A 57,671-nucleotide genomic window follows, 5' to 3' on the forward strand; every position below is an offset into this window, starting at 1 on the left:
ATGCTGGTCTGTGGCGTGCTGGTGCCGGCCATCGCCGCCCTGCTGGCCAAGGAGCTGAACCGCACCGCCGGCATTCTGGCCATGTGGACAGGCCTGGGCTCGGCGGTTGGCTGGCAGCTGATCGGTCAGCCCTTTGGCATTCACCCCATTTTCATCGGTCTGCCCATTGCCCTGCTGCTGCTGCCGGTGATCCTGTCTCCCCGGCAGCAAAAAGCGCGAGCATAGCCGGCTCCGTTAATTTCCTCCCGCCAAAGCAGACGCCGGCATGAGCAATCACGCCGGCGTCTGCCGGCCTTAATACACGCGTGGCAAATCGCTGATACGGGTGGTGTAGGCCGGCGACAGGAATGCCCTGCTCCACGTGATCCCGGGACGGGCCGGGAAAGCCACGGGACGCCCGGTCTACCAGCAGAAATGGATTCAAAAATGCCTTATGCGCCCCCATCAGGATTGCCATTTCCACCACCAAAACATACTGCATATAAAAACAGTGCATTTTCGAGTGATAGCAGCCACGTGTTCAGCGCTCTAACCGGTCATGCTCATGACCGAGAGCGGCGGCACACACCCGGTTGCGACCGGCTTGCTTGGCTTGATAGAGCGCGTCGTCGGCGGCCTTGAACAAGGTCTTGATGTCGGCATGACGGCTTGATACTGCGGCCACCCCCAGCGATACGGTAAACCGGATTTCAGTTTCATTTGCTCCCATGACACGAAAACTGGCCAGGGCGTGACGAATGGATTCAGCCTTGTGAATTCCCTGTGTCAGTGACGTGTCGGGCAACAACAACACAAATTCCTCGCCGCCAAAGCGGGCCAGCAGATCCGCTCGCCGAATGATGCTTTGACAATGCTCCGCCAGGGCCTTGAGTACTTCATCGCCGGCATCGTGACCATGGGTATCATTGATCTTTTTGAAATAGTCGATATCCATCACCATCAGCGTCAGCGGCGAGCCGGTCCGGTGGGCTCGGGTCATCTCCCGCTCGGCCTGCTCATCAAACCAACGTCGGTTGGCCACACCAGTCAGAGGATCCTTTAACGCCAGCTCTTTCAATTGTTGTTCCATATAAACCTGCTGACTGACGTTCTGCATGCTGAACCGACCCAGTTCCAGGGTACGCTCGTCACTTAAGCGCGACGACACGCTGCAGGACATCACCAGAGTGTCACCGTTTTTGGCGTTGATCCTGATTCGTTGATAACGTTCTTCCCCCTCCATCATGCTGGCCAGCATGGCTTGTGCCTGTTCCAGCGAATGCACCTCCATCAGCTCGGCCAGGTGCATGTGGTCAATCAGCTCCTCACGCCGGTAGCCCAGGTATTCCAGGGTGCGCCTGTTGACGTTGGTAATGCGTCCATCCTGGGTCAAGGTGATATAGCCAATGGGAGCGTTTTCATAGAGATCCCTGAAATTGTCCAGCTGTTCACGCTGCAGTACGGCTTTTTCCCGTGCCTGTTCCCGATTACGCACGATCAGATACACCACCAGAAGTACCAACGCAAAACAGCCAGCCAGGACTCCCTTGAACCAGGGGCGGTGATAGATAGCCACCGACTGCCACCTTTGCTGATCAGACTCCACCAGAATGGCCCACTGAGATGCCTGCACATCACTTACCAGGCCGAGATCGTTTATGTATCGCGCAACGGAAGTACTTTCGTAGATATTGGCAATATCCAGCCAATGAAAAGTAAATAAGTTTTGCTCCAGATGCAGACTGCCCGACCGGGACTGCTGTAACTGCTGCCATAGCGCCGGCTCCCAGTTGGCAACCGTAAGTTCCGGCTGTTCACGCATCCAGCCCCATTCATTGTCCGGCTCATGGTTCACCATCCAGTAGCCATCAGCATTGAGCAGCATGGCCCGGTCGCCTTCAGGGAACAGCTCAATAAACTGATTGAGCATACCCGCGGCCTTGAGGTTAAGCACCAGCAGGCCGGCAGGCTCACCTGTGGCACTTTTCATCATGCGCACCAACCGCAGGGTGGGCTTGAAGGGCACTTCCAGCTCGCCTCGCTCTTTATTCAGATCCAGCGGCGACAGGTAAACCTGCCCAGGACTGAGCTTCAGCCCCTGCTGAACGTAATAGCGATCCCGTTTACTTTGCAACCTGAGTTCAGGCACAGCCTCGGCACCTGCGTTGGAATTATTAACGCGAATACGCTCGTGACCGTTCAGATCCAGTATACGAATTTGATCATAGCGGCCATAAATGGCGGCACTGTCAAGAAATACCCGTTTTAGCATTTCTTGGTTTTGCTCGGTAGGATTATCCAGATAGCCCAGTTCAAAGGCCACCGCCGAGAGCTGCTGAGTATCCTGAACGGACACCATTAGGTGTTCGTGCAACATGGTTCTGGCAGCCTTTATCAGATGTTGATGGCGGTTTAGCGCCTGTTGCTGAAGCCCGTTGTCGTAAATCGCCTTTCCAACCCACAAGCCCAGCCCCAGTAAGGTCCAGGCTATCAGCCACCATAGCACCATCCGTTTAAACATCATTATTCCGCCACACTAATCACGGTCATAGTGACCGGTTAAATCGGTGACCATACCAGAGTGAGGTTCACTTTACGGCATTGAAATAACGGACAGGTCATTGAGATAAATAAAAAACGCCTTGTTTCCGGTGAAACAAGGCGTTTTTCAGTGACAGCTTTGCTTATTGAACTAAAAAAAGACAACACTTAAAACCGGCTGATGACGAATTGCCAATAATGGCTTAGCGCCACTCCGCATAAGGGGCAAGCGGCTCAACCGGAAAGTCCAGATCTCCCAGCCAGGGCTGAAGGTAATAACGAAGATACAGGAACCCGTGACCGGGCGCATAGTCCTCGCTCACCTGCCAGTTCAGGCCCCCGCCCAGAATCCAGCGCTCGTTCAGCCGGTATTCCCCCCGGGCCGCCAGGCTCAGCCCGGGACCGCTGTTGCTGTCGTCATCGCTGCGCCGGGCCGCACCCGCCAGCAAGGGCTTGCCGCTGTCCGCAATGGCAGACCACTGGCCGGGATATAGATCATTACCCTCGGAGCGAGACCAGGACCAGCTCGGCGAAGCCTCCAGGGTGGTGGACCAACGTCCGCTGCGCTGACCGTAGCGTAATGGCAGCCCCACCGACAGGTAGTGCTGCGGACTGTAGTACCCCCCCTGGCCCAGGGTGTCTTCACTCAAATCCTTCTGATAGTGGAAATACAGCAGGGAGGCGCCCACCCGCAATTGCTCATTCGGTGTATCGGTCAGGCGATAATAGTAGCCGGTCATGGCGCTGAAACGGCGGTTGTTGTCCACCCGCTCCCCTTCGAGCTGGTGGGCACCCAGGCTGGCCCAGACGCCGTCCTTCCCTCCCTGATCCCGACTCAGGCCCAGGGTCAGGCCGGTGGCGGTCACGCCCCCCCAGCTCAGGCCGGTCACGGGATCGACCGCGCCGGCATAAGACACCAGAGAGTTGCTCATGGGCCGCCGTGACAGCGTTATGCTGTAACCAATATCGCGCCAGTCGCCGGCGTAGCTCAGCCCGCCCAGCCAGTTGCTTACCTCAAACCCCTGGGGGGTGTGGCCCAGATCCCAGCTCCACGCCTCTCCCTGCCAGCCCAGCGCCAGTGCGGAGCCCGAGGTATCGAGGGAGCCGGTCGCACAGTTGCCCACAGCATTACAGGCGCCGAAACGATCATCGGCGGCGGGCGAGCCCGTATTCAGCCTGATGTGCTCGGCCTGCACCCAGGCCCGGCCGTTCACCCAGGGCCATTCGGCCCTCACCATGGTGGTGTTCAGACTGAGATCATTAACCCCTTCCGGGTTATTGTCGGTTCGCCAGCCCAAATCATGCTGAACTTGCAGGGTAGCATTCTGCCGGCGGTAAAGATCGGCCGCTTCCCGCTTCAGGCTGCGCTGCAGCCAGTCATCCTCCGCTCGTTCCCGGCTGGCCTGGGTCAGGGCGGCCCCATCCAGGGGGGCCAGGGCATCGGGCGCCAGCTCCCCGGTGGCTGCCAGCCCGCGCCCATAGAGCAACAGGGCCCGGTTTGGCACGGGCTGCAGGCGGGCCGCATCCCGCAACAGTAAGGGGTCCGTCGGCGCCTCATCCAGCAACCCTGCCATCAGCTGCTCCGCCTGCCGAGATTGACCGCTGCCGACCAGCAAGTTGATATAGCGACGCCGCTGGTTCACACTGGCATCATTAGGCAGGGAATGCTCCTGCAGCCACTGCCGAGCCGCGCCAGGCTGTTGCAACGCCAGCCGGCTTTCCGCCACCCCTAGCCAGGCTTCGGTATTATCGGGGTGCTCGCGGCTCAGTTGCTCATACAGGGCCAGTGCCTGCCGGTATTTTCCGTCTTCCATCAGCCAGCCGGCCTGCAACAGGTGATCTTCCACCGTTCCCGATTGCGTCAGCAGTGCCAGCGCCCGTTCGTGATGACCCTGCTCACGCAATTGTGTGGCCTTTTCCCGGCGCAGACTTCCTTCAAGACGAACAAAAAGCTCACGCATGCCATCAGACCAGGCGTCAGGAGAAATATGTCGCAGACTGGAAAGGGCGGCTTCATCGTTGTCATATGACGCCAGAAACTGGGCATGGGCATGGCGAACCTGGGGATCGTCTCCGTGCGAACGCAGCAAAGGGGGAAATACCGCCGTCGCTTCCTCGGTATCCCCTTGTTGCCACAACAACGTCGCCAGCTCATAAGCCTTCCATGGCTGAGGCGGGGCAATCTGTATTGATTTGCGCAACAAGGCAATGGCGTCATGAGTTCGCCCCCCTGTCCTGGCCTGCTCAATTTCCTGCGCCAGCCGCTCCAGCCTGAGGCGGTTTTCCAAATCATTGTATTCCCGGCGGACACCGGCCGGTAGAGACTCCAGCACGGCCAAGGCCCGCTTCGGTGACGTTTGGCGATAAAAGTCGGTAAGGGCATAAACTACCCGGGCATCGTTTGGCGCCAGTTTACGCGCCTGTTCCAGCCGTTGCTCGGCCTCGGCCCAGTGTCCCTGCGTCAGGGCCACATCGGCTAAACCCAGCAAGGGCAGCACGTCGCCGGGACGCAACTGTCGTGCCTGCTCAAAGGCGCCCCGGGCCCGGTCAGGCTCCTGTCTGGCCAGCGCCTGCCGGCCACGATCGTGCCACACCAGGCTTTGCGCATAACGGTGCAGCTCCTGCCACTTGGCGATAACCCTGCCATCCTGCTCCAGCCGTACCGCTCGCCCCAACGCGGCTTCAGCCTCGGCGTAGCGTTCCAGCTGGATCAGCGTCTGGCCATGGGCACCGTGCAGGGCGGCATCTTGCGGATAGCCCTGCAGCGCCCGGCGCAACCGGGGCAAGGCCGAGTGGTAGCGCCCTTGTTGCGCCAGGGCAATGCCTCGCTGCCCGTCCTGCCAGGCAGGATCCTGCAACAAGGCCCGCTGTTGCTGCCACTGGCGCCGTCCGCCGGCCTCGTAACTGCTGCCCTCATAGCGGCTGAGAAAACGCTGCCACAGAGCCTCGCTCTGCGCCGAGACCGGCAGCTCGACCAGGTAGTTGTATTCCAGCTCGGCGGCCCGGTTGGCCGCCGTCGGGTTGCCGGCCAGCTCTCCCAGCAGCGCCAGTGCCGGCTGAGGCTTATCTTCCGCCAGCCACAGCCTGGCCAACAGCAAACGCAACTCGGGATTGCCAGGATAACGCGCATCCAGTTGCTGCAGCCGAGCCATCGCCTGGGGGCGCTGTCCGTCCACGCTGGCCAGGGTACGCCAGTGCTCAAGTCCCAGGTTCAGGCCGGGCGGTTCGTCACCCCACAATTGCCGATAGAGCTCCATGGCCTGCTCGGGCTGACCACTGGCCGCCAGCAGCTGTGCCTGTTGCCGCAACGCCCGGCCTTCGCCTTCGTGGGCATTGACCATGGCCTGAGCCTGCCGCAGCAGCCGAGGGTTATCGCCGTCCTGAGTCAGTCGCTGCAAGTCCGCCCTGGCCTGCTCCATATCACCCCGCCGCAGGCTGAGCTCGATTCCAGCCAGCACCACGTCGGCGTCCTGAGGTGCCAGTAATGCCAGCCGCCTCAGCGCGTTCTCAATCATGTCATCCCGGTACAGCGCCTGCCCCGTGCGCAATTGCTCCAGCAACAAGACACGCTGCTCGGCGGTGTTGTCAGGCTTAGCAAGGGCGGCCGGGACAGCCATCAACAGGCAGATACTGGACAAGATACCTATTCGCATGAATCCTCCCACGGCACATGTAATCGACCTTGTTCATCGAAACGATAGCGTTGTTCCTCCCAGCCCAGCGCGAACAACAGCAGGGAGCGATCATAATAGGCATCAGGGGCCGGCGGGTTGAGGCGCAGCCGCTCACGCTGACGTGCCACCACCATTTCAAACCCGGGCACGGCCGTCAGCATGGGCAGCAGGGCGGCGGAAAAACCCGCCGGGCCGGTGCCTTCGGCGGCGCCGGTCGCCGCATTAACCCGCTCCGGCGGCACTCCGGCCTGCCGGGTCAGCGTCAGCATGGGGCCGTAGTGCGCCAGCAGCTCGGCGCGTCCCGGGGCACTCGGCGCCATCAGTCCCAGCCACAAATACACGCGAATGGCATCGTAGCTGCCGAGTTCACCGGGACCGGGCCGGCCGTTGGCAGACCACAGGATCCAGTCGGGCGCCAGCCCGGCCGGCGCCGAGTTCAGCAGCAAGCGCCGCGTGCTGGCGGCCAGGTCCTGCCACACCACCGACTCGCCGGCAAAGCGCGCCAGCAAGGGCAAGGGCAGGTAGCTGGGATTGAGCGTCCAGCCCTGGGCCTTGTCAAAGCCGGCGTTACCGGGCAACAGCCCCAGCCCCAGCCCCGGCATCAGGCGCAGGCTCTGGGCCGCGGAACGCCACAGCAGCTCTCGTCCCAGACGTGTGTAGTCCGGCCGTCGCCACAGTCGTCCGGCTTCCAGCAGGCTATAGGCAATCCACAAATCCGAATCGGCAGCATTGTTGTCATCCAGCACTTGCCAACCGCCTTCTCTGGCCCTCCCCCATTGCCAGGCCGGCAGCCGGGCGCTCAGATCCCCCTGGGCCAGGTTGTTCTGGGTCCAGCTCAGCAGGCTGGCAAAGGCGGTGGCGTCGTTGGCCACCAGGGCGAAAAACAGCCCGTAGCTCTGCCCTTCCGAGGTAGTGATGGCCTGAGCAGAGGAATGATCAATAATGCGGCCGTCTTCACTCATCATGGCCGCCTTGTACTGCTGCCACAACGGCCAGTCACAGGCCGGCCAAGCCGGCAGGGGCATCAGCAGCCACAGCAGTGCCAGCACGACCGCCTTCATCACTCAGTCCTCGTCGCCCAGTTCACGCCGATGCGCCAGCCAGCGCAGGCTGCGCCATAGCAATACCGCCAGCAGCAGGGCACCCAGCGCCGACAATAGCGCCAGCCACACCGGGTGCGGCGACAGCAGGTACCAGAGTTTCAGCCACCAAGGCAGATAGCCGACAAAATACTGTTCCCCCACCAGCTGGCTGTGCACCCCGCTTTCCCGCACCAGCGCAAGTGAGCCAAAGACATCGCCCAACCGTGCTTCATCGTGCAGGGCCTGACGCAACAATTCATAGTCCTGGTCACCATTGCCCAGCAATGCCACCAGGCTGCGTCCGGCGACATAGGGAGATTCCATGCCAACCAGGGCCGCCAACGGACCGGCCGCCGACACCGTCACTCGAGCCTCGGCGGCAAAGCTGTCCTGGTTCAGCCGCTGCGGGGTAGCGGCCTGTACCGGTGTGGCGTTGGCGGCCTGCAACAGCCAGCCCGCCGAAGGTTCCAGGTTGGCACTGGGCGCCTGCTCCATGCCGGCCGGCAGCTGACCAAAGACCAGCCAGTCTGCATCACGGTCACGCACTTCGGCCGCCTTGTGGGTGACTTGCAGTGCCATGGCCGGGTAACCGGTATGGGCCGAAATTCGGGCCAGGGTGTCCAGCATCAGCCCGGTAAGTAGGGGCGAGGGCGCCTCCGGCATCAGTACCATGGTGTCGGACAAGTCCGCCATTCGGCTGAACGGAAAGCCGCTGTGCACAAAGGCCGACAAATCCGGCATGGCCTTGAAATGGTAATAGCCGGAGAAATCGATGCTGGAGTTCTCGTCAATCACCGCCTGGCTGTCCACCACCAGGGTGGTCTGGCAGCGCTCGGGCTGGGCACTGCCAAAGGTGGTGGCGAAATTGAAGTCGTAGCGAATGACATTGCGGGCGCCGATTTTTATCGATGGCACCATCAGCCGATCATGGGCATTGGTGGTTTCATTGGCGGTCACCGCCAGACGCAACCGCTCCAGCTGGCTACCCTGTTCCCCGTTCAGAGGCAGGCTGCCGATAAACTCGCCATTGAGGCTGATATTGAGTCGAGAGTCATCCTCGGCCGACGGCGTGGTATAGCGGTAACGGGTTTGCAGCGGAATGCCCTCGTTCTGCCAGACGAACAGGTCCGGCGGCAGGCGAACCGTCAGCTCAACGGGTTCGGGAATCAGCCCGCTGGCACGCAGCTGGCCGGGGTATTCCACCAGCTCGGCAAACCGCACCGGCCTGTCGGTGGGGGTCCAGTTGGGGGCATCATAGGGCTGACGCGGCGCCAGCGGCTGCACCTCTTCTATTACCGCCCGCTCGCCCCGCAGCAGCTTGCCGCCCAACGCCAGGGCCCGCACTGCCCGGCCGAGCTGTTCGTCGTCTTCTCCCTGCACCAGCAGCAGCTTGGTGAGGGAATCGTCCGGATGACCCATCAGCCGCACTTCGGCCCCCTTGACCGGGGGAAAGCGGCGGTTGTCACGCATAAAGGCGGGCCTGCGTTCATTGGTCGCCAGCACCAGAATACGGCCGGGGGGCTGCCCTCGGCCCACCGCCGGCAAGCTGTCGTAGCTCACCTCAAACCCGGCACTGCGCCAGCCCGCCAGGCTGCCGAAATAGGACGCCAGTACGCCCGCGGCCTGCAGCTCGGCGGGGCCAGGCTCCCGGGCCAGTACCATGTCCAGTTGCAGTGGCTGGTTGTCATTGCGGTCAAAAAAGGGCAGCGGAAAGTGAGACAGGTCATTGCTCAGGGCCAGAGCCTGCTCAGTCAGCTCCACCCGGCTGTTTTTGGCCAGGTTGAGCCAGAGGGCGCTGTGGGCGGGATCTTCACAGATATCCTGGTAGTGGCCCACAAACTCGATACGCACCTGATTGAAGTCGGTGATCAGGCGAGGATCCAGACGAACACGCTTTTCGACCAACCGGCCCGGCTCGCCCGGCTCGATGACCAGGGTGTCCATCAGTACCTCATTCAAGTACACCCGCAGGTGCGACAGCGTCGGCAGCAGTGCCGGAGACGGCGTATAGGCCAACTGCAATGCCGCGTCCCTGGCCAGCCGATCCCGCCGCAGGCCAAAGGTGATCTGTTGCGTGTTCTTGACGCCCCGCAACAGCATATCCCGGTTCTGGGCCAGCTGATCGAAGCCGTGGTTCTGCGTCCAGGTGGACACGCGCTCGGCATCGGACGGCACCTGGGCCAGGGCAGAGCTTGCCAACAACATGGCAAGGCTGGTTATCAACAGGCTCGGCAATCGGCTCATAAGGCTGTCCACTCTCGTTGTTCTGAATCGGTTCTGGCCTGAGGCCAGCGCGGTAAAAAGGAACCAAGCCAGCGCAACAGCGCCAGCAGGGGCTCGCATGCAAAACGCAGCCGGCGGGGCAAAAAGCGCCACAGCCGGGCATAGCCCCGGCCACCGACGGCAAACACCTCCAGCAGGCTCTGCAGGGGACGCTCCCGTCGTGGCTCAAGCCAGTCCAGCCAGGCGTCGGCCCGGGCAAAGGTGCACTGCACGAAATCGATACGCTGCTCCCGGCTCAACCGGGCAAAATGAATGCCCAGCACATGATCATGGGAGCGGCTGACCACGCCGGGAAACACGTGTTCCCGCTCGCCCCGTCGCAGCAGCAGGGACACTTCGCTGCCCGTCGTCAGCGCCGCCACACCGGGCACGCGAATGGCCACCCCGCCATCGGAATAATCCAGCAGCACCCCGGAATACAGGTGCCCGCCGGGCAGGCGCAAGGTGGCCGGCAAACGCATCCTGACTCTGGGGCTTTGCCGTACCTGGCGAGTTTCGGCGGCGATGGCCACGGCGGCCCCGATAATGAGCAGGTTGTACAGCACCCATAGACTGGTCACCACCACGGTGCCCTGCTCGGCAGCGGGACCGTAAATAAAGCGCCATACCCCCAATCCCAGGCCGGCCAGGTTCAGCAATGCCAGTACCAGGTAGGGCCGGGCAATGCGCCAGTCGAACTGGGCCTGCTCCATCAAGCCGCCCTTGGCGGTCACGTTGAATGCCCCCTTGGAAGGTGCCAACAGGGCCACCATGGTGGGCCGGGCGATGTACCAGGCCAGTACGGTTTCATACACCTCGCCCCAGAAGGTACGGCGATAGCGTCCCTGCATACGCGCCGCCGTCAGGCTGGAATGCATCATGTGCGGCAGCACATAGAGCAGCAACAGAATGGCCGGCGCATAGATGATGTAGGCATGCAGCAGCAGAAAGGCCAGGGGCGCCAGCAAAAACACCAGCCGGGGCACGCCGGCCAGAAAGTGCAGCATGGCGTTGGCGTAACACAACCGCTGAAACAGGGTCAGCCCCTTGCCCAGCAGGGGATTATCGATACGAAATATCTGTGCCATGCCCCGGGCCCAGCGAATGCGCTGGCCCACATGGGCCGACAGGCTCTCGGTGGCCAGCCCCGCCGCCTGGGGAATCCGCATATAGGCCGAATTCCACCCCCGCCGGTGCAGGCGCAGGGCGGTATGTGCATCTTCGGTCACCGTTTCCACGGCAATGCCGCCGATCTCTTCCAGAGCACTGCGCCGCAGCAGGGCACAGGAGCCGCAGAAGAAGGTGGCATTCCACATATCATTGCCGTCCTGCACCAGGCCGTAGAACAATTCGCCCTCGTTGGGCGAGCGCCGAAACAGCCCCAGGTTACGCTCCACCGGATCCGGCGAAAAGAAGTGATGGGGCGTCTGCACCAGCGCCAGCCTGGGGTCCTGCAAGAAGCCGCCGGCGGTCAGTTGCAGAAAAGAACGCACCGGCACATGGTCACAGTCGAAAATGGCCACCAGTTCACCACTGGTCTGTTTCAGGGCGTGGTTGAGATTGCCGGCCTTGGCATGACGATTGTCGGTACGGGCGATATAACCCACGCCGGCCTCTTCGGCAAAGCGGCGAAAGTCCATGCGCCTGCCGTCATCCAGTATGTAGATATTGAGTTTGTCGGCCGGCCAGTCGATACCCAGGGCGGCATATACGGTAGTACGCACCACAGACAGTGGTTCATTGTAGGTGGGAATCATGAGATCCACCGATGGCCACAGCCGCGTATCTGCGGGCAGGGGGGCGGGCGGGCGCTTGAGCGGCCAGCAGGTTTGGACATAACCCAGCAGCAGGATAAGCCAGGAGTAAGTCTCCGCCAGCAACAGGGTCAGGCCAAGGGCCAGATCCAGACCATCATTCCAGTTCAGGGTCGAACTGTAACGCCACCACAGGTAGCGACAAGAAATAAGTACCGACAGCACTATCATCAGCAGGGTGGGAAAACGCCCGGGCAGACGGCGCACCACCATGGCCAGCGACCACAGCACCACCACGAACAGCAGCTGGGCAGTGTAATCAAAGGGCTGGGTCACGCCCAGCAGGGCCAGCATCAAGGCCAGCCCAAGAATGACCCAAATGGTCAGGCGGCGCTTGCTGCGCCCCCGCTCCCGCCACCAGGCCCGGCTTCTCACCGCCCTGGGCGCGCTCACCGAGCCCGCCAGGGAACGAAACAGCCGGCTGCGCAACCAGCGTTGCTGTTGTTCCCGCCGCCGTCGCAGCCAGGCCAGGCCTTTTCGCAGCCACGTCCGTATGCTGACGCCCCGCTCGGGCCTGGGCCTGACCAGCAACAGCCAACCGCCCTGAATCAGGTAGCGCAGCGGATCCCCCGGACGGGGCGCCCTGTGCTCAAGGTGTGCCAGCCCTCGCGCATTAAGCAGGTACCGCCACGCCGGCTGCTCCAGGCGCAGGAGCAGCCAGGCCAACAGCTGCCAGCCGGTCAGCCACAGGGCGGTGACCCGACTGGATCCGCGCCGGCGCAGGGCGGCATAGGCACGGGCCGGGCTCAGCATGTCTGGCTCCGTTTGCCCATGCACCACACCGCCAGGCTGTGAATGCGATCGGCGGTTTCACTCAGGGGGGCATAGGTGCCCAGGGGAAGCTTGTGGGCCAGCGCTTCGGCCATGGTCTCGTCCTGGTGCAGCGCCAGCGGCAGCAAACGACCGGCAAACTGCCGGCGCCACAGCAACAGCAAATCCTGCTGTAACCGGCTGGCGGGATCGTGGCCGTTGATCAACAGCCACTCCGGCTCGGGCTGCTGATGCAGCAGCACCTGGCAGCCCATGTCGGGGCGGATCAGCCGCACATCCAGATCGGGCTCCAGGCTTTCGGCGTGCCCGGGCAACGCCTGAGGGGCGTCAAACAATACCCAGTCAAACTCATCCCGAAGCCCCGACAGGCGCCGGTTCCATTCACCGGGCCGATTCCTGAACCACAGCTCGAGGCGCTCCTGCTCTTCACGGACCAGCCTGCCATAAGGCAGCAGACACAGACCCGGCTGCAGCTCCAGGGCTTTTTCCCGCCAGTTCTCCCCCCGCGCCCAGCCATCGACATGGGCAAAGGGCAACTCGAAATGCAGCCCGAGCATATTGTTGGGAGACAGGTCCACCAGCAGTACCCGTTGGCCGAGCCGGTGCAATGCCTGCGCCAGGGCCGCCAGCACCGAAGTCACCCCCACGCCGCCACGAATGCCATTCAGCCGAAGCAGGGTCATAGGCCAGCCTCCTCCTGTTGCTGTACTTCCGCCTCGGCTGAAGCAAGCTCGGCCAGCAACGGCCAACGCTGCAGGGCCTGATCAAGGCGCTGCTGCTCGGCAATATCCCGGTGCTGCCACTGACCGAGCTGGCGGCGCAGATAAAGGGTATCGTCCGCCGATCTCTCCACTGCCTTTACTTTGCCGCGTAGGGTAGCCAATCGCCGTCCTCCTTGAGCCGAATGTAGGTTGCGTCCCGCTCCCGCACCACCACGCTGCCGGCGTTCTCCGCCACCCAGGGGGTGGCGGGCAGATTTGCAAGCAGCCTGGGCAGGTCTACCTGCCCCCCCTCGGTCACCCGTTGCCGATAAAGCCGGGCCACCAGCTCGGCCAGCGCCAGGTAACTGCTGTCCTGTTCCACGCGCAACGGACCGGCGGCATTATCACCCATGCCGAACAGCTTCACGCCCACCGGTACATGGGTAATGGCGGGAACTGGCAGCTCGCGCATGCCCGAAATCTGCATGCGATCACCGCGCAGGTTGGCCCCGTGCTCCGGCACCAGCACCACCATTACGGGTCGTCCGCTACGCTCCAGGCGCTCAAAAAACTGCTCAATATCACCAAACAGTGCCTGTACTCGCTCCCGGTAACTCGCCGGCTGAGTGCCGCCATCCGCCAGGATCCGGCGGTTGCCGTCATGCAGCGTGGTGGAGTTGTAGTACAACACCCTGGCCTGCCCGTCCCGTTGCAGGCGTTGCTGCCACCAGCGGCCAAGCACTTCTCCATCCCGCCGAATGGGCGCACCGTCAAAGCCAATCAGGTAGCGTGACATTCCCTGTTGCTCCACCACGGGCTGTGCCAGCCCACCCTGACGCTGTGCCTCCCCGAGGAAATCGTCAAAGCGGCCATTGTGGTTCAGGGCCAGATCGGTGCCAAAACCCAGGCTGCGCAGGTTGTCCATCAGCATGCACTGCTGTGGCGCCGGCTCAAACAGGCTCTGATGGCTCCCCTGTCCACAGCCGGCCCGCAACAGGCGAATGGCCGCCGGGCCGCTGTAGGAGGTGGCGGTATTGAAACGATCAAAAATCACATCCATGCGCGCAAGCAGGGGGTGGTCTCTCAGGCCCACGGCGTCGAGATCGTCCCAGCCAAGGGAGCAGATATTAAGCAGCAAGAGATCAAAGGGGGCCGGCGTGCCCGCCGAGGCCGGAAAATCCACCTGCAACCGCTGCTGGGTACGGTAAAAGTGCTGCAGCTTTTCATCCTGAGTGCGCACCGGCGCATCGACGGAGGTTGCCGTTACGGCCGGCGCCATCGGTATGCTCGGCGCTACGCCCGTCATGGCTTGCAACGCCAGCCAGGCCAGGCCGGCCAGGGTCAGAGTGGTAAAGCGAACCCAGGCCTGAAGATAGACATAGGCCACCACCATGGCCAGCAACAGGCCACACAGTTGCCAGTTGATAAAGCGGCCCGCCAGCTCCAGTAGATAGGCCCAGGTGAAATCGGTCACACCGGGCTGGGCCAGCAAACGGGCAAAGGGAGGCAGCCAGCTGTCCTGATAGAACAGTGCCAGTGCCAAGGGCAGGGCCAGCAGCAGTCGCAGGAGACGGAGCCACGCTCCCGGCAGCGGCAGCAATAAAAAGGCCGCCAGCGCCAGATTGGGCACCGGCTGCAGATTCAGATAACCCAGCCACAGCAGCAGCAACTTGCCCATAAAATACAGATTCCAGTGCCCCAGGCCACGCCATGCCGGCACGGCCCGAGCCTCGGTATCACTCATGACCGGTCTCCCTTTTCTTCACTCGTCGCACGCCCCTGTGCCTGAGATAACGATTGGGCCGGCACCGCCGCAGCAAGGCAAACAGCCCGCGCCCGCAACGCGACAACGTCCACCACAGAAGCAGCGCCAACAATGAATTCACCAGCACCAGTAACCACAGATCAGAATACATTTACTGCCCCCTGAGGTTAAGGTGTACCGGACGCCGGCCAAAATGGCGCTGTTTGGCGGCGACAGCCGGCCTCGACGGGGGCTCGTGCTCCAGCTCCGGCGGCTGCCGCTCCTGCTCAAAGCGCTGCCTGGGCAGCACTTCCGTATCGGGAAGGGAGCGACATTCGCGAAACAACTCAGGCCAGGGCAGACGAAAGACATTGGCCAGGGCCGCCTCCCTGGCCTCGTCCGGACAGGCGAACAAAAACAGGTAGCAGCAATCGTCCAGCAGACAGGCCAGATCCCCCTGACGGCGCAGGCTGAGCTGACTCAGACACAATGAGGCATCCAGCCCCAGACGCAGGGGCAAGGCCAGCAATTGATGGCTCATTTCGCCACTGCCGGCCCGAAACACGCCGTCGGCATGATGAAAAAACTCACTGGGGCTAAGCAGCCCGCAGGCGGACGGGGGCTGAAAGCGCTGCAGCAATTGCTCTATGTTGCCGACAAGGCTGCGCTGCCAGCGTTGCCCCGGCAGGCAGCGCAGCAACGACAGAAACTGGGCATGAGACAATCCATAAGGGATCACCAGGTTGGCGCCACACTGCAACAGCAGTTCCTGTTCCGCATCCCGAACGCAGGGACGCAGCTTGCGTATCGCCAGCCTGAAGCCGGGCCCGCGAAAACGGCGCAGGGCGTGAATGCGCCGCGCCAGGACGGGCACTTCCTCATTGCTGGTAATGGCGATCACCAGGGTGCCTTCTCCCGCCGTGGTGGCCAGCTGCCAGAAATCCTCGTCGGGACCCAGCACGCGCCAGTCCGCCGCCGGGGCCGGCATGTGCTCCAGGGCCGAACGCTGAATCAGAGTGCCCCCCTCATCCTGGGCAGATTCATGCAGAGCCACACTGGACGGCCGCACCGCAAAGCGGCCGGCGTCAAGCATGAGGTCGTAATCGACCCCGGCCAGCAACCCGAGGGCATTGCGCCAGCCATCCACCCGCAACAGAATGCCGCCGTCATTACGTTCCAACCGTAACAGACCGTTCACCCGTCCGGCCAGGGAGGTCGGCAGTACCTGCTCCTGGCCATGACACAGCACCAGCATGACGAGCCCACGCCGGCAGGCCCAGTCCTGCAACGACAACGCCCACGCCCGCCTTCGGGATTCGGCTAATGTGACTCGAGTCGCCGGCAGCACCAGCATCAGCACGCCGGACCTGACGCCACTGCGCCCCAGCTCGTTGATCAGCCATTTCAGATCGGCGCCACGCCGGCCCGGCGCCAGGGAGAAAAGCGACATTTCGTCGGGGCCGGCCGCATCGGGAATCATGGCCAGCAGTTCTTCCTGCTCGTCACCGGCACACACCAAGGTGGTGCTCTGGCTCGCCGGCGAGGCCGCCAGCAGGCCGGCGGCCAGCAACAGCATGTCGTCCCGCCTGGTCAGTGACAGCCAGTGCAAGCCCGGCTCGCTCATCAGGGCGGCCTCTCGGGGCAAGTGTTCAACAGCTAGGGCAAGTGACAGCATAACGTGTGAATTCGCCTCAATAATGACGCTGAAAGTATAAAAAGATGGACACGTTCGAAGCCTAATTTTAGGCCTCAAATCCATACGCGTCCAATCGCCATTACACCTTGATTGCCGTCATTCATGCCGGCGGGTATACAAGAGGGTAAAAAACGGGCGGTGAATATTACGCCTTTCGTCCCCGTCCTGCACGCCCTTTCATCGACACCGCATCTCCTGCCCGACGAGCGTTATGGGCAAGCCGTGCTCGGCAGGATAGTACGTGGCTCCCCCCGGCTTTCCACGCGAATGCGCACGGCGTCATGGCGCCAGACTTCGCGATCGCAATCGATCACTCGATCAAACTGATCGTAATTGATGCGGCTTACCGCCAGCACCGGGCTGCCCTGGGCCAGATTGAGCACCCCAGCCGCTTCTCCTCGCGCCGCCGTGGGGCAAATATCAAAGCGCGAGCGGCCATATTCCAGACCGTATTTCCGTCGGTAAAGCTCGGTCAGTGATCGACTCAGATCCTGCTGTTCGATGCCCGGAAACAACTCGGGCCGCAGAAAATGCTCCACATAGAGCACGGTACGCTCGTCAATGCGCCGGGCCCGGCAGATGCGGATCAGCCGGCTGAGCGGTGCCAGCCCCATTTCCGCCGCCAGCTCGCCGGGGGCTACTACCGCCTCGCAGGCCAGTACTCGAGTCTCGGCGGTACGCTGCTGGCTGTGCACCAGCTCGTGAAAATGGGAGCGGGTGGCCGGGTTGTATATCAACCGCGGGCGTGACACAAACCAGCCGCGCCGCTCTTCCCGGTAGATAAGCCCTTCGGCTTCCAGCATGGAGAGGGCGTCCTTGACGGTAATGCGGGTGGTGTCAAACAGCACGGCCAGCTCCCGCTCGGCGGGCAACTTGTGGCCGGGAGCCAGGCAGCCGCCGGCGATCTGCCGACGCAGGGTATCGATGATCAGGGTGGTCGTGTTCAAGAAAATGCCTGGACTGTTCCAGAGACGAATGAGCTCAAGCATGATCGAGAAAAGTGACACTAACATGACAATATTAGCCGACATCTTCAGCAAAACACCGCAAAACTGCCATGCAAGTGTCGCATGACTGACTCATTACTGTCATCAAGCCTGCCTAGCATGAGTCTCGAACCTGACCTAGTCCAGAGGATAAGACACTCATGAAACAGCTGTTCACCGCAAGTCTGATTACCCTGGGTTTGGGCACCCTTGCCCAGGCCGCCGACCTCAGCGAACTGGAAAGCAAAGCCCGGGCCGAAGGCCAGGTCTACAGCGTCGGCATGCCCGACAGCTGGGCCAACTGGAAGGACACCTGGCGGGATCTGGGTGACCAATATGGCCTCAAGCACCAGGACACCGACATGAGCTCGGCCCAGGAAATCGCCAAGTTCGCCGCCGAAAAGGAAGACGCCACCGCCGATATCGGTGACGTGGGCGCCGCCTTTGCTCCCATCGCCGTACAGCAGGGCGTGACCCAGGCCTACAAACCGACCACCTGGGACGACATTCCCGAGTGGGCCAAGGATAAGGACGGCCACTGGATGCTGGGCTACACCGGCACCATCGCCTTTATCGTCAATAACGAGCTGGTAAACAAGGTACCCACCTCCTGGGCAGACCTGCGCGACGGCGACTATCAGGTTACCGTGGGTGATGTGGGCGTGGCGGCCCAGGCCAACAGCGCCATTCTGGCCGCCTCCTTTGCCATGGGTGGCGATGAGTCAGACCTGAGCCCGGCGCTGGACTTGTTTGCGGATCTGGCCAAACAGGGCCGACTGTCACCGGTGGATGTCAATATCGCCAACCTGGAAAAGGGCGAGATTGAAATGGCCGTGCTGTGGGACTTCAACGCCCTCAATTACCGGGATCAGATCGACCGCGACCGCTTTACCGTGGTGATTCCTTCAGACGGCTCGTTGATCTCCGGTTACGCCACCATCATCAACAAGTATGCCAAGCACCCCAATGCCGCCAAGCTGGCGCGGGAATACATTCTCAGTGATGCCGGCCAGATCAACCTGGCCCGAGGCTATGCCCGCCCCATTCGCACCAGTGTGGCCCTGCCCGAGGACGTGCAGGCCCAGCTGCTGCCCAACGACATGTATGCCAAGGCCCGCCCCATTGAAGACTTTGGCACCTGGGAGCAAAGCACCAAGCGCCTGCCGCGCCAATGGCAGTCTCAGGTGCTGATCCACCAACAGAGGTAAGCATGAACAAGGTCATACTGATCATCATTGACGGTTTGGCCCATGAGGTAGCCCGGCACAGCCTGGGCTACCTGCTGGCCATGACCGAGGCGGGACGCGCCACCGGCTACAAGTTGCAGTGCGAGCTGCCGGCCCTGTCGCGACCCTTGTATGAAACCATTCTGACCGGCACCCGCCCGGTGGATCACGGTGTGGTACACAACAATGTCGTGCGACTGAGCCGGGAAACCAGCCTGTTTCATCTGGCTCAAGGAGCCGGCCGTACCACGGCGGCGGCGGCCTATCACTGGGTGAGCGAGCTCTATAATCGGGCGCCCTATGATGCCGTACAGGACCGCTTTACCGCCGACAACAACCTGCCCATTCAACACGGCGTGTTCTACCACCAGGACGATTATCCCGACAGCCACCTGTTGCTCGATGCCGAGTGGCTGCGCCGGCGTGCGGATCCCGATCTGCTGTTGATCCACCCGATGAACGTGGACGACGCCGGTCACAAGTTTGGCCTGGACTCGCCCCAGTATCGCAACAGCGCCCGTCGCTTTGATCTGTTGCTGGCCGATTACGTGCCGCGCTGGCTGGAGCAGGGCTACCAGTTGTTGATCACCAGCGATCACGGCATGAACCGGGATCGCAGCCATAGCGGCACCCTGCCGGAAGAGCGCGAAGTGCCCCTGTTTGTGCTGGGCTCGGCCTTTAGTCACGACCGCCACGCCCATCCGCGCCAGACCGAGCTGTGTGGCACCGTGGCCAGCCTGCTGGGCATTGAACACGACAAGCCCCTGTGCAAGGAGTTGCTGTCATGAACGACCATGCCCTGCGGCCGGCTCAGCGCCTGCAGGCGGCGCCCGCCGGCCTGAAGGTGCCACCGGTGGCGCGCCCTTCATCCCGGCGGCGGCGTCTGCCGCTGCTGTTGCTGCTGCCCTTTGGCCTGGTGTTTGCGCTGTTTCAGCTCGCCCCCATTGGCTGGGTGGCAATCAATGGTTTTCAGGTGGCCGGCGACTGGAGCCTGGCCAATTTTCGCGAGATCCTTAGCTCTCCCTGGTATCGCCAGGCCTTTGCCAACAGCCTGGATCTGGCGTTCTGGTCCAGCCTGGCAGGCCTGGCCATCGCCACCCTGGGAACGGCGGCCCTGCGCCAAGTACCGGGGCGTCTGCAAAACGCCGTGGTGGCCTTCACCACCATGGCCAGCAACTTTACCGGCGTGCCCCTGGCCTTTGCCTTTATCGTGCTGCTGGGCATGAACGGCGCCCTCACCCTGCTGCTGCAACAATTGGGGCTGGCCGAGCAGTTCCAGCTCTATTCCCGCACCGGCCTGCTGGTACTGTATACCTATTTTCAGGTGCCACTGGCGGTGCTGCTGCTGTATCCGGCCTTTGATGCCGTGCGCGACGACTGGCGCGATGCCGCCGCACTGCTGGGCGCCGGCCCGGTGCGCTACTGGCTGAAGGTGGTGCTGCCGGTGCTGAGCCCGGCCCTGCTCGGCACCTTTATCATTCTGCTGGCCAATGCCCTGGGCGCCTATGCCAGCACCTATGCCCTGATGACCAGCAACTACAACCTGGTGACCATTCAAATCGCCGGCCTGGTGGCGGGAGACATCTTCCTTGAGCCTCAGCTGGCGGCCGCCCTGTCGCTGCTGCTGATGGCGCTGCTGGTGCTGGTAACCGCCATCAACCACTGGCTTGTTGCCCGGAGTCGTTATGTCTGAATCTCCGCTGTTCGCGCGCCTGACGGTGTGGACCCTGATGGCCGTGCTGGCCACCCCCATCGTCATTACCCTGGCCTATTCCCTGGCCGAACACTGGGGCGCCCATATTCTGCCGCAAGGCTTCACCGCCGACTGGTATGTCTCGCTATGGACCGACACCCGCTTTCTGGCCGCCTTTGGCCGCTCGCTGCTGGTGTGCCTGGCGGCCCTGTTTCTCAGCCTGGTGCTGATCCTGCCGGTGCTGTTCGTGGTGTTTTACTACTTTCCGAAACTGAAAGGGCTGATGAACCTGCTGGTGCTGCTGCCCTTTGCGGTGCCGCCTGTGGTGTCATCGGTGGGACTGTTGCAGCTGTACGCCGGCGGCCCGCTGCCGCTGGTGGGCACCCCCTGGATTCTGGTGCTGTGTTATTTCACCCTGAGCCTGCCCTTTATGTACCGGGCCCTGGCCAACAATCTGGAGGCGGTCAATCTGCCCGATCTGATGGACGCCGCCCACCTGCTGGGGGCCGGCACCACTCAGGCCTTTCTGCAGGTGGTGCTGCCCAACCTGCGCAACGGCCTGCTCAGCGCCCTGTTTCTGGCGTTCTCATTTTTGTTTGGGGAGTTCGTGTTTGCCAACCTGCTGGTGGGCACCCGTTTTGAAACCCTGCAGGTGTACCTGTATAGCCAGCGTACCACCAGCGGTCACTTCACCAGCGCCATGGTGATGTCCTATTTCCTGTTTATCGGCATCGCCACCTGGGTGGCGCTGCGTCTGCAATCCCGGAGCGCCTGATGTTTTATCTGGAAGTTGCCCATCTCGCCAAGTCCTTTGGCGACACCCATGTGTTCAGCGACATTAACTTTGATATTCGCCGGGGCGAGCTGGTCACCCTGCTTGGCCCCTCGGGCTGCGGCAAGTCCACCCTGCTGCGCAGCCTGGCCGGCCTGGCCAGCCCCGACCGGGGCCATATTCGCGTGGCCGGCGAAGACATCACCCACCTCAAGCCCCAAAAGCGGGGCATTGGCATGGTGTTTCAGAGCTATGCCCTGTTTCCCAATCTGACCGTGGCCGGCAACATTGCCTTTGGCCTGCGTACCCAGAAACTCGCCAATGCCGAGGTACGCCAGCGGGTGGCGGAAGCGGTAGCGCTGGTCGGCCTGGAAGGACGCGAACGCCATTATCCCGGCCAGCTGTCCGGCGGCCAGCGCCAGCGGGTAGCCCTGGCCCGGGCGCTGGTGGTGCAACCGCGCATTCTGTTGCTGGACGAGCCGCTGTCGGCGCTGGACGCGCCCATTCGCAAGCGACTGCGCGAGCAGATTCGGCGCATTCAGCAACAGCTTGAGCTCACCACGGTATTCGTGACCCACGATCAGGAAGAAGCACTGACCATGTCGGATCGTATCTTTGTCATGAACAAGGGCAGCATCGTTCAGGCCGACACCGCCGAAACCGTCTATACCCACCCGGCCAACGACTTTGTGGCGGGCTTTATGGGCAGCTACAACCTGCTCGACCCGCAGCAGGCCAGGGCCCTGTTCGGCTTGCATATTCAGGGCCGGCTGGCCATTCGCCCCGAGAGCATTTACATTCGGGAGGCGGGCCGGGACTATGGCCAAATGATGACGGCACCGCTGCCGGCACAAGTGGAGCACCACCAGCTGCTGGGCAACGTGATCCGCTACCGTATGCGCCTGGAGCACGCCACCCTGGACGTGGACGCCCTTAACCGGGGACCGGCTTCGCTGCTGGCCGCCGGCACTCGAGTGGAGCTACTGTTGCCCCAACATGAACTAAAAGAGGTTGCCTGATGAACCTGGCCATTTTTGATCTCGACGAAACCCTGATTGCCGGCGACTCCGCCACCCTGTGGCTAAGCTTTCTGGCAGAGCACGGCCTGGCGAGCGAGGCATTGCTGGCGGAAGAACGCCGGCTGATGGAGAACTACTATCGCGGCACCATGGACATGCACGCCTACATGACCCTGACCCTGTCGCCGCTGGAAGGTCGCCGCCCGGCGGAGCTGGCCCCCCTGGTAGAAGCCTTCATCAGCGACTGCATTATGCCCATCGTCTATCCCCAGGCTCGGGAGCGGCTCAACTGGCACCGTGACCAGGGACACCACTGCCTGGTGATCTCCGCCACCGGCGAGCACCTGGTCAGGCCCATCGCGCAACGGCTGGGCGTGCAGGATGCCATTGGCGTGCAGACCGAAATAGCAGACGGCCGCTACAGCGGCCGCCCCACCGGCGTGTTCAGCTATCAGCAGGGCAAGGTGGTGCGTCTGGGCCACTGGCTGCGGGAGCAGGGCATCGAGCCCGGCTTCTGCTATGGCTACAGCGACTCGCTCAACGATCTGGCGCTGCTGGAATACGTGGATGAAGCCGCGGTGATCAACGGTGACGAGACCCTCAATGCCCTGGCCACCGAACGGGGCTGGCAGCGGCTTAGCTGGGCGCTGTAACTCACCCAAACAGCTTTTTTGAAAGCTCGGCCACGGTTTTGCCCTGATAGCGGGCGATGGTCAGCTCCCGTTCATCGGGCTGGCGCGAGCCGTCGCCGCCGGCGATGGTGCTGGCGCCGTAGGGAGTGCCGCCGCCCACCTGGGAAATATCGGCCAGTTCGGGGGCGCCATAGCCGATGGGCACGATCACCATGCCGTGATGGGCCAAGGTGATCCAGGTGCTGGTGATGGTGGTTTCCTGACCGCCACCGGTACCGGTGGAGCTGAACACGCTGGCCAGTTTACCCACCAGGCCACCGTTGACCCAGAGTCCACCGGTCTGATCGAAGAAATTGCGCATCTGGCCGCTCATGTTGCCAAAGCGGGTGGGCGTGCCAATGACGATGGCATCGTAATCGGCAAGCTCGGCGGGGCTGGCCACTTCCGCCTGCTGATCCACCTTGCCTCCGGCCTGTTTGAACGCCTGTGCATCCATGGTTTCCGGTACCCGCTTGATGGTGACCTCAACCCCGGACACCTCAGCCGCCCCCTTTGCCACCGCATTGGCCATGGTTTCGATATGGCCGTACATGGAGTGATACAACACCAGCAACTTGCTCATTGCGCTTCTCCTTTGCCTTGTGAATATCGCCTTTCACACTCTAGTTGCACCCGACAAAAGGCACAAAAAAACGGCACCCTTGCGAGTGCCGTTTTTTGGCGAAGGCCGGCGGAAGATCAGGCCAGGTCTTTTACCATTTCCAGTACGTCCAGCTCGATGCCGTCGAGCTCCTCATTCCAGTTGGGGCCAATGCGCACGCCGTCTTCCGACAGGTCTTCCACCCAGATTTCCAGGAATTCGGCCAGGGTAATTTCAAACGGCTCATACTGGGCCCACTCGTCCACACACTGCGCGCTGGCTTCGGCCCGGGTGGACCACAGCGGCATCACTTCGGTATCCTGAAATTCGGTGGAATCACACACCACCCATTCGTCTCCGAAGCGAAGCCCCCACATCATGTTGTCGGCTTTCACCTGATCGATAAAACGCTGGTATTCTGGCTGGTGGAGCTGGCTCATTATGGTCACCTTTGGCTAATGAGGGGGAAATACCCCGAATGGGGGCGATACTGAACCAAATTACCCTTAGACTCAATCAAAACAATATTAAAAACACGGTGCTGCACAGTGCCCGTTGTCCGCCCGTCACTTACAGGAGGTGGCACATGAAATTGCCCGCCAAACACAGGGTAGCCAGTCTGGACGTGGATGCCCAGTACACCTTTACCCCCGTCTGTCCCGATGAGTTGCCGGTGTCAGGCGGTGACGGCATCGCCGACGAGCTGAATCGCCAGGCCGCCTTTGCCGGCCATCGCCTGGGCTCCAAGGATGCCCACTCCCCCGCCGCCCACTGGGTAGCCAGCGACGCCCATCCCGCCTTTAGCAAAATAGCAGGTGACAACATGGATCTGCGCTGGCCCCTGCATGCCGTGCCCGGCACCCGCGGGTTTGAGTTGCTCGACGGTTTGCCCCATCCGGCCGACTACGACTTTTTTGTGTGGAAGGGGGTGGAGCCCGACATGCACCCCTACGGCGCCTGCTTTCACGATCTGGACGAACGCCAGAGTACCGGGCTGATTGAATACCTGCGCTGCAACGATATCGACACCGTACTGGTCGGCGGGCTGGCCACCGATTACTGCGTATTCTACACCGTCAAACAGCTGCTCGCCGCCGGCATGAACGTGGTGGTCAACCGCTCCGCCATTCGTGGCGTGGCCGACGACACCAGCCGCCACGCCATGGCCGAAATGATTCAGCTGGGCGCCCACTTCGTGCACGACAGCCAGGAGCTTGAGCAAGGCCATGACTGAACCCGTAATCCAATCCCTGCTCGATACCGATCTGTACAAATACACCATGATGCAGGCAGTACTGCATCAACACCCGGCGGCCGAGGTGGAATACCGCTTTCGCTGCCGCACGCCGAACGTGGACTTTTCCGCCTGTCTGAAGGACATCAGCCGGGAAATCGATCACCTGTGCAACCTGCAACTGAGCGATGACGAGCTCGACTACCTGGCCGGCCTCGATTATCTCAAACCCGACTTTATTCATTTTTTGCGGCTGTTCCGGCTGGATCGGCGCTTTGTGCAGCTGGAGTGTATCGAGGGCAGGCTCGAACTCGTCATTCGCGGCCCCTGGCTGCACACCATCCTGTTTGAAGTGCCGCTGCTGGCCATTATCAGCGAGGTGTTTTGCCGCCATCACTACCCAAGCCCCGACTGGCAGCATGCCCGGAAAAAAATGCAGCAAAAAATCGCCCAGGTGGCCGGCACCCAAGGGGCCGAAGGCTTTCGCTTTTCCGACTTCGGCACCCGCCGGCGCTTTTCCGGCCGCTGGCACAAGGAAGTGGTGCAAGCCTTTGCCGAGGGGTTGCCCGAGCAGTTTTCCGGCACCAGCAACCTGGCGCTGTCGCGCCTCATCGGCCGGCCGCCCATGGGTACCATGGCCCACGAGTTTCTGCAGGCCTTTCAGGCCCTGGGACCCCGGCTTATCGACAGCCAGAAAGCCGCCCTGGATGCCTGGGTGGGCGAATATCGGGGCCGGCTCGGCATTGCCCTGACCGACGTGGTGGGCATGGACGCCTTTTTGCGCGACTTCGATCTCTACTACGCCAAACTGTTCGACGGCCTGCGCCACGACTCCGGCGACCCCGTGGTCTGGACCGAAAAGGCCCTGGCCCATTACCGCCGGCTGAAGATCGATCCCCTCGGCAAGCGGCTGGTATACAGCGACTCCCTTACCGTGGACAAGGCGCTGCACCTGTACCTGCGTTTTGCCGGCCAGTGCCGACCGGCCTTTGGCATTGGCACCCACCTCACCAACGACGTGGTGGAGACCGCCCCGCTGAGCATGGTGATCAAGATGACCCGCTGCAACGGCCAGGCGGTGGCCAAGCTCTCCGACAGCCCGGGCAAGGCCATGTGTGAAGACGCCGGCTACCTGGCCTATCTGTCGCAGGTATTTGGCGTGCCAACGCCCGCCGTAAACCAAAGCTGACACCATCGTAAAGCCCAACTTCCGAACCGCCCTTCTCAGCGTCCGCCCGAGTCTCTAGATTAAAAAGCAACGAAATGACGCTGACGAAGGGCATATTGATGAACGCCTCCACCTACGTGGCCCGCAAGCCCGGGCCCGATGGCACCATTCACTACACGGAGGAAGAAAACGCCGTCTGGCACACCCTGATTGCACGCCAGCTCGGCTGCGTGCAGCACCGCGCCTGTAACGAATACCTTACAGGACTGGAACGGTTAACCCTGCCTCGGCATCGCATTCCCCAGCTGGAGGAGATCAACCAGGTGCTGGTGCCCGCCACCGGCTGGCGCGTGGCCCGAGTGCCGGCGCTGATCTCCTTTGATCGTTTCTTTGCGCTGCTGGCCGACCGGCAGTTTCCGGTGGCCACCTTTATTCGCCGGCGGGAAGATCTCGACTACCTGCAGGAGCCGGACATCTTTCACGAGCTGTTTGGCCACTGCGCCATGCTCACCCACCCGGCCTTTGCCCGCTTTACCCACACCTATGGCCGGCTGGGCCTTGAGGCCAGCCCCAAGGTACGTGGCTTTCTGGCCAGGCTGTACTGGTTTACCGTGGAATTCGGCCTGCTCAATACCCACGAAGGACGGCGCATTTATGGCGGCGGCATACTGTCATCGCCGGGCGAAACCCAATATGCCTTTGCGTCGAGCGAACCCGAGTTTCGCCCCTTTAACATGCTGGATGTGCTGCGCACGCCCTATCGTATCGATATCATGCAGCCCATCTACTATGTACTGGACAGCCTGAACGATCTCTTTGCCATCGCCGACATGGACATCATGGCCGAGGTGCGCAAGGCTCAGGCCCTGGGGCTGTTTGCTCCCACCTTTCCACCCAAACAAACCGCCGTTTAAGGAGAACCCATGACCCAACTGGCCCAACAACAATGCGAGGCCTGCCGGGCCGATGCGCCCAAAGTCAGTGATGCCGAGCTGGCCGAACTGATGACGCAGATTCCCGACTGGACCCCTCAGGCCCGGGACGGCGTGCTGCAGCTGGAACGAGAGTTTACATTCAAGAACTTCAAGCAGGCCTGGGCCTTTGCCGACAAAGTGGCGGAGCTTGCCGAAAGCGAGTTTCACCACCCGGCCATTTTGCTGGAATGGGGCAAGGTCACCGTGACCTGGTGGACCCACGCCATCAATGGCCTGCACCGCAATGATTTTATTATGGCGGCCCGCACCGATACCTTGCTGGCCAACTGAGTAAACGTGGAGCGCAGAAGTGGTAGGTTGGGACGAGGCACGAGTCCCAACATTTCAGCCGTCGGCTCATATGTTGGGATTCGCTTCGCTCATCGCCAACCTACGTATTCTCTTCCAGCCTCCGGCTCCCCCGATAGGGGTCACACCCCCAACTTATCCCGTAGGCTGTAGTAGGCGGCGCCCATGGCGCTGAAGGGCACCTGAAAGCGGCGGCCACCGAAGAACGGCAGGTGCGGCAGGCGCGCAAAGGCGTCAAAACGCTCGGCCTGACCTTTCAGCACTTCCGACAGCAGGCGTCCCGCCAGGTGGGTACAGGTCACACCGTGGCCGCTGTAGCCCTGCATGTAATACACGTTGGGCTCAAGCCGGCCAAACTGGGGTAGGCGCGACAGGGTCAGCAGGAAGTTGCCGGTCCAGCGGTAATCCACCTTGATCCCTTCCAGCTGCGGAAAGGTTTTCAGCAGTTTGGGTAACACCAGGCGGTCGATGTCGTCCGGATCCCGGGCGCCATAGACCACGCCGCCACCATAGAGCAGCCGGTTGTCGCCGGTGAGCCGATAGTAATCCAACAGATAGTTGCAGTCTTCCACACAGTAGCCGTTGGGGATCAGGCGCCTGACCTGCTCTTCGCTCAGCGGCTCGGTGGTGACGATTTGAGTGCCGCAGGGCATGGCCTTGGCCGACAGCTTGGGCTCCAGGTTGCCGAGGTAGGCATTGCCCGCCAATACCATGAAGTTGGCGCTGACGCTGCCCTTGTCGGTTTTTGCCACGGCCGGATCGCCGTATGTCAGGCTGGTGACCGCCGACTGTTCAAAGATGCGCCCCCCCAGCTTGCGAATGGCTTCTGCCTCGCCCAGCGCCAGGTTGAGGGGGTGAATGTGGCCACCGCGGTGATCCAGCAGGGCGCCCACATAGCGCGTTGAGTCGATCTCCCGGGCCACCGCCTCGGCATCCAGCAGCTCGAGGCCGTCGTGGCCGTAGCGCTCCCAGTTGCCCTTCTGACTTTCCAGCTCATGCAACTGCCGGCTGTTCAGTGCGGCGAAAATGCCGCCGGGCTTGAAGTCGCACCGAATGTCGTACTGCTGAATGCGTTCGCGAATAATGTCGCCGCCTTCAAACATCATGCTGCCCAGCATGCGGGCGGTATCGGCGCCATAGCGGGATTCGATCACGTCGATATCACGGCTGTAGGAGTTGACCAGCTGGCCACCGTTGCGGCCGCTGGCGCCAAAACCGATGCGGCCGGCCTCCAGCAGCACCACATCAAAGCCCGCCTCGGTCAGAAACAGGGCGGTAGACAGGCCGGTGTAGCCGCCCCCGACCACACACACATCGCACTGTATGTTTTCGGTCAGTTGCGGCCAGGGCGCGTGTTCGTTGGCGGTGGCCGCGTAGTAGCTGTTGACGTGTTCCATGATGTAAATGCTCCCTTAATCCAGTGCCAGCCAGGTGGTCTTGAGTTCGGTAAACTTGTCAAAGGCGTGCAATGACTTGTCGCGGCCGTTGCCGCTTTGCTTGACGCCGCCAAAGGGCACCGTCATATCGCCGTCGTTGTAATTGTTGATAAACACCGAGCCGGCCTTGAGACGGCGCGCCAGCCGGTGGGCCCGACGCAGATCCGAGGTCCACAGGCCGGCGCCCAGGCCGTACTGACTGTCGTTGGCCAGTTGCACGGCATCCTCTTCCCGTTCAAAGGTGGTCACCGCCAGCACCGGTCCGAAGATCTCTTCCCGGGCCACCGCCATGTGCGGATTGACCTGCTCCAGCACGGTCGGTCCCATGAAGTTGCCGGCCTGATCCCGGCCGTCCAGGCCAAGCACGGCGCCTTCTTCCAGGCCCTCGGCAATGTAGCGGCACACGCTGCCGTGGTGATCGCTGTCAATCAAGGTGCCCATGGTGGAAGACGGATCCAGCGGATCCTTGGGTTTGAAGGCCTCGGCGGCCTTTTTCAGCTCGGCCATAAAGGCGTCCCTGATGCTGCTTTCTACCAGCAGCCGGGTGCCGGCGATACACACCTGGCCCTGGTTGTAGAAAATGCCGGCGGCCGAGGCCCGGGCGGCTTTCGCCAGATCCGGGCAGTCGGCAAAGACGATATTGGCGCTCTTGCCGCCCGCTTCCAGCCATACCCGTTTCATGTTGGAACGGCCGGCGTATTCCATCAGCAGCCGTCCCACCCCGGTGGAGCCGGTAAAGGTCAGGCAGTCCACATCCTCATGCAGGGCCAGGGCCTTGCCCGCCTCGTGGCCGAAACCGGGCAGCACGTTGAGTACGCCATCGGGCAGGCCGGCTTCCTTGGCCAGTGCGGCCAGACGCAGAGCCGACAGCGGCGACTTTTCCGACGGCTTCAAGATCACCGAATTGCCGGCGGCCAGCGCCGGTCCCAGCTTCCAGCAGGTCAGCAACAGTGGAAAGTTCCAGGGCACGATCGCGGCCACCACACCAATGGGCTCACGGCTGACCAGGGCCAGGGCATCGGGGCCGGTGGGGGCTATTTCACCGTAAATCTTGTCCACCGCCTCGGCATACCAGCGCATGCAGCGCACGGCGCCGGGAATGTCGTCCCGCAGGCTGTGACGAATGGGCTTGCCGGTGTCCAGGGTTTCCAGCAGCGCCAGCTCTTCGGCGTGCCGCTCCATCAACTCCGCCAGTCTCAGCAGCACCGCCTTGCGCTCGGCGGGGGCGGTCTGCGACCACGCGCCGGCCTCAAAACTGGCCCGGGCGGCCACCACCGCCATGTTGACGTCGGCCTCCCTGGCCCGGCTTACCTCGGCAAGGGGGGTATCGGTGGCGGGGTTGATTACCGCAAAGCGCTCTCCGGCCATGGCCTCGCGGTATTCTCCTTCAATAAACAGCCGGCTCTCGGGTTGCAGTTTGTTCGCTGCGGCCTGCCAGTAAGCCTTGTTTCTGAACTCCATGATGTGTCTCCGCCTTGATTACAGGTTGGCCGGGGTATGGGCGCTGATAATGCGGCACTCCCGGTCCGATGTATTGGTAAAGGTATGGGGCAGCCCGGTGTCGATAACATAGCTTTGCCCGGCCTGCAGCCGGTAATGCTCGCCGTCCACCGTCAGCTCGATTTGCCCTTCCAGCACGGTGCCCACCTCTTCGCCCTGATGCTTGAGGTGGCCGCCGGTACTGGTGCCCGGGGCATAGCATTCGATAAGAAATCCCAGCGCCCGCTGACGGTTGCCGTTGTGCACCAGCTTGAACGACACCCCCTGGCTGCCGATCTCCACCAGCTCCTCTTCGTTAATGACCACCTTGTTGCGGGTGAGTGCCTGCGGCTCGGCAAAAAACTCCGACAGCGACATGTCATACACCTTGAGCAGTTTTTGCAGGCTGCTGACCGCCGGGCTGACCTTGTCCTGCTCTATGGTGCAAATGGCACCGTGGGTCAGTCCCGACAGCTCGGCCACGCGGCGCTGGCTGAGCCCCAGCCGCCGGCGAATGTCCGCCAGCCGGCTGCCCGGTGCCAGTTCCTGAGCGGCGCTCATACCGCCTCCCGCACTTGAGCGTAGTGCTGGCAGGCGGCCACAAAACCATCGAACAGCGCCCGGGACAGGGCGTCGTCGCGGCTGTGCCATTCCGGGTGCCACTGCACGCCCAGGGCAAAGGGATGATCCGGCAGGCTGATGGCTTCCACCAGGCCATCGGGAGCGGTGGCTTCCACCCGCACACCGGTGCCGGTGGTTTTTGCCCCCTGCATATGCAGTGAGTTGACCTTCTGCACATCGCTGCCCGCCAGCTGCGCCAGCAGGCCGCCCGCCATGGGCTGAATGTCGTGGGCCGGGGCGTATTGCACCTCCAGGGGTTGTTCCTTGTTTTCCCGGTGCTCGGCAAACAGGCCGGTCTCGTGCAGGCGCCGGTGCAGGCTGCCACCGCTGGCCACCACCATTTCCTGAAAACCGCGACAAATGCCAAACAGCGGCAGCTTCATGGTCCGGGCGGCGGCGATCAGCCGCAGGCTGAGCCGGTCCCGACCCACATCGGTGTGCTCTTCCTCACCGGGCTCACCGTAATGATGCGGCTCCATATTGCTGTAGCTGCCGGTAAGCAGAATGCCGTCGAGGCGAGCCAGCATGGCCGCCAGGGCCTGCTCGTCCTCGCCCAGCTGATGCACCAGGGGCACCGGCACCGCCCCCGCGGCGGTAATGGCGTCCAAGTATTTTTGCTGCACGGTCAGGCCGGCATGGGGCCCCAGCTGCTGCTGGCACAGGATCACCCCCACCCAAGGTTTGTTAAATATATGAACCGCTGTCATCTTCGCTCACCCGCTTTAAATTTTGAACACTTGGCCGTTATCGCGCGGCCACCGTAAAAAATATAGTCAAAACCCTAGCACCAGCCCGCTTTCACCTCAACAATTTTTAACACTTGCAAAACATAATAAACACACATAAGTTATCAACGTAAATTATTTTTAACGGTCACATGGTGGTGAAATCATGCAAGCGAATACAACGGTAACGACCCTTCCCTCGGCCGACGAGCCGGCCCTTACTCCCTTTGAACAGGAGGCGGCCGCCTACCTTGCCCGCTACCCCCAAACCCAGTATGTGGACGTTTTACTGACCGATCTCAACGGCATCTTTCGTGGCAAACGGCTGCCGATCAGTGCCCTCGACAAGCTTGAAGCCGGCTGCTTCTTTCCCGCCTCGGTGTTTGCCATGGACTTTCGCGGCAACGTGGTGGAAGAAACCGGCATCGGCCAGGACATCGGCGAGCCGGATCTGCCCTGCTATCCCATCGCCGGCACCCTGGTGCCCTCGGCCTCGGATGCGGAAACCGTGGCCCAGCTGCTGCTGACCATGGTGGACGAACACGAACAGCCCTTTGGTCTGGAGCCCCGAAACGTACTCAACCGAGTATGGAAGCAGGTGAAGGCGCGCGGGCTGACCCCGGTAATCGCCCTGGAGCTGGAGTTTTACCTGGTGGACCGGGACCGGGACGAGCAGGGTCGGCTGCAGCCCCCCTGCTCGCCGCTGACCCAGAAGCGGGACACCTACAGCCAGGTCTATTCCGTGGACAACCTCAACAACTTTGCGGAGATTCTCGCCGACATCGACAATATCGCCGCCCTGCAGGGGCTGCCCGCCGACGGTGCCGTGGCCGAGGCGGCACCGGGTCAGTTTGAAATCAACATGCATCATGGCAGCGACGTGCTGGCCGCCTGCGATCAGGCGCTGGCACTGAAGCGGCTGATCAAGCTGGTGGCCGAGCAGTACGAGATGGACGCCACCTTTATGGCCAAGCCCTATGAGGAACACCCGGGCAGCGGCCTGCACGTGCACATCAGCGTGACCGACGAACAGGGTGACAACCTGTTTGCCGATGAACAGGGCGAGGACTCCCCGCTGCTGCAGCAGGCGCTGGCCGGCATGCTGGATCTGATGCCCGACAGCATGGCGCTGCTGGCTCCCAACATGAACGCCTTTCGCCGTTTTCAGCCGGGCATGTATGTACCGGTGCAGGCGTCCTGGGGCCACAACAACCGCACCGTGGCGCTGCGCATTCCTGCCGGCGACGACGAGGCGCGTCGCATTGAATACCGGGTGCCCGGTGCCGACGCCAACCCCTACCTGGTGGTGGCCACCATGCTGGCCGGCCTGCTGCATGGCCTCGACAACACGCTGCCGCTGCCGGAGCCGGTGGTGGGTAACGGCCTGGAGCAGGAAGGCCTGCCCCTGCCCACCCGCCAGAGCAGTGCCCTGGCCCGGCTTGAAGGCGACACGCCGCTCAAGCGCTACCTGGGCGAGGAGTTCGTTGAGGTATACCGCATCTGCAAGCAGGACGAACTGCTCGAATTTGAAAAGCGCATTACCGATATCGAACTGGAATGGATGCTGAAAAACGCCTGATGACGGCACCGGCGCCCCGGCCAATAACACCATAACAAGCCGGGGCGCTTTGCTTTTCGGGTGGATTGATATAAAAGAGCGCCCCCACAGGCGTCCCCTCGACCAAAAAAGGAAGATGATGATGGAACAGCCCAACTCCCTGGCCCTTACCCCCAGTGTCAAATGGCCACCGCTCTGGCGTGGCCTGGCGGTGGCCGTGATTGCCGCCCTGGCCTTTGCCTGGCTCGGTTTTACCCATGAATCAGGCAGCGACTACGGTGCCCTTAGCCTGCTGCCGGCGGCGCTGGTGATCACCATGGCGGTGCTCACCCGCAAAACCGTGGAGTCGCTGCTGGCGGGCAGCCTGCTTGGCCTGCTGCTGCTTGACCCGGCCAACCTGGTGAGCCCGCTGGCGGACGTCACCCTGGCGGTGATGATGGACGAAACCATCGCCTGGCTGATCCTGGTGTGCGGCATGATGGGGGGTCTTATCAACCTGCTGGCCCGGGGCGGTGGCGTGCACAGCTTTGGCGCCGTCATGACCCGGCTTATCAAGTCTCCCAGAGGCGCCATGGTAGGCACGGTCGGCCTGGGGCTGGTGGTGTTTATCGACGACTACCTCAATTCCCTGGCGGTATCGTCATCCATGAAGCGCATTACCGACCGCTTTCATATCTCTCGGGAAAAACTGGCCTATATCGTGGACTCCACCGCCGCCCCCATCTGCATTCTGGTGCCGGTATCCACCTGGGCGGTGTTTTTCGCCTCATTGCTGGAAGACGCCGGCGCCACCGAAAGCGGCCAGGGCATGTCTCTCTATGTGGCCAGCATTCCCTGGATGTTTTACGGCTGGGCGGCGCTGCTGGTGGTGGCACTGGTGGCCGCACGCAAGCTGCCGGATCTAGGCGCCATGAAGAAGGCCGAGGCCCGTGCTCAGGGCGGTCAGCCGGTGCCCAATGGCTGGCAGGACGAAGAAACGCCCGCCCCCGAGCGCAGCGTGCCCGGCTGGTTGGGACTGACCAACTTTCTGCTACCCATGGCGGTGCTGGTACTGGCCAGCGTGTATTACGACATCGATCTGCTGAAGGGCGTGCTGGTGGCCCTGGGCGTAACCATGGTGCTCTATTCGGTGCAGCGGCTGCTGTCGTTTCAGCAGCAGGTGGAGGCAACCCTGGACGGCTTCAAGGTGATGCTGTATCCGCTGGCCACCGTGTGCGCCGGCTTCATTCTGAAGGAGGTCAACGATCAGCTGGGCATGACCCGCTACATCATCGACACGGTCACACCGCTGCTGACGCCGGCGCTGTTGCCCGCCGTGGTGTTTGTGGTCATGGCCGCGGTGGTGTTCAGCACCGCCTCAAGCTGGGGCGTGTTCGTGATCTCCCTGCCCATCGTAGTGCCCCTGGGCCAGGCCATGGACGTGCCCATGCCGCTGGTGGTGGGTGCACTGCTGTCGGCCTCGGCCTTTGGCAGCCACGCCTGCTTCTTCAGTGACTCCACCGTGCTCTCGGCCCAGGGCGCCGGTTGCGACACCATGGATCACGCCCTGACCCAGCTGCCCTATGCCCTGATCGGCGGCGCCATCGCCCTGGTCACCCTGCTGGCCGCGGGTTTCTGGCTGGTGTAACAGACGGGCCCGGCTTTCGCCGGGCTAATCTGCCTGCACTAGATTCCTTGTCCCTCGAGTGCCCCACTGATGTGGGGCCTACAAGGGTTTACCCGTTTTGCTCCTGGCAATAGTCAATAAACACCTCGGGCCGGAGCGGCGGTGAAAACCAGTAGCCTTGTATCTGGGTGCAACCCATGGCCCGCAGCAGGGCCACCTGCTCGGGGCGCTCCACCCCTTCCGCCACCGTATCGCAACCCAGAATACGGGCCATGTGGATCACCGCCTGCGCCAACCCCCTGTCCTGTTCGTCGGTATCCATGCTGTCGACAAAGGCCCGGTCAATCTTGAGCACAGACACCGGCATGGTCTTGAGATAGGCCAGGGACGAATAGCCGGTGCCGAAATCATCAATGGCAATGCCGATGCCCGCCGCGGCCAGCTGGCGCAACTGGGCCAGGGCCAGATCCAGGTTCTGCATCAGCCCCGACTCGGTCACCTCAATCTCAATGGCCCCTGCAGGCAGGCGGCTGCGGCCCAGCCGCGTGATCAGGCTGTCGGCAAAGCCCGGCTGCATCAGTTGCAGCGCCGCCACGTTCACCGCCACGCGAAAATTCGGCGGCACGCATTCCTGCTCGAGCCACTGCTCCAGTTGCCCTATGGCGGTGTCGATCACCCAGTCACCCAGCCGCAGAATATCGCCGCTGCTCTCGGCAATGGGAATAAAGTCCGCCGGCGACACGCGCCCCAGTTCCGGGCTGGTCCAACGCAACAGGGCTTCGGCGCCGATCACCCGCTCATTCACCAGTTCCACCTTGGGCTGGTACACCAGAAACAGCTCCCGCTGCTCGGCGGCGGTGCGCAGGGCCTGGCGATAATGACTGAGGGTCAGCAACCGCTGCTCAAGCTCGGGCTCAAAACAGCGCCACTCCCCCGCCTTGTGCGGCAGCGCCATGGCCGCCTGACGCACCAGATGCTCCTCACCGGAGTGGGCAAGGCCGCTGTGACTGACGCCGATGCGGCAGTCCAGGTGCAACAGCAACTGCTCCACTTCCATGCCCTGCGTCAGGCGGCCGAGCAGCTCGCCCGCCCGCCGGGCCATACCGGTCGCCTTCGGCGCGCCAAAGTCGAGCACCAGCCATTCGCTGCTGCTCCAGGGGCCAAACACACAGTCCGGCTCTTGCAGCAGGGCCTGCAGCCGCGAGCTCAGGGTAAGGCTCAGGGTTTCTGCCACCCGTAAACCGTGCAGCCTGGCAATGTCTTCCAGGCCGTCGAGGGCGATAAAATAGAGCACCACGTCCCCCTCGAGGCGTTCCCCCAGGCACTCCAGCAGGCCCCGTCGGTTCAGCCGGCCGGTCACCGGATCACTGATGGCCTGTTGCTGCAGCTCCCGTGTACGCTGACGCACCTCGTCCTCAAGCCCCCTGGCCCGGTCGCTGCGCTCACGCAACAGGAAGTGCGCCTGCAAGGTATTGCGAATGCGCTGCAACACCTCCAGTTGATCAAAGGGCTTGTTAAGAAAATCCCTGGCGCCCAGGCCCAGGGCCCGCAACCGGGTGTCGGCATCGGTCTGGGCACTCAGCACAATCACCGGTGGTGCCCGCACGCCCCATTCGGCCTCCAGCCACTCGAGCACGCGATAGCCGTCGAGGTGGGGCATGCGAATATCCAGCAGCAGCAGATCCATCGGCTGTTCCTGCATGTGCCGGGCCAGTTGGCGCGGGTCGGTTTCACCACGCACCTGCCGGTAGCCCTCGTCTTCCAGCAGGCAGAGTAACAACTCCACGTTAATGGGATTGTCATCCAGCACCAGAATATGGGCACCGGCATGAGCCGGCGCGGTCATGATGCCTCCCCGGTCAGTTCATCCAGCAGCGCCAGCAAACGGGGAATGTCCACCGGCTTGGTCAGGTAGTCGCGAAACCCGGCCTTGCGGGCCTGGCGCACCTCTGCCGGCATGGCGTTGGCCGACAGCGCCACCACGGGCACCTGGCGCGTACGCGGATGGCGCCCCAGTAACTGCGCCGCCTCCACCCCGCTCATGCCGGGCAGGTTGACGTCCATCAGGATCAGATCCGGCGGGCTGGCACAGGCCATTTCAAAGGCCAGCTCCGCCGAGTGCACACAGGCGAGTTCAAAGTCGTCGAGCTCCTCGAACAGATCACGCAGCAGCCGCTGGTTGGCCGGGTTGTCTTCCACATAGAGTACGCTCTTGCCGCCGGCCGCGGCCACCTCCCGGGACGGCAGCTCCTGGGGCAAGGCCGCCGCCGGCCCGGAGGCCGCCAGCGGCAGGCAGAACCAGAACTCGCAGCCGTCTCCGGGAAAGTTCTCGACGCCAATTTCGCCCTGCATCTGCTCCACTATGCTCTTGGTCAGCGCCAGGCCCACGCCGGTGCCCTCGATGGCACCGTTCTCGGCACCCAGGCGGTTAAAGGGCTGAAACAGCTGATCGAGGTAGTCGGGATCTATGCCCTCGCCCGTGTCCCGCACCGAAATGCGCAGGCGTTCGCCGTCGCGACGGCAACGGATATCGACCTGGCCATCGGGGCGGTTGTATTTGATGGCGTTGGACAACAAATTGATCAGCACCTGCTTGAGTCGAGTGTAATCGGCGGTGACGGTGCCGCAGCGGCCCATCTGGGCCAGCAGCCGAATGCCATGCTGTTCGGCCATGGGCGAAAGAATGTCGCAGGCCTCGCGCACCACGTCGGCCACCTCAATGGACTCGAACGACATGTCGATGCGGCCGGCCTCGATGCGCGCCAGGTCCAGCACCTCGTTGATCAGCTTCAGCAGGTGGCTGCCGCTTTTGTAGATCTGTTCCACCTGGCGCAACTGGCGCTCGCCCAGCGGCGCTCGCCGGTTGTTTTGCAGCAGCTGGGCAAAGCCCATGATGGCATTGAGCGGCGTGCGCAGCTCGTGGCTCATGGACGACAGAAACTCGGTCTTGGCACGGCTGGCCTGCTCGGCCTGATCCCGGGCCTGACGCAACTGCTCGGTGACCGCTTCCCGTTCGCGCAGCTGGCGATAAAGGTTAATCAGCAGGGCGCAGGTGGAAGTAAAGGGCTCCAGCCAGGACACCAGCTTCTCATCGTAGTCTTCCCGGCCGTTGGCGATGGCATACATGCCGATCACCTCGCCATCATCAAAGATCGGTACCCCGAGGAAGTTGTGCAGGGGCGGATGCCCGGGAGGAAAACCGCCCCGGCGGGGGTCGTCCGCCATGCGATTGCTGAGGACTGTCCTGCCGCCGGCAAACACCTGACCCAGCATGCTGTCGGGGTTGGTCAGCAGCATCTCCCCCGCCTGCAGCCTGAGCATCAGCTGGCGGGACTCCTCGCTCCAGGACAGGTCGGTAATGGCGTGGATCTTGAGCGCCGGCCCGGTGTCGCCGGGCAGCACCTCGCCGATCAGGGAATAGTCACTGCCGGTCAGCTCCCTGAGCGCCTCCTGCAAGAATCCCCACAGCCGGTTGCCGGACATCAACGCATGATAGTCGGTCAGTCCCTTATGCAGCACGCTCAGCAGTCGCTGCTGCCGCTCCAGCTGGCGGGCGGCCTGCCGCTCCCGCAGCTCGGCCTGATGCATTTCACTGAGGTCGGTCAGAATGCCGATAAACTCCGCCTCGCCGTGGTGCTCGTCCAGGCGTACCTCGCCCACCGCCAGGTGTACCGGCACCGAGTGGCCGTCCCGGTGCAGGGCCGCCACCTTGCGTCCCTTGCCGATCACGCGGGCGTCGCCGCCCTCGGTATAGTGACGCAGATACTGGTCGTGGTGCTCGGCCCAGCGGGATGGCATCAGCCGGCTGACATTTTCCCCCAGCAGGGCGTCTCTTTGGTAACCCAGCAGGTTCAGGGCGTAATCGTTGATCTCTTGAATGTGGCCACGGCCGTCGATGCGCACGATGCCGGCCGCCGCCCCCTGAGTAATGGCCTCGTAACGGGCCAGCCGGTTGTCGCTGAGGCTGCCCTGTTCATTGAGCATTTGCCGTTTCCAGCGTAACCGCAGCAGGGCCCGGGCCTGACCGGCAAGCAATTCCAGCCGACGCAGTTCTTCTTCGCTCAGGGTGCGGGGCCTGGTATCCAGTATTGCCAGCACGCCCAGCACCAGGTCGGATTCCAGGTACAGGGGCATGCCCGCGTAAAAGCGCAGGCCGGGCTTCCCGGTAACCAGGGGGTGATCGGCAAAGCGCGCGTCCTGGCTGGCATCGCTGACCACCAGCGGTGCCCCGTCGGCCACCACCCAACTGCAAAAGGCGGCGTCCCGGGGGACTTCCTGTGCGCCAAGTCCGCGCTGGCTGCGAAACCACTGCCGCTCCTTGTCCGTCAGCGACACCAGCCCCATGGGCGCATTCAGCAGCAGACAGGCCAGCTCCACCAGCTGGTCGAATTCCGGATCCGGGGGAGTATCGAGCAGCTGCAACTGGTGCAGGCAGGCGAGGCGAGCCGGTTCGTTCGAGGGAAAGGGGGCAGAACTGTGCATGGTAACATCCCGTGTCTGAGCGTATGTCGCAACGGCGGCGCGGGCCGGAACGCCTATTACTGAGGCAGGCATCTTAACGTGGCCCCATAACAAAAACGACCCATACGGGTCGTTTTTGTTCAGCGACGGACCGGGGCTCAGGGGCTGCCCAGCAGCAGCCTGATGGCCATCCCCACCAGGGTGATCACTCCCACTCCGGCCAGGTAAAGTGCCGCAAACCACAGCCAGCCCTTTTTCCCGGCCATCAGTAACCTTCCTCGAAATCTTCCACCTTGCCGGAAAAGATACGGTACCCCCACAGGGTATAGGCGCAGATCAGCGGCAGGAAAATCAGAATGCCCGGCAGCAGGAACTTGAGGCTGGTGTCGGGGGCACTGGCCTGCCACAGCGTGAGCTGATGGGGGATCAGGTAAGGGAACAGGCTCACCACCAGGCCACCAAAGCCGAGCAGGAACAGGCCACAGGCCAGCCAGAAGGGCCGGGTTTCATGGGGCTCGCCGTCCAGATCCCGGTACAGTAAAAAGCCCAGCACCATGCTCAGCAGCGGCAGCGGCGACAGCCAGATAAAGTTGAGGCCGTCAAACCAGCGGGCGCTGACCTGTTCGTTGTCCAGCACCATCCACAGGCTCAGCGCCAGCAGAATGACCATGATGGCAAGCACCAGCCGGCGTCCCAGGTGGGCGGCCCGGGTCAGCACGGGGTCCCGGCTTTTCAGCACCAGGTAGCAGCAGGCCAGCAGGGAATAGGCCACCATCAGCGCAAAGCCGGTAAACAGGCTGAAGGGGCTGAGCCAGTCAAGGGCGCCGAGCTCTCCCGGCGCGGCGTCCACCCCCTGCACCACGGCACCGAGAATGGCCCCCTGGCAAAAGGTGGCCACGGTGGAGCCGAGCCAAAACGACTTGTCCCACCAGGGCTTGGAACGGTGTGACTTGAACCGGTATTCAAAGGCCACGCCGCGAAAGATAAGCCCGATCAGCATGATGATGATGGGCGTGTACAGGGTGGCCAGTATGCCGGCATAGGCGGCGGGAAAGGCGGCGAACAGCACTACGCCGCCAAACACCAGCCAGGTTTCGTTGCCGTCCCACACATGGGAGATGGAGCGCATCATGTGATCCCGCTCGCCCTCACTGCGAAACCAGGGGTAAAGAATGCCGAGGCCGAGGTCAAAGCCGTCCAGCACCACATACATCAGGACCGCAAAGCCCAGCAGCAAATAATAAAACAGCGCCAGATCCATCTCAGTTCTCCACCACGTCGTGTTGCAGTTTCTTCACCCAGGCCAGGGCAAAACCGGGGGCCTTGATGCCAATCATGTGTTGCTCCAGGCGGGCCATGTCGGGCGGGCCCTTGCGGATCAGCTTGGCCATGAAATAGAGGTATACACAGAACAGCAGGCTGTAGGTCAGCACAAACAGGGTCAGGGAAAACAGCACCCGCTCCGCCGGCAGCGGCGACACCACCTCCATGGTGCGCACCAGGCCATGCACCAGCCAGGGCTGACGGCCCACCTCGGCCACGTACCAGCCGGCTAGGGTGGAGATCACGCCGGACGGGATCATCAGCATCATCAGCCACTGAAAAGGCCGGCTTTCAAAATGGCCGTTCTTTCTGCGCAGCCACAGGCCCCAGAGGGCGGCACCTATCATCAGCACGCCCAGGCCCACCATGATGCGGAAGGAATAAAAAATCAGGGGCACATAGGGGCGCTCGTCGGCGGGTACCGACTTCAGGCCCTGCAGCTCGCCGTCCAGCTCGTGGGTGAGGATCAGCGACGCCAGCTTGGGGATCTTGATCTCAAAATGATTGGTCTCGGCCTCCATGTCGGGCACCGCGAACAGCAGCAGCGGCGCGCCGCGCTCGGTTTCCGGCCAGATCCCCTCCATGGCCGCCACCTTGATGGGCTGGTGCTCTTTTACGTTGAGGCCGTGAAAATCCCCCACCAGGGCCTGCACCGGTGCCAGCAGCAGCGCCGCCCACAGTGCCATGGACAGCCCCTTGCGGCCAAAGGCCAGATCCCGTTTTTTATACAGATACCAGGCGCTGACACCACCGATAAGGAAGGTGGCGCTAAGCATGGCCGCCAGCAACATGTGGGTCAGGCGGTAGGGCACGGACGGATTGAAGATCACCTCCATCCAGCTGGCCACCTCAAAGCGGCCGTCCACCAGCTCGTACCCCGCCGGGGTCTGCATCCAGGAATTCGCGACGATGATCCAGAAGGCGGAGATCCAGGTGCCGACCGCCACCACACAGGTGGAGAAAAAGTGCAGTCTTTCCCCCACCCGCTGCCAGCCAAACAGCATGACCCCGAGAAAACCCGCTTCCAGGAAGAAGGCGGTCAGCACTTCGTAGGCCATCAGCGGCCCGAGCACGGCACCGGTGATTTCGGAAAAGCGGGAGAAGTTGGTGCCAAACTCGTAAGACAGCACGATGCCGCTCACCACCCCCATGCCAAAGGTGATGGCAAAAGGCTTGATCCAGAATTTGGCCAGCTGAAAATACACCGGATTACGGGTTTTCAGCCAGAGCCCTTCCCAGATAGCAATGGCGGTGGCCAGGCCAATGGTGATGGCCGGAAAGATAATGTGAAAACTGACGGTAAAGGCAAACTGTATTCGCGACAGTATGGCGGCATCGAGCTCCATGGATCCTCCTTAACGGGCCAGTTGGCGGCGTACCAGGGCCGGCAGGCCCGCCATCAGAAGAACGATCACAATAGCGGAAAATTCCATCAACAGGGCGGTCATGTTCATTTGGGTTATGCTCACTTGCTGGTTTGGTGATGCATACAAAGCACAAAGCGTGCCAGCCTGTTAAAAAGCACGCCCCGCCTTGTCCTGGATCAATAACGACGCGAAAACTTGTGCTCACTGACAACAGGGTTTACAGTTCCAGACGCTCGAACTGTCAATTTCATTTACACCGGAAGCCACGGTTGCCATGCCCCTGGAACTCGCCTTTGAACTCATGATGATGCTCACCAGCGGCTGCGCCCTGCTGGTATCGGCCTGGTTGTTCTGGCGCGCCCGCAGCCGGCGCAGCATGAAGGCGCTGGCCGGCTTTGGGGTGATGATGGCACTGTGGTGCGCCGGCCATGTGGCGGTGTTTTACGGCCTGGACACCCTGGGCATGGCGCTGATCCTCGCCAACCCGCTGATGCCCACCTTTTTTCTCGACTTCGCCATCGGCTTCGTCAACCAGGGGCCGGGACAGCGCCCCTGGCTGAGCCGGCTGGCGCGCTATCGCGGCCTGCTGTATGGCGCCGCCGTACTGGTCAGTATCATCACCCTGTGGCAAGGCGGTGGCGGCATCATCGCCTTTGGTCCCTTTGAGCACTATTTCGTGTTTCAGGGCAGTGGCTGGTTCAACATCGGCTACACCATTTTCATCGGCGTGCTGGCTCATGCCCTGCTGCTGTGGGGCTTTGTGCACCACAAGGGCAACCGGCGCCGCTCCATTGCCGCCATGTTCGCCGCCGGTGCCTGGGGCCTGCTGCTGGCCACCAGCTTTATCTTTCCCTCCCTGGGGCTGCACTGGTACCCCTGGCCCATGTTGCTGCTGCCGAGCTATGTGCTGCTGCTGGTCTACGGCGTGGTGCGTTATCAGATGCTGGAAATCAACGCCTGGGCCAACCGGGCGCTGCTGTGGATTCTGATGACCGGCCTGTTGCTGGGGCTGATGGCACTGTTCAGTGCCATGGCCGGACGGCTGGGCATGCAGGCGCTGGCCGCCGTGCCCCAGTGGCAGTTGTGGCTGTATTCACTGCTGTTGCTGATGCTGGCTCTGGCGTTATACCGGCCGGTAAGCGCCCTGGTGGAGCGCTTGGTCTACCCGGGCAGCCGGCTTGATGAGCAACTGCTGGAAACCTGGCTGGCACAGCTGCGCGACGCCAGCGGCTGGAATGCCCTGGCCCAGACCGCCGAGCGCCTGCTGGCCCGGCAGATGGGCCAGGCGGTCACCATACGCCTGCTGACCCAGACGCCGTTTTACGAACCCGGCCCCGGGCTGGAGCTGTGGTGCCTGCATCATGCCCAGGGCTGGCAGTTCCGGCTCAAGGGCTTTGATGACGTTACCCCCGGCATGCGGCTCACCGCCGAGGTGTTCGGCTCCCTGCTGGCTACCCGCTGTGGCCTGCTGGAACGCTCGCTGCAATTGGCCGAAGCCGAGCGCAAACGGGTTTCGGAACAGCACCTGGTGGAGCTGGGCGGGCTGTCGGCGGCCATGGCCCACGAGCTGCGCAACCCGCTCAATATCATCTCCATGGCCACCGCCGGCCTGGACGCCGAGCGCAAGAACATGATTCAGGATCAGCTCAAGCGCGCCGACCGGCTGATTGCGGATCTGCTGACCTATTCCGGCCAATTGCAGATCCAGGCCCGCGCCGTGCCCCTGGAGCCCCTGCTGAAAAGCCTGCAACCCCAGTTCGACTGGCAACGAGTGCAGTTTGATTATGTGCTGCCGGCAAACTACACCCTGTGGGCCGATGCCTACCGCCTGCAGCAGGTGCTGACCAACCTGATCGACAACGCCCTGGCCTTTGTACGCAACCAGCCACAGGGTCATATTCGGCTGGAAGCCGGAGACGCCCCCGGGGTGTTGTGGCTGCACAACAATGGCCCGGCCATCGAGGCCGACATGCAGGGCCGGCTGTTCCGCCCCTTTGTAACCCGTCGCCAGGGCGGCAGCGGCCTGGGCCTGGCCATCGTACAACGCATCATGGAAGCCCACGGCGGCCATATTCGCCACCGCAACGACGCCGGCTGGCCGGTGACCTTTGAATTTTCCTTTCCCGAGGAGCCCGCATCATGACCATGGCCCGCATTGTGGTGATCGACGATGAACCCGCCTTTCGCACCCTGAGTGCCCAGTGGCTGCGTTCGGAAGGCTACGAAGTCCATACCGGCGCCGATCTTGACGAGCTGCGTGCCCTGCTGGGACGGGTGGATGCGGATTTGATCCTGCTGGATCTGTCCCTGCCGCCCCTGTTTGATCCGCACCACACCCTGGCCGCCCTGCCCGAATTCACCGACAGGCCGGTAATCATTCTCACCGGCCACGGCGAGCGCGAGCTGGCGCTTGAGGCCCTGCGCCAGGGCGCCTGGGATCTGCTGGCCAAACCCATGGATCCGGATCTGCTGGCGGTGGTGATTCGCCGTGCCATTACCAAGCACCAACTGGTGCGCGAACTCAACAGCCTGAAAACCCGCATGGGCCGGCAACATCCCATCAGCACCCTGATTGGCGCCTCCCCGGCGATGAACACCATTCGCGCCCTGGTCGGGCGCATTGCGCCCACCGACGTGCGGGTGCTGGTCACCGGGCCCTCGGGCACCGGCAAGGAAGTGATCTCCCGCGCCATTCACGATCTCAGCACTCGAGCCGATGGCCCCTTTATATCGGTGCACTGCGGCGCCATTCCCGCCGAGCTGCTGGAAAGCGAGCTGTTCGGCCACACCAAGGGCGCCTTTACCGGTGCCGACCGCAACAAGGACGGCCTGCTCAAGCTGGCCGACGGCGGCACCCTGTTTCTGGATGAGATCGGCGACATGCCTCTGGCCATGCAGGTGAAATTGCTGAGAGTCTTGCAGGAAGGCAGCTTCTATCCGGTGGGTGGACGCACCCTGGAAACCATCAACGTGCGAGTGATCTCCGCCACCAACGCCAGCCTGCCCGACCGGGTAGCCAGTGGCGAGTTTCGGGAAGACCTGTTTTACCGCATCAAGGGCGTGACCATTGAAACCCGCCCCCTGGATGAACGGCCGGAAGACATTCCGCTGCTGGTGAGCCATTTCCTGGAGCTGCAGGCTCAGGGCTGTGGCCAGCCCCCCCTGCACCCGGACTCGGCGGCCTTTCACTGGTTTATTCAGCGCCGCTGGCCGGGTAATGTGCGCGAGCTGAAGAGCACCCTCGACAGCGTGGCCGCCATCGCACAAGGGGGGATTATCACCCTGGACGACATCGCCCTGCTCTATCCCGACGCCCGGGAGCAGGCGCCGGCCCGGCCCCAGCCTGCTGGAGACACCCTGGACGCCCAGGTGCGGGCACTGGAAATTGCCCTGATCACCGATGCCCTCACCCGCCACGACAACAACCGCACGCACGCCGCCCAGGCCCTGGGGCTATCGCGCCAGGGCCTGCTGAAAAAAATAGAACGCTACGGATTGTAAGCTGCATACCGCTCGCCCCCGGGTGCCATATGCCGGCAGAAAATTCGGCATATGCCCCCCATGTCCGGCATCGCAACGGGCAATCAATGGGTCGCAATCAGAAAAGCATTGCTGAAGACCCGGCTTAACAAACACAGATGAGAGATACATTCCTCTTACTCATCTGTCGAGTCTGATAAGTCACTTGATGATAACAACTTGTTAATAAAAAATGCATCAAAACAGACAGTGATGCAGATTCACTGCTGCCTAAATTGGACTTGTTGATACGGCCAATTAAAACCTGACCGACAATTCACCATTTAAAAAATGAATGCACCGTGGTCAGGGCATTAATAACAACCCTACGCCTTTTTAATCAAGCTGGGCAATTGAGGAATGAGCAATGGAAAAAATCGCTGAGCTGTTACACCAATATCGTCAGGGTAAAGGATTGCCCGCTGCGTTCTACACCTCAAATGAAATATTTAAATTTGATGTTGAGCAAATATTCAAGAAAACCTGGATTTATGTTGGTGTGGTATCCGAATTCAAGAAAAAAGGCGAATTCAGGGTTGTGCAGGTTGATAATAACTCCATCATACTGGTGCGGGATGAACAGGGAGATATTCGTGCCTTTCATAATTCCTGCCGCCATAGAGGCGCGCAAATCTGTGTTACCGAAAAAGGCAATGTACCCAAACTGGTGTGCCCCTATCACCAGTGGGTATATGGCCTGAACGGCGATCTGATTTATGCCGGGCGCATGGGAGAGTCGTTTTCCTGCAAAGGCAATGGCCTCAAGCCCGTCGCCATAGAGTCCATTGCCGGCCTGCTGTTTATCAACCTGTCGAAAGACCCTTCCTATGCCGATATTGAGAAGATGAAGACAGATCTGGCGCCCTATGTCGGCTTCTATCAACTCGACAGGCTCAAGGTTGCCAAGGAAATCGACATCATCGAAAAGGCCAACTGGAAGCTGGTGGTGGAAAATAACCGGGAGTGCTACCACTGCAATGCCAACCATCCGGAGCTGTTAAAAAGCTGGCCGCCTTTTGGTGCCGGTTTTGGCTGGCCGGACGACCCTCGGGAAGCCGCCGCCATTGCCAAAAAAATCGATGAGGCCTATGCAGTCAAACGCCCCTTGTGGGACAGCATGGGCATGACCCACGAGCCGCTGGATCTGACCGCGGATCGCTGGTACCGGGCCATGATGATGATTCTGGAAAACGGCGCCCTGTCGCAGACCATGAACGGCGAGCTGGCCTGTAAAAAGCTGCTGCCCGGATTCACTGAGCCGGACAACAGCGACCTGTCCATGTGGACCCATTTCAACTCCTGGCATCACTTTATGTGTGACCATGTGGTCACCACCATGGCCATTCCCATTTCAGAAAGCGAAACCCTGGTGCGCACCCGCTGGCTGGTGCATGAAGACGCTCAGGAAGGGGTCGACTATGACCTGGATAACCTGACCCATGTCTGGGTTCAGACCAATGATCAGGACAGATGGCTGGCAGAAATCAACCACGCCGGCATTCGTTCCGACGCCTATCAGCCAGGACAGTATTCGGAAGAAACCGAAGGCCTGGTGATGAACTTTATCGGCTGGTACATCAAGCAGTTGCAATCGGGTATCTGACAAACCCGTTGTTCATCGACTCAATCGCATTCTTTCAGGCAGGTAAACCATGTTCGAAACCAAGCATACCTATCTTAATGACATCGCCAGGGAGCAACCACTGCGTAACCCGGTGACGGAAAAGGTGCACAAAGCGGCCCGGACCTATCGCCTGCAACGGGTCAGGGAGCAGTTGCTCAAACATGACTGCGCCGCCGTGCTGCTCTATGACCCGGTCAATATTCGCTATGCCACCGATGCATCCAACATGCAGGTCTGGACCGCCCACAATGCTTCCCGCTATGCCATGGTGTTTGCCGATGGCCCGGTGATCATCTGGGAGTTCCACAATTGCGAACACCTGTGCGAACACCTGGAAACCGTGGATGAAGTCCGCCTGGCCGTGAACTGGGCCTATTTCGGCGCCGGTCCTCGAGTCGCGGAAAAGGCAAAAGTGTGGGCCGCCGAGATAGCCGACCTGCTTCGCCAACATGGTGGCGGCAACATGCGCCTGGCGGTCGACAAGATGGAGCCAGAAGGCGTGCCCTGCCTCACCGCCCTGGGCGTTCAGCTTCAGCAGGGCCAGCCGCTGCTGGAGCAGGCCCGCTCCCTTAAATCGTCAGAAGAGCTTGAGCTGATGAAGTGGACCATCACCGTGTGCGAGCATGGCATGCAACGCATGTTCGAGGAGCTGCGGCCGGGCATGACCGAGCAGGAGCTGTGGGCCCACCTGCACTTTGAGAACATTCGTCATGGCGGTGAGTGGATCGAAACCCGGCTGCTGGCTTCGGGGCCGCGCACCAACCCCTGGATGCAGGAATGCAGCAACCGTGTGATGAACGAGGGGGAAATCATCGCCTTCGATACCGACATGATTGGTCCTTATGGCTATTGTGCCGACATCTCCCGTGCCTGGACGGTGGGGCATGTTCGCCCCACAGACGAACAGCGTCGCCTCTACAGTGCTGCCTACCAGCAGATACACCACAACATGGATATTCTGAAAGCCGGCATGAGCATCACGGAATTTGTCGACAAAAGCTGGCCCATTCCCGACGAGTTCTACAAGAACCGTTACTGCTGCATCGCCCATGGCATCGGCATGGCAGACGAATACCCGGCCATTGCCCACCCGGGAGACGATTGGGAAAAGTCGGGGTATGACGGTATTCTCGAAGAAAACATGACCATCTGCGTAGAAAGTTGCATTGCCGTGGAAGGCGGTCAGGAAGGCATCAAGCTGGAGCAGCAGGTCTTGATCACCAAAAATGGCTGTGTGCCGCTTTCCAACTACCCCTGGGAAGAAGACTGGCTTATCTGAATGAAAGGGCCGTGGCTGATATCAGCCACGGCCCTTTCTTCACTCGCCCATTTCATCATGATTTACCAGCAGGACGCCTATAGATTTACCACGATTCACCCAAGGAAGATTTGTTTTAATCATGAGATTAAAACGAACAAGGAGATGTCATGCTTAAGGAAACCACAACAAACCGCAGCATAGGGCCGGAGGTAAATATTCCCACCTCTCGCCAAGGGTTTTATAAAGGCCTGAATCCGACCATTACCATCATCAGTAAAGTGATTATTGTAATGCTGGTATTGTTTGCCATTGTCATGCCCAGCAAGGCGGCATCGACCCTGGGATCAATCAATACGGCATTACTCGCCATGTTCAACTCCTATTATATTATTTCGGTCAGCCTGTTTTTGATATTTTGCCTGGCCATGGCACTCAGCCCGTTCGGAAAACTACGGCTGGGACAGGAACATGAACGCCCCGAGTTTTCCAACTTTTCCTGGTTTGCCATGATGTTCGGTGCCGGCATGGGCATAGGGCTGATGTTCTATTCCATTGGCGAGCCCATGTATCACTTCGCCGGCAACCCGGATGTCATCAAGGGGATGGTCAGTGCCAAAACTGCCGATACGGTACCATCATCCATTCGATACTCGTTTTTACACTGGGGGCTGCATGCCTGGGGCATTTATGTGTCTATCGGCCTGGCCATGGCCTATTTCGCCTATCGGCAGCAACTGCCACTGACCGTTCGCTCTGCCCTGATCCCCTTGTTTGGTGATCGCCTGAATGGCTCCCTGGGCCATGCCATCGATATTATTGCCGTGGTGGCGACCGTGCTGGGCATTTCCACCACGGTGGGCACCGGCGTTCTGCAATTGATCTCCGGCTTTGAAAGCGTCACCGGAGCGGCCTGGTTGCTGAACGGCGAAGGCAAGCCAACCGGCTCGGCCATGGTCTTCGCCCTGCTGCTGGTCATGGGCCTGTCTACCCTGTCGGCCATGACCGGTGTCGGCAAGGGCGTTAAATGGCTCAGCAACGTTAATCTGGCACTGTCCTTTGTGCTGCTGACGGTGTTCGCCCTGTTCGGCTCCACTGCCTTTGCCTTTTCCACCTATGTCAGCAGCCTGGCCGATTACCTGATCGCATTGCCGGCCATGAGCTTTACCGTGTGGGATCAGGCATCGGAACTGGGTCAGTGGCAAGGCGGCTGGACCATCTATTACTGGGCATGGTGGATAGCCTTTGCGCCTTTTGTCGGCCTGTTTCTGGCGCGTATTTCCCGCGGGCGCACCATCAGGGAATTTATTATCGGCGCCATGATAATCCCCACCCTGATGTGCTGCCTGTGGTTTGCCCTGCTGGGAGGCACCGCCCTGGATCTGGAGCTGAACGGCGGTGCCAATGGCAGCATAGTGGGCTCCGTTATCGAATCCCAGATGTTCGTCACCCTGCAGCAAATGCTGCCGGCCAATGCCGCCCTGGGCATGTCGCTGATGGTGATCCTGTTGATCCTGACCTACCTGGTTACCTCGGCAGACTCCGGCGTGCTGGTACTGAATACCATTATGGCGGGGGGGAACGATCAACCCGGTGCCAGCCATCGCGTGGTCTGGGGAACCATACTCACCCTGGTGGTGGGCTCCCTGATGTTTGCCGGTGGCCTGGAGGCCATTCAAAAGGCCATGGTTATCGGTGCCCTGCCCTTCTCGGTGATCATGATCCTGATGTGTGCCGGCACCCTTAAATCCGCGTTGAGCAAACAACAAACCGCCAACGCCGAGAATAACGCGGCCTGAGCCGGGCGGGATGATTCCCGCCCTCCTTACACCGATACATCAGCAAACCAATGCTATTGGAGCACTCATGACGACAATTCAGCGAAAAGAAACCAGCCCACGAATGAGCCAGGCCATCGCCGTTAATGGCTTCGTTTTTCTATCCGGCCAGGTGGCCGATCACCTGCAGGGCAATATTCAGCAGCAGACCACCGAGGTACTGGCAAAGATTGAGAAATGGCTGGCCGAATCCGGCTCTGACAAGTCCCGGTTAATCAGCGTGAATATCTGGCTGAGCGATATCGAACACTTCAATGCGATGAACGAGGTCTATGAAGCCTGGCTCGGCAATAGCAACCAACCCACTCGGGCCTGCGTGCAGTCGGCGCTGGCCGACCCCAGCTACCTGATTGAAGCACAGGCGGTAGCCCTGAGCCTGAGTGCATAATCAATATTGCCCACAGTATTCACTGTGGGCTTGTTGTGGCCTATTCGCTGCCATGATTAACCATGGCATCCAGCCGGGCGGTATCGGCTTCGGCGTCTTGCAACAACCAGTCACGAAAAACACAAGCCGAGGTCGACAGGGGTTTTGCCGAGCTGTAAACCAGGTAATCGGCCCTGCCGGTTTCCACATAATCATCGCCGACAATACGGATAAATCGGTTTTCCAGCATCTCCCTGAGCATAAATTCCCACCCCAGGGTGATCCCCATTCCCTGCAGCGCCGCATTCATGGCCAAGGGAACCTGATTGAAAACAAGGGCATGACCGGGCACCTGATAGTGAATACCAAAATGACGAAACCAGTCGCCCCAATTAACCCAGCGCCACTTCAACGGATCCAGATGCACAATGCGGTTATTCAGCAGGTCTTCGGGCCTGTTGATGTCGGTCAGTGGCAGATCATGGGCACAAACGGGATAAATACGTTCCCGAAAAAGGTAATGCCCGGTCAGGTTTGACTGCCACTGCTCGTAACCGTAGAGAATGCCCATATCCGACTTTCTGCAAAGATCTTCGGTGATTTCATCGGTGGCGTAGATATTGATATTAATATCCGGAAATTCCATATTAAAACGGGCAATGCGAGGAAACAGCCAGTAATGTGCCACCGCCACCGTTGAAACAATAGTAACGTTTTTGCTGTAAACATGGGATCGTATGCGGTTGCAACTGTCGGCCAATTGCCCCAGCATTGTTTTAACCTCGGCAAACAGCTCAAGGCCATCATCCGTCAGCATTACCTGCCGGCGCTCTCGATAAAACAGCTCGGCCCCCAGATATTCCTCCAGTAACTTTATCTGCTTGCTGACCGCACTCTGAGTCACGCACAACTCGTCGGCGGCACGAGTAAAACTGGCGTGCCTGGCGGCGGCTTCAAAAAAGGTCAGGGTTTGCAGTGGCGGCAATTGTTTAAACAAGGGCTTCATGATGGTACTTCCATATACTGGGAATGCATTCCCTTCACGACACAATCACATTTCGGCCTGCTCACACAAGGAGCAGGCCTGCTGGCTTCTCTGTTCGTTTCTTATTTTATAACGCACTTCGGCTTTAGATTCCTGACAGGAATCTATCGGTGCTTATTTGTCGATTGTAAAGTTTTTATCAAAATTTAGTATCAGCTACATAACATATTGGGAGCCAGACCATGAAAAAGATACTTCGCCTTCCTGCCATTGACGGTGAACTGGGTTGGTATGAAACCTCGCCGCTCACCGGACGCAGTTCGGCTCGTCGCCTCAAGGGCAGGCACCGCTTTGACGTTCTGATTGTCGGGGCCGGCTTCAGCGGGCTCTCGGTTGCCGGCCGGCTGGCCGAACATTGGCCCGACAGCCGTATTGCCCTGGTCGATGCCTTGCGTGTCGGTCAGGGAACCTCAGGCAGAAATGCCGGTTTTATCATCGATCTGCCCCATAACCTGGATGCCAATGCCGATCCCGAGCAAGACAAAAAGATTCACCGGCTCAACCGCTTTGCCATTGACCGACTGGATCGGCTGCGCCGGCAACACCATATCGACTGTGCATGGCAAAAAGCGGGCAAATACCTTGCCGCCCACGAAGCCGACAACCTTCGCCATATCGATGGCTTCACCCATACGCTGAATGCACTGAACACGCCCTACGAAGTGCTGGAAGGCCATGCCCTGCGGCAGCGGCTGGGCACGGAGTATTACCGCAAGGCGGTGTATACGCCAAATAACATACTGATGAACCCGGCGGCCCTGGCGCAAGGGGTAGCCCAGGCACTGCCCTCCAATGTCACCCTGTTTGAAAACAGCCCGGTCACCGGCATGGAGTTTGGCAGCCCGCATCGGGCCCGCTTCCTGGGTGGCGAGATCGAGGCCAAAACCCTGGTGCTCAGTACCAATTCATTCGGTGAAGAGTTTGGCCTGTTCCAGCACCGCCTGGCCCCGGTGTTCACCTATGCCAGCCTGACCCGCCCCATGAGTGAGAACCAGGCCGCACATCACTTTCCCGACATTGCTCCCTGGGGGCTGACCTCGGCCCACCCGGCCGGCACCACGGTACGCCTGACTCCGGACCGGCGCATTTTCATTCGCAACAGCTTCAATTTTAATACCTCGTTGCGCACCGGCCAGGCGGAGCTGGAACGCGCCTGGCAACAGCACAAAACCTCTTTTTCCGCCCGCTTTCCCATGCTGGACGGACTCGATTTTGAATACACCTGGGGCGGCATGCTGTGCATGACCCTTAATCATCAGTCGGTGTTCCAGCAATCGACGGACAACCTGTATGCACTCAGTGGCATGAACGGGGTCGGCGTCGCCAAGGGCACCTACCTGGGGTATTACCTGGCCGAATGGATTGCCGGCCACCACAGCAGCGAACTCGACTTTATTCGGCAAAGCAACCGGCCCAGCTGGGTTCCGCCCGACCCCCTGCGCGCCGTGGGCGCCCGCATTCGCCTGCGTTACGAGTCCGGCAAGGCCGGCGGTGAAATATGAGCTAACACTCCGGCCGTGACCGGGCCTTTTTCGCTTTCGACATTATTCATCTTTCAGGAGAGTCGCCACCATGACCCCAGCCGTACACGCCGTTAACACACAAACCTGGGTCAATGGCCGCCATGCCGTGCGCTGCGTCAAGGTCATTCAGGAAACCTGGGATGTGAAAACCTTTTGTTTTATGGCCGAGCAACCGGTGATGTTTTTCTTCAAACCGGGTCAGTTTGTCACCCTGGAGCGGCTTTACCGGGTACCTGGGCGAAGACATGCTCAGGCTGATCGCCCCCGATGTTATGGAACGAGAGGTCTTTTGCTGCGGCCCCACGCCCTATATGAGGGCGGTCAGATCCCTGCTGGAACGTCTGGGCTATCCCATGGCGCATTATCATGAAGAGAGCTTTGGCGCGACCCCCGATGAGGTGAAAACCGACGTGGTGGAACAAATTGAGCTGGCCCAGGAGGAAAGCGACAGCCTGGCGAGTGCAGACATGGTTCAGGTCGAATTCAGCGAGTCAGGCAAGAGCGTCAGTATTGCCCCGGGTGAAACCGTGCATACCGCCGCCGCCAAGCTGGGGCTCTATATTCCCAAGGCCTGTGGCATGGGCATTTGCGGCACCTGCAAGGTACGCAAAGTCGCTGGCGATGTGACCATGGAGCAAAATGGGGGAATTTCCGAGGGCGATATCGCCGAGGGCTATATTCTCAGCTGCTGCAGTATTCCGACAGCAAACACCGTTATCGCCTACCGAGATTGGCTAACGCCAGCCTGCTTCAACGGCCCGCAGAACATAAAAATGCCGGCCCAAGGCCGGCATGGTCAACAACAGGCAAGCTCGTCTCAGCCGCTGCAGGACGCGTTGGCCGCCGCGGCTTCCGCCTTTTTGATGCGGGTGTCGGTAGCCGGATGGCTGGAGAACAGTCCGCCGCCGTTACCGGCGTGCTTCTGCAGTTTTTGCTGGGCGCGGGCCGCGGCATAGGGATCCATGCCCAGCTGGCACAACACCTCCACCCCATAGGCATCGGACTCCAGCTCATCCTGCTGGGAGAATTGGGCGCTCACGAACTTGGCGCCAATGTCGCCATACTGGGACGAAGCCAGCGAGCCCACGGTGCCGCCGGCCGCCACGGCGGCCTGCTTGGCGGCTTCGGTCAGGTACGCGGTCTTGAACTGGTTAAGGGAGTGGTCGAATTTGACATGACCAATTTCATGCCCGATAACCGCCACCAGTTCGGCGTCATCCATCACATCCATCAGACCGGAATACACCCGCACGGTGCCGTCGGGCATGGCGAAGGCGTTGATTTCGTCAGACTCATAGACGGCGAAATTCAGCGGAGTGCCATCTATGCTGGTCAGCTCCCTGGTCAACTTCGCCAGCCGTTTGCTGTATTGGCTGTTGGGAGCGGACAGTTTGCTCTGGGCATCCATCTGCTCGGCAGACAGGCTGGCCTCGGCCTGCAGTTCTGCCTTGGACAGGGTCACCCCCTTAAAAGCGGTCATGCCGGCGCCGAGCAGGCCACTGGTGTCGTTGGATACGCAACCGGTCAGGCCGGCCACGGCAACCAGTGCCGCTATCATGGTTTGTTTCATTTTGGCTCTCTCGTATTCGTTATTGATGGCAGATACTCCCTCACCAGGAAGTACCATCCTCATTTGCATCCCATTTCGCAAGTTTCGCAACTTAAAGGAGCAGGGGGTAAGTTGCAAGCCTGCGAAGGGCTCGGGCCGGCCAGCGAGTGATCCCGATTCAAAAAAAGCCCGCAAGGGCGGGCTTTTTGGGCTGATGCAAACGCACCTAAGTGCCGCCTTACCAGAGGTTGAAATAAAACACGATCAGCAGGGCAATGGGAGACAGGTAACGGATCACCGGAAACCACACTCGGTGCCAGCCACCCAGTTCGGCGGCGGAATGGGCCGGCTTCATTTTCCAGCCCACAAACAGGGCGGTGAAAAAGGCCCCCAGGGGCATCATGATGTTGGCGGTGAGGTAGTCATAGAGATCGAACAGCGTCTTGCCCTCAAAACGGGCAAACATGTCCAGAGGGGTAAAGCCCGACCACTCGTTCAGCGACAGCACTGTGGTAATGCCCACCAGCCAGGCCACCAGTCCGCCACCGATGGCCGCCTTTACTCGGCTCACGCCCTTTTCATTCAGGTAACTGACCAGGGACTCCAGCAGGGAAATGGACGAGGTCCAGGCCGCAAACAGCAGCAACACAAAGAACAGGGTGGCGAAAAAGCTGCCGCCCGGCATCTGGCCAAAGGCCACCGGCAGGGTCACGAAAATCAGTCCGGGGCCGGCGCCCGGCTCCAGACCATTGGCGAATACGATGGGGAAAATCGCCAGACCCGCCAGCAGTGCGACGCCGGTATCCATCAGCGCCACCACCACTGAGGTGCGGGCAATGGGCACTTCCTTTTTCAGGTAGGCGCCGTAGGCCATCATGGCGCCACTGGCCAGGCTCAGGGTAAAGAAGGCGTGGCCCAGGGCCACCAGCACCGCCTCGGCGGTCAGGGCGGAGAAATCGGGCCTGAACAGAAAGGCGGCGGCTTCACCGAAATGCCCGGAGGTCATGCCATAACCCACCAGGATCAGCAACAGTACAAACAGCGCCGGCATCAGTTTGGTAACCGCCCGCTCCAGGCCATGGCGCACGCCCCCAGCGGAGACCAGCACCGTCAGCCCCATAAACACCGAGTGCCACAGCAACAGTTGCCCCGGCGAGGCCAGCAGGCCACCAAACAGGGCATCGGAGTCTTTCGCCGCTATGCCGCCGAACTCGCCGCTGGCCGCCGACAGAATATAGGGCATGGTCCAGCCGGCAATCACGCTGTAAAAGGTCAGGATCAGAAAGGACGCCAGGGTGGCCATAAAGCCAATGCCCACCCAGCTTCGGCTACGCCCTTCATCGGCGGCCACCTGCGCCATGGTGCCGATGGGGCTTTGGCCACCGCGCCGGCCCAGCATGACTTCCGCCATCATCAGCGGCAGGCCGATCACCGCGATACAGGCCAGATACACCAGCACAAAGGCGCCGCCGCCGTTCTCACCGGTGATATAGGGAAATTTCCAGATATTGCCAAGGCCGACCGCCGAGCCGACCGCCGCCATGATAAAGGCAAACCGGCTGGACCACTGGGCCGGACGCACGCCGGCTCCCTGCACGTTGTTACTCACACCCACTCCATCAAATCTTCGGCCTGTTATTATTTATCAGCCACCCCGGCCAAGGTGTAAAGAATAGCTGACAGTATGTCCTGCTATTTTGCCACCACACGCTCAAATAAAAAACGGTTGAGTGTAAAAATTGAAGATTATTCCGCCTTCAGCACGCCTCTGCGTATCTGATCCTCCTCGATGGATTCAAAGAGAGCCTGAAAGTTGCCCTCACCAAAACCCTCATTGCCCTTGCGCTGAATAATTTCAAAGAAGATGGGACCGATGACGGTGTCGGTGAAGATCTGCAACAACAACCCCTGTCCTTCAGTGGGGGCACCATCCATCAGAATGCGATTGTGCTGCAACCGCCCCAGGTCCTCATTGTGGCCGGGCAGACGCTCGTTCAGGCGCTCATAGTAGGTATCGGGGGTATCCATAAAACTCATGCCGCCGGCGCGCAACTGCTCCACGGTGCGATAGATGTCGTCGGTGCCGAGGGCAATATGCTGAATGCCCTCGCCTCGATACTGGCGCAGAAATTCCTCAATCTGGCTGTGTTCGTCGGATGACTCATTGATGGGAATGCGAATTTTACCGCAGGGACTGGTCATGGCCCGGGAGCGCAGCCCGGTGAGCTTGCCCTCGATATCGAAATAGCGGATTTCCCGAAAGTTGAACAACCGCTGGTAAAAGCCCGCCCACAGATCCATATGGCCTCTGGCCACGTTGTGGGTAAGGTGATCGATGTAGGTGAGTCCCACCCCTTTGGGATGGCGCGCCACTCCCCCAAGGGGGCGAAAGTCCACGTCATAGATGCTGTGATCACCGTACCTGTCCACCAGATAAATCAACGAGCCGCCAATGCCTTCTATGGCCGGGATCTGCAGTTCCATGGGGCCGGCACCGGACGGCACCACTTTGGCGCCATCGGCCTGCAATCGTTTCAGGGCGACGGCGGCATCCTTCACCCTGAACGCCATGGCGTTGGCACAGGGGCCGTGACTTTTGGCAAACTGCGCCGCCTGACTGTCGGGCTCGGCATTGAGAATAAAGTTGATGTCGCCCTGGCGATACAGGGTAACGTTTTTACTGCGATGGCGGGAGACCGCCACAAAGCCCAGGTGCTCAAACAGTTGCGCCAGCCGTTCGGGCTCGGTGGAGGCATATTCCACAAACTCGAAACCATCGGTGCCCAGCGGGTTTTCCCACAGGTGATTGCTGCTTTCGGCCATGGTGCCCTCCTTTCCCCTGAATGATGCGGGTTAAGTATAAGGGCGGAAGCCATGAACGAGCGGGTGACGGCCTGTGGCGTCGTAAACAAGGGTTTACAGGCGTCGGCAACAGCCGACGACCGAAAGCCAGTGCCTGACGGCTTGCCTATGTACCGCATGATATTACGGGGCCAGCCCTTCGGGCCGGCCCTGTCGCTCGCCAGGTTCCGCCAGTTAACTCACCGACAAGGGGTAGTGACAAGAGACCTGCTGGGTTTCGCTGATATTCTGCGTCGCCGGCGAGGCCTGCTTGCATCTGTCGGTGGCAAAGGCACAGCGGGGGTGAAAGGCACAGCCCGAGGGCGGCGAGATCGGATTAGGCACCTCGCCGGTGACCGGGGTGCGCTCCTTGTGGATAACATCCATGCTGGGAATGGCGTCCATCAGCAGGCGGGTATAGGGGTGGCGGGGGCGGTTGAACACTTCTTCCACCGTGCCCACTTCCACCAGCCGGCCCAGATACATGATGCCGACCCGATCCGAGAAGTGGGACACCACCGACATGTCATGGCTGATAAACAAATAGGTCAGCCCCAGCTCTTCCTGCAGATCCTTCATCAGGTTGAGCACCTGGGCCTGCACCGACACGTCCA

Annotated in this window: 46 protein-coding genes and 1 pseudogene (2 of these 47 cut by a window edge); 21 read left to right on the top strand and 26 right to left on the bottom strand. The window is 61.2% G+C overall.

From position 1 onward, the window contains the following. Nucleotides 1-225: the 3' end of a sodium:solute symporter family protein gene (locus tag B6S08_RS07960; protein WP_094200182.1), read on the top strand. It extends 1,197 nt beyond the left edge of the window; only the last 225 of its 1,422 coding nucleotides appear in the window; its start codon lies off the left edge, out of view; the stop codon is at nt 223-225. Between the two features lie 69 nt (nt 226-294). On the opposite strand, the gene B6S08_RS18695 is transcribed toward B6S08_RS07960, so the two are convergent. From B6S08_RS18695 to B6S08_RS08015, 11 genes are all read right to left on the bottom strand, one after another. Further along, nucleotides 295-390, bottom strand: a complete 96-nt coding sequence (locus B6S08_RS18695) for a DUF4113 domain-containing protein (RefSeq protein WP_094200183.1) — start codon at nt 388-390, stop codon at nt 295-297. Between the two features lie 130 nt (nt 391-520). After that, nucleotides 521-2,356 (bottom strand): GGDEF domain-containing protein, encoded by a 1,836-nt coding sequence (locus B6S08_RS07970; protein ID WP_169716375.1) that lies wholly within the window; start codon nt 2,354-2,356, stop codon nt 521-523. Between the two features lie 367 nt (nt 2,357-2,723). Further along, on the bottom strand, nt 2,724-6,173 hold the full coding sequence (gene bcsC, locus B6S08_RS07975; RefSeq protein ID WP_094200185.1) for a cellulose synthase complex outer membrane protein BcsC: 3,450 nt from the start codon (nt 6,171-6,173) through the stop codon (nt 2,724-2,726). After that, nucleotides 6,164-7,255, bottom strand: coding sequence for a cellulose synthase complex periplasmic endoglucanase BcsZ (gene bcsZ, locus B6S08_RS07980; protein ID WP_094200186.1), 1,092 nt, complete (start codon nt 7,253-7,255; stop codon nt 6,164-6,166). Before bcsZ ends, bcsC begins: the two co-directional genes overlap by 10 nt. 3 nt (nt 7,256-7,258) lie before the next feature. Further along, entirely contained in the window at nt 7,259-9,520 is a 2,262-nt protein-coding gene (gene bcsB / locus B6S08_RS07985; protein ID WP_094200187.1) for a cellulose biosynthesis cyclic di-GMP-binding regulatory protein BcsB, read from the bottom strand. Continuing rightward, nucleotides 9,517-12,105: a UDP-forming cellulose synthase catalytic subunit gene (bcsA, locus tag B6S08_RS07990; RefSeq protein ID WP_094200188.1), complete on the bottom strand. Its 2,589-nt coding sequence runs from the start codon at nt 12,103-12,105 to the stop codon at nt 9,517-9,519. The genes bcsB and bcsA overlap by 4 nt, the downstream gene beginning before the upstream one ends. Further along, on the bottom strand, nt 12,099-12,806 hold the full coding sequence (bcsQ, locus tag B6S08_RS07995; protein ID WP_094200189.1) for a cellulose biosynthesis protein BcsQ: 708 nt from the start codon (nt 12,804-12,806) through the stop codon (nt 12,099-12,101). The genes bcsA and bcsQ overlap by 7 nt, the downstream gene beginning before the upstream one ends. Further along, entirely contained in the window at nt 12,803-13,006 is a 204-nt protein-coding gene (bcsR, locus tag B6S08_RS08000) for a BcsR/BcsP family cellulose biosynthesis protein (RefSeq protein ID WP_165661339.1), read from the bottom strand. The genes bcsQ and bcsR overlap by 4 nt, the downstream gene beginning before the upstream one ends. Beyond that, nucleotides 12,982-14,568, bottom strand: a complete 1,587-nt coding sequence (gene bcsG, locus B6S08_RS08005; protein ID WP_094200191.1) for a cellulose biosynthesis protein BcsG — start codon at nt 14,566-14,568, stop codon at nt 12,982-12,984. The genes bcsR and bcsG overlap by 25 nt, the downstream gene beginning before the upstream one ends. 172 nt (nt 14,569-14,740) lie before the next feature. Next, complete coding sequence (locus tag B6S08_RS08010; protein ID WP_094200192.1) at nt 14,741-16,327, bottom strand: BcsE family c-di-GMP-binding protein; 1,587 nt, start codon at nt 16,325-16,327, stop codon at nt 14,741-14,743. 146 nt (nt 16,328-16,473) lie between these two features. Beyond that, complete coding sequence (locus B6S08_RS08015) at nt 16,474-17,211, bottom strand: UTRA domain-containing protein (RefSeq protein WP_211284175.1); 738 nt, start codon at nt 17,209-17,211, stop codon at nt 16,474-16,476. Nucleotides 17,212-17,411: 200 nt separating this feature from the next. Here B6S08_RS08015 and B6S08_RS08020 point away from each other — a divergent pair, with 200 nt between their 5' ends. Genes B6S08_RS08020 through B6S08_RS08045 form a run of 6 tightly spaced genes read left to right on the top strand, consistent with a single transcriptional unit; the run spans nt 17,412 to nt 22,613 of the window. Next, nucleotides 17,412-18,458 carry an ABC transporter substrate-binding protein gene (locus B6S08_RS08020; RefSeq protein ID WP_094200194.1) on the top strand — a complete coding sequence of 349 codons (1,047 nt, stop codon included), beginning with the start codon at nt 17,412-17,414 and terminating at the stop codon, nt 18,456-18,458. 2 nt (nt 18,459-18,460) lie between these two features. Beyond that, the gene (locus B6S08_RS08025) at nt 18,461-19,264 is read left to right on the top strand and encodes an alkaline phosphatase family protein (RefSeq protein WP_094200195.1); all 804 of its coding nucleotides are present in this window, start codon (nt 18,461-18,463) and stop codon (nt 19,262-19,264) included. Further along, nucleotides 19,261-20,169, top strand: a complete 909-nt coding sequence (locus B6S08_RS08030) for an ABC transporter permease (protein ID WP_094200196.1) — start codon at nt 19,261-19,263, stop codon at nt 20,167-20,169. The genes B6S08_RS08025 and B6S08_RS08030 overlap by 4 nt, the downstream gene beginning before the upstream one ends. After that, nucleotides 20,162-20,944: an ABC transporter permease gene (locus B6S08_RS08035; RefSeq protein WP_094200197.1), complete on the top strand. Its 783-nt coding sequence runs from the start codon at nt 20,162-20,164 to the stop codon at nt 20,942-20,944. Before B6S08_RS08030 ends, B6S08_RS08035 begins: the two co-directional genes overlap by 8 nt. Next, a complete protein-coding gene (locus B6S08_RS08040; RefSeq protein ID WP_094200198.1) occupies nt 20,944-21,960 on the top strand; it encodes an ABC transporter ATP-binding protein in 1,017 nt (338 codons plus the stop codon). Before B6S08_RS08035 ends, B6S08_RS08040 begins: the two co-directional genes overlap by 1 nt. Continuing rightward, nucleotides 21,960-22,613 (top strand): HAD family hydrolase, encoded by a 654-nt coding sequence (locus B6S08_RS08045; protein ID WP_094200199.1) that lies wholly within the window; start codon nt 21,960-21,962, stop codon nt 22,611-22,613. Before B6S08_RS08040 ends, B6S08_RS08045 begins: the two co-directional genes overlap by 1 nt. Before the next feature lies 1 nt (nt 22,614). Here the strand turns inward: B6S08_RS08045 and wrbA are convergent, their stop codons facing one another. Beyond that, nucleotides 22,615-23,214: an NAD(P)H:quinone oxidoreductase gene (gene wrbA / locus B6S08_RS08050; RefSeq protein WP_094200200.1), complete on the bottom strand. Its 600-nt coding sequence runs from the start codon at nt 23,212-23,214 to the stop codon at nt 22,615-22,617. Nucleotides 23,215-23,330: 116 nt separating this feature from the next. Next, on the bottom strand, nt 23,331-23,672 hold the full coding sequence (locus B6S08_RS08055) for a DUF2750 domain-containing protein (RefSeq protein WP_094200201.1): 342 nt from the start codon (nt 23,670-23,672) through the stop codon (nt 23,331-23,333). Nucleotides 23,673-23,818: 146 nt separating this feature from the next. On the opposite strand from B6S08_RS08055, the gene B6S08_RS08060 reads away from it, so the two are divergent. From B6S08_RS08060 to B6S08_RS08075, 4 genes are all read left to right on the top strand, one after another. Continuing rightward, a complete protein-coding gene (locus tag B6S08_RS08060; protein ID WP_094200202.1) occupies nt 23,819-24,466 on the top strand; it encodes an isochorismatase family protein in 648 nt (215 codons plus the stop codon). Continuing rightward, nucleotides 24,459-25,655: a nicotinate phosphoribosyltransferase gene (pncB, locus tag B6S08_RS08065; RefSeq protein ID WP_094200203.1), complete on the top strand. Its 1,197-nt coding sequence runs from the start codon at nt 24,459-24,461 to the stop codon at nt 25,653-25,655. Before B6S08_RS08060 ends, pncB begins: the two co-directional genes overlap by 8 nt. Before the next feature lie 98 nt (nt 25,656-25,753). Beyond that, on the top strand, nt 25,754-26,548 hold the full coding sequence (phhA, locus tag B6S08_RS08070) for a phenylalanine 4-monooxygenase (protein WP_211284206.1): 795 nt from the start codon (nt 25,754-25,756) through the stop codon (nt 26,546-26,548). 9 nt (nt 26,549-26,557) lie between these two features. Beyond that, nucleotides 26,558-26,899: a 4a-hydroxytetrahydrobiopterin dehydratase gene (locus B6S08_RS08075; protein WP_094200204.1), complete on the top strand. Its 342-nt coding sequence runs from the start codon at nt 26,558-26,560 to the stop codon at nt 26,897-26,899. A gap of 140 nt (nt 26,900-27,039) precedes the next feature. On the opposite strand, the gene B6S08_RS08080 is transcribed toward B6S08_RS08075, so the two are convergent. From B6S08_RS08080 to puuD, 4 genes are read right to left on the bottom strand one after another with little or no spacing between them, the layout of a single operon-like run. Further along, complete coding sequence (locus tag B6S08_RS08080; protein WP_094200205.1) at nt 27,040-28,317, bottom strand: NAD(P)/FAD-dependent oxidoreductase; 1,278 nt, start codon at nt 28,315-28,317, stop codon at nt 27,040-27,042. Nucleotides 28,318-28,329: 12 nt separating this feature from the next. Then, complete coding sequence (gene puuC / locus B6S08_RS08085) at nt 28,330-29,814, bottom strand: aldehyde dehydrogenase PuuC (RefSeq protein ID WP_094200206.1); 1,485 nt, start codon at nt 29,812-29,814, stop codon at nt 28,330-28,332. A gap of 18 nt (nt 29,815-29,832) precedes the next feature. Beyond that, on the bottom strand, nt 29,833-30,393 hold the full coding sequence (gene puuR, locus B6S08_RS08090) for an HTH-type transcriptional regulator PuuR (protein WP_094200207.1): 561 nt from the start codon (nt 30,391-30,393) through the stop codon (nt 29,833-29,835). Continuing rightward, nucleotides 30,390-31,160, bottom strand: coding sequence for a gamma-glutamyl-gamma-aminobutyrate hydrolase (gene puuD, locus B6S08_RS08095; protein ID WP_094200208.1), 771 nt, complete (start codon nt 31,158-31,160; stop codon nt 30,390-30,392). Before puuD ends, puuR begins: the two co-directional genes overlap by 4 nt. A 184-nt stretch (nt 31,161-31,344) precedes the next feature. Here puuD and B6S08_RS08100 point away from each other — a divergent pair, with 184 nt between their 5' ends. Beyond that, nucleotides 31,345-32,757 carry a glutamine synthetase family protein gene (locus B6S08_RS08100; protein WP_094200209.1) on the top strand — a complete coding sequence of 471 codons (1,413 nt, stop codon included), beginning with the start codon at nt 31,345-31,347 and terminating at the stop codon, nt 32,755-32,757. A gap of 121 nt (nt 32,758-32,878) precedes the next feature. Then, on the top strand, nt 32,879-34,363 hold the full coding sequence (locus B6S08_RS08105; protein ID WP_094200210.1) for a Na+/H+ antiporter NhaC family protein: 1,485 nt from the start codon (nt 32,879-32,881) through the stop codon (nt 34,361-34,363). 88 nt (nt 34,364-34,451) lie between these two features. Here the strand turns inward: B6S08_RS08105 and B6S08_RS08110 are convergent, their stop codons facing one another. The 4 genes from B6S08_RS08110 to B6S08_RS08125 all read right to left on the bottom strand — a co-directional run bounded on the left by B6S08_RS08110 (nt 34,452) and on the right by B6S08_RS08125 (nt 41,472). Then, a complete protein-coding gene (locus B6S08_RS08110; RefSeq protein WP_094200211.1) occupies nt 34,452-36,188 on the bottom strand; it encodes an EAL domain-containing response regulator in 1,737 nt (578 codons plus the stop codon). Further along, nucleotides 36,185-38,824 carry a GAF domain-containing protein gene (locus B6S08_RS08115; RefSeq protein ID WP_094200212.1) on the bottom strand — a complete coding sequence of 880 codons (2,640 nt, stop codon included), beginning with the start codon at nt 38,822-38,824 and terminating at the stop codon, nt 36,185-36,187. The genes B6S08_RS08110 and B6S08_RS08115 overlap by 4 nt, the downstream gene beginning before the upstream one ends. A gap of 244 nt (nt 38,825-39,068) precedes the next feature. Next, the gene (locus tag B6S08_RS08120; protein WP_094200213.1) at nt 39,069-40,064 is read right to left on the bottom strand and encodes a cytochrome d ubiquinol oxidase subunit II; all 996 of its coding nucleotides are present in this window, start codon (nt 40,062-40,064) and stop codon (nt 39,069-39,071) included. A gap of 1 nt (nt 40,065) precedes the next feature. Further along, entirely contained in the window at nt 40,066-41,472 is a 1,407-nt protein-coding gene (locus B6S08_RS08125; protein WP_094200214.1) for a cytochrome ubiquinol oxidase subunit I, read from the bottom strand. A gap of 295 nt (nt 41,473-41,767) precedes the next feature. On the opposite strand from B6S08_RS08125, the gene B6S08_RS08130 reads away from it, so the two are divergent. The 6 genes from B6S08_RS08130 (at nt 41,768) to B6S08_RS08155 (ending at nt 50,120) form a co-directional block, all read left to right on the top strand. Further along, nucleotides 41,768-43,636, top strand: a complete 1,869-nt coding sequence (locus tag B6S08_RS08130) for a sensor histidine kinase (RefSeq protein WP_094200215.1) — start codon at nt 41,768-41,770, stop codon at nt 43,634-43,636. Beyond that, complete coding sequence (locus B6S08_RS08135; RefSeq protein ID WP_094200216.1) at nt 43,633-44,994, top strand: sigma-54-dependent transcriptional regulator; 1,362 nt, start codon at nt 43,633-43,635, stop codon at nt 44,992-44,994. Before B6S08_RS08130 ends, B6S08_RS08135 begins: the two co-directional genes overlap by 4 nt. 385 nt (nt 44,995-45,379) lie before the next feature. Continuing rightward, complete coding sequence (locus B6S08_RS08140; protein ID WP_094200217.1) at nt 45,380-46,615, top strand: aromatic ring-hydroxylating oxygenase subunit alpha; 1,236 nt, start codon at nt 45,380-45,382, stop codon at nt 46,613-46,615. A gap of 49 nt (nt 46,616-46,664) precedes the next feature. Next, complete coding sequence (locus tag B6S08_RS08145) at nt 46,665-47,915, top strand: M24 family metallopeptidase (protein WP_094200218.1); 1,251 nt, start codon at nt 46,665-46,667, stop codon at nt 47,913-47,915. A 149-nt stretch (nt 47,916-48,064) separates the two neighbouring features. Further along, complete coding sequence (locus B6S08_RS08150; protein WP_094200219.1) at nt 48,065-49,693, top strand: BCCT family transporter; 1,629 nt, start codon at nt 48,065-48,067, stop codon at nt 49,691-49,693. Between the two features lie 67 nt (nt 49,694-49,760). After that, nucleotides 49,761-50,120 carry a RidA family protein gene (locus B6S08_RS08155; protein ID WP_094200220.1) on the top strand — a complete coding sequence of 120 codons (360 nt, stop codon included), beginning with the start codon at nt 49,761-49,763 and terminating at the stop codon, nt 50,118-50,120. 40 nt (nt 50,121-50,160) lie between these two features. Here B6S08_RS08155 and B6S08_RS08160 read toward each other — a convergent pair whose 3' ends face one another. After that, on the bottom strand, nt 50,161-51,105 hold the full coding sequence (locus B6S08_RS08160; protein WP_094200221.1) for a LysR substrate-binding domain-containing protein: 945 nt from the start codon (nt 51,103-51,105) through the stop codon (nt 50,161-50,163). A gap of 221 nt (nt 51,106-51,326) precedes the next feature. Here B6S08_RS08160 and B6S08_RS08165 point away from each other — a divergent pair, with 221 nt between their 5' ends. Next, the gene (locus B6S08_RS08165) at nt 51,327-52,646 is read left to right on the top strand and encodes an NAD(P)/FAD-dependent oxidoreductase (RefSeq protein WP_094200222.1); all 1,320 of its coding nucleotides are present in this window, start codon (nt 51,327-51,329) and stop codon (nt 52,644-52,646) included. A 488-nt stretch (nt 52,647-53,134) separates the two neighbouring features. Further along, nucleotides 53,135-53,311: pseudogene (locus tag B6S08_RS18625) on the top strand (2Fe-2S iron-sulfur cluster-binding protein); the annotation flags it as partial. 173 nt (nt 53,312-53,484) lie between these two features. Here the strand turns inward: B6S08_RS18625 and B6S08_RS08175 are convergent. The 4 genes from B6S08_RS08175 to B6S08_RS08190 all read right to left on the bottom strand — a co-directional run. Beyond that, nucleotides 53,485-54,237, bottom strand: a complete 753-nt coding sequence (locus B6S08_RS08175; RefSeq protein ID WP_240919636.1) for a M48 family metallopeptidase — start codon at nt 54,235-54,237, stop codon at nt 53,485-53,487. A gap of 217 nt (nt 54,238-54,454) precedes the next feature. Beyond that, nucleotides 54,455-55,825: a sodium-dependent transporter gene (locus tag B6S08_RS08180; RefSeq protein WP_094200224.1), complete on the bottom strand. Its 1,371-nt coding sequence runs from the start codon at nt 55,823-55,825 to the stop codon at nt 54,455-54,457. Between the two features lie 137 nt (nt 55,826-55,962). Continuing rightward, nucleotides 55,963-57,039 carry a 4-hydroxyphenylpyruvate dioxygenase gene (hppD, locus tag B6S08_RS08185; protein ID WP_094200225.1) on the bottom strand — a complete coding sequence of 359 codons (1,077 nt, stop codon included), beginning with the start codon at nt 57,037-57,039 and terminating at the stop codon, nt 55,963-55,965. A gap of 213 nt (nt 57,040-57,252) precedes the next feature. Next, nucleotides 57,253-57,671: the final stretch of an ABC transporter ATP-binding protein gene (locus B6S08_RS08190; RefSeq protein WP_094200226.1), read on the bottom strand. 589 nt of this gene lie beyond the right edge of the window; only the last 419 of its 1,008 coding nucleotides appear in the window; its start codon lies beyond the right edge, outside the window; it ends in the stop codon at nt 57,253-57,255.

It is taken from the genome of Oceanimonas doudoroffii (assembly GCF_002242685.1).
Taxonomy (GTDB): Bacteria; Pseudomonadota; Gammaproteobacteria; order Enterobacterales; family Aeromonadaceae; genus Oceanimonas; species Oceanimonas doudoroffii.

What these genes read in the sequence shown, in the direction of transcription:
- B6S08_RS08060 (WP_094200202.1), top strand. Translation starts at nt 23,819, where the DNA reads ATGAAATTGCCCGCCAAACACAGGGTAGCCAGTCTGGACGTGGATGCC.
- B6S08_RS08100 (WP_094200209.1), top strand. Translation starts at nt 31,345, where the DNA reads ATGCAAGCGAATACAACGGTAACGACCCTTCCCTCGGCCGACGAGCCG.
- B6S08_RS08135 (WP_094200216.1), top strand. Translation starts at nt 43,633, where the DNA reads ATGACCATGGCCCGCATTGTGGTGATCGACGATGAACCCGCCTTTCGC.
- puuD (WP_094200208.1), bottom strand. Translation starts at nt 31,160, where the DNA reads ATGACAGCGGTTCATATATTTAACAAACCTTGGGTGGGGGTGATCCTG.
- B6S08_RS08040 (WP_094200198.1), top strand. Translation starts at nt 20,944, where the DNA reads ATGTTTTATCTGGAAGTTGCCCATCTCGCCAAGTCCTTTGGCGACACC.
- wrbA (WP_094200200.1), bottom strand. Translation starts at nt 23,214, where the DNA reads ATGAGCAAGTTGCTGGTGTTGTATCACTCCATGTACGGCCATATCGAA.
- B6S08_RS08130 (WP_094200215.1), top strand. Translation starts at nt 41,768, where the DNA reads ATGCCCCTGGAACTCGCCTTTGAACTCATGATGATGCTCACCAGCGGC.
- B6S08_RS08045 (WP_094200199.1), top strand. Translation starts at nt 21,960, where the DNA reads ATGAACCTGGCCATTTTTGATCTCGACGAAACCCTGATTGCCGGCGAC.
- bcsZ (WP_094200186.1), bottom strand. Translation starts at nt 7,255, where the DNA reads ATGAAGGCGGTCGTGCTGGCACTGCTGTGGCTGCTGATGCCCCTGCCG.
- phhA (WP_211284206.1), top strand. Translation starts at nt 25,754, where the DNA reads ATGAACGCCTCCACCTACGTGGCCCGCAAGCCCGGGCCCGATGGCACC.
- B6S08_RS08020 (WP_094200194.1), top strand. Translation starts at nt 17,412, where the DNA reads ATGAAACAGCTGTTCACCGCAAGTCTGATTACCCTGGGTTTGGGCACC.
- bcsA (WP_094200188.1), bottom strand. Translation starts at nt 12,105, where the DNA reads ATGCTGAGCCCGGCCCGTGCCTATGCCGCCCTGCGCCGGCGCGGATCC.
- pncB (WP_094200203.1), top strand. Translation starts at nt 24,459, where the DNA reads ATGACTGAACCCGTAATCCAATCCCTGCTCGATACCGATCTGTACAAA.
- B6S08_RS08125 (WP_094200214.1), bottom strand. Translation starts at nt 41,472, where the DNA reads ATGGAGCTCGATGCCGCCATACTGTCGCGAATACAGTTTGCCTTTACC.
- B6S08_RS08115 (WP_094200212.1), bottom strand. Translation starts at nt 38,824, where the DNA reads ATGCACAGTTCTGCCCCCTTTCCCTCGAACGAACCGGCTCGCCTCGCC.
- puuR (WP_094200207.1), bottom strand. Translation starts at nt 30,393, where the DNA reads ATGAGCGCCGCTCAGGAACTGGCACCGGGCAGCCGGCTGGCGGACATT.
- B6S08_RS08120 (WP_094200213.1), bottom strand. Translation starts at nt 40,064, where the DNA reads ATGGATCTGGCGCTGTTTTATTATTTGCTGCTGGGCTTTGCGGTCCTG.
- B6S08_RS08140 (WP_094200217.1), top strand. Translation starts at nt 45,380, where the DNA reads ATGGAAAAAATCGCTGAGCTGTTACACCAATATCGTCAGGGTAAAGGA.
- B6S08_RS08105 (WP_094200210.1), top strand. Translation starts at nt 32,879, where the DNA reads ATGGAACAGCCCAACTCCCTGGCCCTTACCCCCAGTGTCAAATGGCCA.
- B6S08_RS08165 (WP_094200222.1), top strand. Translation starts at nt 51,327, where the DNA reads ATGAAAAAGATACTTCGCCTTCCTGCCATTGACGGTGAACTGGGTTGG.
- B6S08_RS08030 (WP_094200196.1), top strand. Translation starts at nt 19,261, where the DNA reads ATGAACGACCATGCCCTGCGGCCGGCTCAGCGCCTGCAGGCGGCGCCC.
- B6S08_RS08010 (WP_094200192.1), bottom strand. Translation starts at nt 16,327, where the DNA reads ATGGATTTGAGGCCTAAAATTAGGCTTCGAACGTGTCCATCTTTTTAT.
- B6S08_RS08145 (WP_094200218.1), top strand. Translation starts at nt 46,665, where the DNA reads ATGTTCGAAACCAAGCATACCTATCTTAATGACATCGCCAGGGAGCAA.
- bcsC (WP_094200185.1), bottom strand. Translation starts at nt 6,173, where the DNA reads ATGCGAATAGGTATCTTGTCCAGTATCTGCCTGTTGATGGCTGTCCCG.
- B6S08_RS08075 (WP_094200204.1), top strand. Translation starts at nt 26,558, where the DNA reads ATGACCCAACTGGCCCAACAACAATGCGAGGCCTGCCGGGCCGATGCG.
- B6S08_RS07970 (WP_169716375.1), bottom strand. Translation starts at nt 2,356, where the DNA reads ATGTTGCACGAACACCTAATGGTGTCCGTTCAGGATACTCAGCAGCTC.
- B6S08_RS08055 (WP_094200201.1), bottom strand. Translation starts at nt 23,672, where the DNA reads ATGAGCCAGCTCCACCAGCCAGAATACCAGCGTTTTATCGATCAGGTG.
- puuC (WP_094200206.1), bottom strand. Translation starts at nt 29,814, where the DNA reads ATGGAGTTCAGAAACAAGGCTTACTGGCAGGCCGCAGCGAACAAACTG.
- bcsQ (WP_094200189.1), bottom strand. Translation starts at nt 12,806, where the DNA reads ATGACCCTGCTTCGGCTGAATGGCATTCGTGGCGGCGTGGGGGTGACT.
- B6S08_RS08160 (WP_094200221.1), bottom strand. Translation starts at nt 51,105, where the DNA reads ATGAAGCCCTTGTTTAAACAATTGCCGCCACTGCAAACCCTGACCTTT.
- B6S08_RS08035 (WP_094200197.1), top strand. Translation starts at nt 20,162, where the DNA reads ATGTCTGAATCTCCGCTGTTCGCGCGCCTGACGGTGTGGACCCTGATG.
- bcsG (WP_094200191.1), bottom strand. Translation starts at nt 14,568, where the DNA reads ATGAGTGATACCGAGGCTCGGGCCGTGCCGGCATGGCGTGGCCTGGGG.
- B6S08_RS08150 (WP_094200219.1), top strand. Translation starts at nt 48,065, where the DNA reads ATGCTTAAGGAAACCACAACAAACCGCAGCATAGGGCCGGAGGTAAAT.
- hppD (WP_094200225.1), bottom strand. Translation starts at nt 57,039, where the DNA reads ATGGCCGAAAGCAGCAATCACCTGTGGGAAAACCCGCTGGGCACCGAT.
- B6S08_RS08025 (WP_094200195.1), top strand. Translation starts at nt 18,461, where the DNA reads ATGAACAAGGTCATACTGATCATCATTGACGGTTTGGCCCATGAGGTA.
- B6S08_RS08155 (WP_094200220.1), top strand. Translation starts at nt 49,761, where the DNA reads ATGACGACAATTCAGCGAAAAGAAACCAGCCCACGAATGAGCCAGGCC.
- B6S08_RS08175 (WP_240919636.1), bottom strand. Translation starts at nt 54,237, where the DNA reads ATGAAACAAACCATGATAGCGGCACTGGTTGCCGTGGCCGGCCTGACC.
- B6S08_RS08110 (WP_094200211.1), bottom strand. Translation starts at nt 36,188, where the DNA reads ATGACCGCGCCGGCTCATGCCGGTGCCCATATTCTGGTGCTGGATGAC.
- bcsB (WP_094200187.1), bottom strand. Translation starts at nt 9,520, where the DNA reads ATGAGCCGATTGCCGAGCCTGTTGATAACCAGCCTTGCCATGTTGTTG.